Here is a 57,671-nt window from a genome sequence, read left to right as displayed (position 1 = left end):
TCTTCGGCAATGCGGCGCACTTCCGGTTTTTCCAGCTCGCCGACAGGGAACAGGCTCTGTGCAACCTGCTGATGACCCAGCGTGTACAGGAAGTAGCTCTGGTCTTTGTTGTTGTCCAGACCGCGCAGCAGTTGTGCTTTACCCTCTTTTTCACCGCGACGCACATAGTGACCAGTAGCGATGTAGTCCGCGCCCAGATCTTCGGCGGCAAACTCTAAGAAGGCTTTGAATTTGATTTCTTTATTACACAGGATGTCCGGGTTTGGAGTCCGGCCGGCCTTGTATTCCTCAAGGAAATGCTCGAATACATTATCCCAGTATTCTGCCGCGAAATTCACGGTGTGCAGCTTGATGCCCAGCTTGTCACAAACAGCTTTGGCATCGGCCAGATCCTGTGCCGCGGAGCAATATTCGTCGGTGTCGTCTTCTTCCCAGTTCTTCATAAACAGGCCTTCGACCTGATAGCCCTGCTGCTGCAGCAGGTAAGCAGAAACGGAAGAGTCAACCCCGCCGGACATACCGACGATCACTTTGATATGGCTGTTATCAGACATTTATGTACTACACCTTTGCGGCCAATAGGCCAGTTTGAAGAATGAGGTAAATTCTCGCTGAGAATTCCGGTGGCAGATTTTAGCACATCCACAGGGCCGCGCACAGTGTGGCGCTTGCCATTGCGGGCACGCTCTGCGCAGAGAAATCTTCACGATTTAGAGCCTATTTCGGTTGCCTATCTCTGTGGGGGTTTAGACAACCGCAAGCACGGAAAGAGGGATACGCTCTGGCTGTAAAAACAACGAGATACTTTCCATCACCAAAGGGCTACGCAGCGCCATATGACGCATCTCATCGGCGCTGACCCAATGGCAGGCAACGATATCCGGATCTTGCGGTTCACAAGGTGGACACTGATCTAAATCGATAGCAAACGTAAAGCGAATAAATGGCGTACCGTCGGGCGCAGTCCACTGGAAGATTTTCAGCAACGATTGTGGCTGCATGCGCAGGCCACTTTCTTCCCATAATTCACGGCGCGCAGCCTCCAGCACGCTTTCATTGGCTTCCAGATGCCCCGCTGGCTGGTTGTACAAAACCTTGCCATTAATGTGCTCTTCGACCAGCAGAAACTTGCCCTGACAGTGCACCACATTGGCGACAGTCACATGCGGAGTAAAACGCAGCTTATCGGACATAAGCACCTCGTGTTGGTTTGGTATCTGTGGCACTGGATGGTGCGGCGACATCTTTCCATTCGCCATTCGGCAGATTATCCAGCGTCCATGGCCCCATTTGGTAGCGGATCAGGCGTAGCGTCGGGAAACCGATATGGGCGGTCATCCGGCGCACCTGCCGATTACGGCCTTCAAACAGCGTGATCTCAAGCCAGCTGGTGGGGATATTTTTACGCTCCCGAATCGGCGGGTTGCGTGGCCATAACCAGCTTGGCTCTTCGCGCAGCGCGATTTTCGCAGGCAGCGTAGGGCCATCTTTTAATGTCACCCCATCGCGCAGCTTTTGCAGGTCTTCTTCGCTGGGAATACCTTCGACCTGTACCCAGTAAATTTTGCCGGTCCGCTTGCCCGGTTGGGTCAGTTGCGCTTGCAGCTTACCATCATTGGTGAGCACCATCAGCCCTTCGCTGTCACGATCCAGACGACCGGCGGCGTACACGCCCTGTACCGGGATAAAGTCCTTCAATGTGGTACGACCAGATTCATCAGTAAACTGCGGTAGAACATCAAACGGCTTGTTGAACAAAATGATCCGTTGTGGCGCAGAGGGTTGTGACGGTTTGCGATCCACACTGCGTTTAAAATGCCGGGACCCACTTTTCTTGGTTGGACGTGCAATCATTTTCAGGATGTTCAATAAATTCTGTGAGCCGCATAGTATAGCTGATTCGGCAAGAGATTGGCGTAACAGGAATGTTCAAGTATTATTGACGCGCCTCTTACAAAACCATAACAAATGGACGCTCGAAGGAGATGTCAATGGAAAGCAAAGTAGTTGTACCAACCGAAGGCCAAAAAATCACTGTCGATGCGCAGGGCAAACTGCAAGTTCCGCATAACCCTGTGATCCCGTATATCGAAGGTGATGGTATCGGGGTGGATGTGACTCCTGCAATGAAGCTGGTGGTCGATACGGCAGTCGAAAAAGCTTACGGCGGCCAGCGCCAGATTCAGTGGATGGAAATTTATACCGGCGAGAAGTCTACTCAGGTTTATGGTGAAGATGTCTGGTTGCCGAAAGAGACACTGGATTTAATTCGTGAATACCGTGTTGCGATCAAAGGTCCTCTGACAACGCCTGTCGGCGGTGGGATCCGTTCTTTGAACGTGGCCTTGCGTCAAGAGCTGGATCTGTACATTTGCTTGCGGCCAGTGCGTTACTACGAAGGTACGCCAAGCCCAGTTAAAAACCCTGAACTGACCGATATGGTGATTTTCCGTGAGAACGCGGAAGACATTTATGCCGGTGTTGAGTGGAAAGCCGGCTCTGCAGATGCCGATAAGGTGATCAAGTTCCTGCGTGAAGAAATGGGCGTGAAGAAGATCCGTTTCCCAGAAAATTGCGGGATCGGTATCAAGCCGGCGTCAGAACAGGGCTCTAAGCGCCTGATCCGCGCGGCTATCGAATACGCTATTTTCAATGATCGCGCTTCTGTGACATTAGTGCACAAAGGCAACATCATGAAGTTCACCGAAGGTGCGTTCAAAGATTGGGGCTACGAGCTGGCACGTGAAGAGTTCGGCGCCGAGCTGCTGGACGGCGGCCCGTGGATGACCCTGAAAAACCCAAATACTGGCCGTGAAATCATTATTAAAGATTGCATCGCTGATGCTTTCTTACAGCAGATTCTGCTGCGTCCAGCCGAGTACGATGTGATTGCCACCATGAACCTCAATGGCGATTACATCTCTGATGCGCTGGCAGCACAAGTGGGCGGTATCGGTATCGCGCCAGGGGCGAATATCGGCGCTGATTGCGCTGTGTTTGAAGCCACTCACGGCACTGCGCCTAAATATGCCGGCCAAGATAAAGTAAACCCAGGCTCACTGATCCTGTCTGCTGAAATGATGCTTCGTTATATGGGATGGTTCGAAGCGGCCGATCTTGTCGTGAAAGGCATGGAAGGCGCGATTGCGGCTAAAACCGTAACTTACGATTTCGAACGTCTGATGGACGGCGCTAAGTTGTTGAAATGCAGCGAATTTGCGAAAGCAATGTGCGAACATATGTAACCCAGAATCTTTCCTTTTACCTTTTTTGGGGAGCTTCGGCTTCCCATTTTTTTTGCCTAAAAACCTCTTCTCCAAAACCTCTCCAAAATCTCTCCAAAATTCTTCTCCAAAAACACCCATTTTTTTGGATTGTTGCGGTCGGTTTTTTCGTCAGATTTTGAGCTTTACGTACTCCTTTTTACGCTCGTTATTGTACCGGTCAGTCATCATTCGAGATGAGTGACCAAGTAGCCGCTGAGTGTCGATGCTTTGATCACGGTATAGTTGTTGGTGTAGTAGCTCTTTTTATTGGGGGAGCAATAGCTCCCCCGTTTTTTACTGCCTGTCGATTTTGGTCATGTCGCTGCGGTTATATCAGTTCAGCCAGCATGGTGTCGGAGTAGGGCACCAGCGCTTCACCATTTTTCACCTTGGTGAGGTAGTCTGGGTTGGCTATCAGCGGACGTCCGATGGCCACCAGATCGAAGCGGTTGGCTTCAATGGCTGCTGCGGCACGCTCAGCGTCGTAGTTACCCACCCCGACCAAATTGCCTTTGTAGTGGGCGCGTAGATAGTCGGAGGCGCGGCCACCCAAATAATCGAAAGTCAGGTTGTCATCGAAGATGCCGAGGTGGATATAGGCCAGTGGGCGATCGTTGAGCTTGCTCAGCAGATAGTCGAATACGGCGCGATCTTCGGCGCAGCCCGTCAGATGGACATAAGCGCCCGGAGAGAGGCGAATACCCACTCGATCACCGCCGATACGGGCGCTGATGGCATCGACCACTTCCAGTGCGAAACGGCTCATGTTTTCTGGGTTGCCACCATAGTTATCTGTACGCAGGTTGGTGCAGTGGTGCAAGAATTGGTCGATGAGATAGCCGTTGGCACCATGGATCTCAATGCCATCAAAACCCGCCTCGATGGCGTTGGCTGCAGCCTGCGCATAATCCTGAATTAGCTGCACGATTTCTGCTTCGGTCAGGGCTCGCGGTACCTGATAGGTCAGCTCGCGCATGCGGGGCACTGTGCCCTCGTGCGCCACTGCAGACGGCGCTAGCACTTCCCCCTGATGGAAGAAGGGGTGGGAGAGACGACCAACGTGCCACAGTTGGGCGAAGATCTTGCCACCATTGGCGTGTACGGCGCTGGTTACTTTCTTCCAGCCTTCGATCTGCGCCTGAGTGAAGAGGCCCGGAGTATTGGGGTAACCCTGCGCATCGGGACGAATGATGACCGCCTCCGAGACAATCAGGCCTATGTCGGCGCGTCGGCCGTAATAGGCTGCCATCTGCTCGGTCGGCACCAGTCCGGGGCCTGCCATGCAGCGGGTGAGTGGGGCCATCATGAAGCGGTTGGCAAGAGTCAGAGTGTCATTAAGGCGATACGGCTGAAACAGGGTACTCATGATAGATTGTCCTGAACAAGTCATTCTTGAACGTTTATTCAAAACGTTTTTTACGTTGGGTGCAAGTGTTTTTGAATGGACGTTCAATAAAGTGGGCTTAACCGGCGGCAGGGAAAAGGAGCCATGGCTGAAGTGGAGCGTACAGACGAAGCAATACGTTATTTTGAACGGTGTAGAGCTTCTACGCAGACAAGGGCAAATTAGGGCAACTATCTATTTTTTAATATTGGCGAATAATCTGGTAATGCTTATCAGCAATCATGCCTAGTGCCCCATGCTCTAGGAGATACTCAATTTGTGAAAATTGGCCGGTAAATTTGCACGAAAAGCTCCGCGAAGAAGCTAAATTATGGCTCTTGCCGATAGAGCCTTTTTATTTCATTGCGTAACCACATTACTTTTGCATCTTGGTTATGTCGTTTATGCCACAGCAATATGAAATGAATCTCTAGCTGTGTGTACAGCGGTTCGGCAAGTGGCAATGGCTTGGCGATCAGATTGCCATGATGCCTTTGGGCATAACTGGTGCAATATGACGGTGCGATAGCAATGAGTTCATGACTTGATTGAGACGCAATATGTAGTGCTTGTTCAAAGCTGGAAACCATGATCGGAACATGGCGTTTTAGCCCTTCATCATTTAGCACATTATCAAGTGCCCAAGTCTCGTTAGCTTCCCATATCATGCTGATTTGCGGGCATGCTAGGAAGTTTTCGAGTGACCACTCCTGTTTTAAGAGAGGGTGGTCTTGGCGCAGAAAGACCACGGGACGGTCAGTAAATAGTATCTCGTGATCGATGTAATAAGGCAGTCGAGTGAGCTTGGCATGAGAGCGTCCGTACGTTTCTCGTGCGCAAAAGCCAAGATCTGCTTCACCGCTGATAATGGTATTGAGCGATTGGTGATCCCATCCTAAAACCTTGACTACCGAGTTTGGATATTTCTCATAAATAGTCATAGGTAAATCATTTAAGAAACTGATGTAAAAGGGCGACTCCATCACTAGATTGAAACTCGCCCCATCAGGAATTGCATCGCTGTTGAGCGATGCAATGCTATCGGTTAGCTGAAACCAGACCTTGAGTTCTTGCTCCAAACTCAGAGATAAGTTTGTTGGCTGTAAGCGCTGCCGAACCCTCACAAAGAGTGGATCATCAAACCAATCACGAAGTTTAGCGAGCGATTTACTCACCGCGGAGGAGGTCACACAGAGTTTTTGTGCTGCGCCCGCAACACTGCGCTCTTGCATTAAATGCTTGAATACAACGAGCAGATTCAAGTCGAGCTCATTCAAAGAACGCATTTTCCCTCTCATAACTTACTACCCGCGTAATTGATTTGGGTGATTAACCATAAACCATGGTACCAGTACTTTAACGGCGAGATAACTGAGCAAACTAACCAGTAGAGAATACATCAGCATTTCAGATGGCGTAAATTCGAGGTACCCCATTAGCCAGATGTACAAACCTGAAAGACTGATTTGCATGATGCAAAGAATGGCACTGGCAAAAGCCACATTGTCTTGTTGGCATTCATTCAATGCATCTCCCATCGCGATACCAAATCCACAAGAAAAACCAATACAGATGAGAGAAAAAGCCAAGAGCAATAACTCAATATTACCATTTAGGTGCCAGGTGCCGATGAGGCTCAACAGCGCCAGTAAGTAGGCTAAATGTGAGAACGCCAAGACGTTATGACTGCCAAAACAGCGTAATAGTAACGGAGTGAGAAATGAGGTGGCCATGCTAACGCCAGCCATTACCATCATTACGATGGAGTATTGTTCGGCGGTAAATCCCAGCTGCTTCATGAGTAATAACGGAGAGACACTGACATAAACCAAAATGTTGGTAACACTGGCGCTAGTGAGCAACGAAAGCAACATAAAGCGAGGTTCACGTAATACAGCAAATGACGTAGATAAACCTCTCTGGTGTGGGGTTACTGGTCGCGTTTCTTTGAGTAAGACGAGATTGATAAGGCCACAGCATATGGCAATGCTAGCCATGGCGATGAAAATGCCACGCCAGCTGGAGTGAGACAAAATAATGTAGCCGAGTACAGGGGCTAAAACCGGTATTACGCAAATAACGCCATTGATCATGGCGAGTGCGGAGGCAAGCCGCTCTTGGCTTAAAACATCACGAAGAATCGTGAATGACATAATGTAGAGCGCGCCAGCCCCTGCACCTTGCCAGAAACGGCCGAAATAGAAACCGTAGATGTGAGAGGCAGTTGCAGCCACCAACGAGGCGATAGTGAAGAGTAATGCGCCGGCAAGAACCACTCTTCGCCGACCATAACGGTCAGCAATCACGCCTCCGATTAACACTGTAGCGGCCATACCAAACAGATAGATTGAGAAGGCGGTATGGATCTGTGCATCATCCGCATGCAAGCTATCCGCAATATGCGGTACGGCTACGAGGTAGAGATCTATGCCTACCGGGTAAAGGATAATCATCCAGAAACAACATAATAAAAAAATTCGCATCAGATCCCCACACAGACAGGCCTTGCTACCTCTTAGAAGAGGCGGCATTAGCGTTTTTAGTCGAACCCATTTTGGTGGTAACTATATGATGATGCTCGGGTTATACCTAGTGAACATCTGGCCATCGAAACTTTCCAATCAGGAAACATCAAGAGCATGTGCGGTACTAATGAGAAAACAGCACTGGCTGAAATGGATTCACACAATGCTGCGTTTTACCGACGCTCGGAGTGAGTGATAAATTGCATAATGGCTCTTAAAATCATTTTGAATGGAGTAACTGATGAAGCGTTGTTTGCGGTCGGCGAGTGCTGGCCTTTTAGGTGCAATGTTATTGATGGCGAGCCCATTCGTGTTGGCGGCTGACACCTCACAAGCCGTTCAGTTTCAAAAAGGTACATCTGGTGCGGAGATTAAAGGGAAAATTACCGGTAGCGATGTCAGTGATTTCACCTTGGTGGCAAAGAAAGGCCAGCGTATGCAGGTGTATCTAAAGAGTAAGCGGTTGACGACTTACTATAACGTCATGGGGCCAAATAGCAGTGGGGAGGCGTTATTTAATGGCTCAATGTCAGAGGGTAACTACGACAGTATTCTACCCGAGTCTGGTAAGTATACTATTCGGGTCTACCAGATGGGTGGGGTAAAAGATGACAATAAAACCACACCATTTGTTTTGAAAGTTCGGATCTATTGAGTACTTCGGCAACCTCATGTCATGGTCGGCGTCTTAGCTTTGAATGACTGGTGAGGGCAACAATTATCGGGTCATTTATGCCCATCATACCGAGTTGCGCCTAAACGCGCATCTCGGGTTTGTATGCTTTTAATCCGCTTAATTATGCGCAATCAGCGAGTCTTTAAGCTACGTGAGCTAACCACTTACAAGGCTCTAGATTCATTTCGGTAAACTTGGCAATAAACGATGACTCTGAAGGGCTGCATGCATAAACTCCAAATTGCACCGAATTTTGCGCTGCTAGCGGTGGATTACATTTGCCCATTTCTGGCGTAGTCTCTCCCAGCTTATGCAAGTGAAATATCCGCATTTGCTTGAACGCTTGGCCATCAAACGATGATTCGATGAGAAAATCAGGCCCTCGGCGATTTAAGCGATACCAAATTTCTTTGGGAAGAGGGATATCCGATGTTGCCCAGTCTGAATAGCCTAAGTTGGTCACCACGCTTCCGAGTCTAGAAAATGTTGGGTTTTCATACTCTATAGAGGCTTTAACCCAATTTTCATTATCGAGGTATATGATGATGCCACATTGGTCGAACAGTGCTTGGTAATCAAAGCTTACCTTCACGGTAAATGTGAAATTTTGCTCAACTTCAATTAATAATGCAGGGGCATTATCATTACGAAAACCATAGTATGAGCGTTGCCAAAAATCTGTTTTTGGCTCCGTAGTTATCGATACGAACTCAGATGTCACTTCGCTGGTTTTTGGCTTATAAATCCATTTTCCGACAGTAAAATCCATCATTAAAACCCTTATCGCTATATAGATGTTATGTCACTCAAAGCCACCTAAATAAAAAACAATTCGAAGCTGAAGATACTTTATTTAGGTGCTTGTACGTGTTAATAATGCAATTATTGGTGATTGCATTTTTCATGTGGAAAGTATCATATAGACCATTCGCAACCTAATGTTGATGAGCCAAAACACTGAATTTTGAATGTTGAAATTTTACTTAAGCCAACAGGGCTTATCTTACTCCATTTATCGTTACCTTGTTTGTGCGTATAAATATTTCCGCCTGCGGTTACTTTTACCTTTTTGGTAAGATAATTTATGCTAACTTTCAACTCAGCTCCAGTCTTTTTTGAAAATGACAAACTATCACGACCAATCAGCTCAAAGTCATCATTGTGGTCATGCCTGAACGTAAATGTATCCGTTGAGGTTAGGCCTGTCCCGCAATTTGATACGTTAGCCAGGGTGAATAAGATCTTTCCTTTATTAATTGAAATACCACCTCCAGCTAGAAGATCTTTTTGACATGGATAGTTAATATTTCCTTCCGTAGGTAGTAGGTCACTACGGGAAATTACTTTTTCATATCGCTCATTACGACTAAATAAGACTATTAATGTTCTTGGATTAGTGTTGTACGTTTTATCTTTCTCTTTGGGATCTTTAATTATCTTATCCGGATTATTCTCTTCAATGATCAGTACGGCGTCATCTTTGCCATCGTTATTCAGATCGCCGGTTGCCTGTGAAAACATCCGCCATCCGTTAGGTACCCAATTGTTAAATATATCTGTTGCGCTGGCTATTGATGGTGACAGAGTAAGTAATAGCATGACAATTAATTTATTTGAGTGGTTCACTTTGATATCTCTTTGGTTATGTCTATATTTTTATTTTCGTGTTTTTTGGAGTTAAAATTTTGCTGGTATTTTATATCTCACTGAGTTAAAGACTCTAAATGTTCACTTTATCACCATAATGCCTAGGCTCGGAATTGAAGACTTCAACATCAAAAAATGCTCTGGTTCTAGAAAATACTTCGCGAAATTTAGTTTTAAAACTACTGAACGCTGTTGGGTCTTCTGCATTCAATCCGATTAAATTAATATTGTGACTTTTCCCAATGTAGATGGCTCTCGCGTTATGAAACTGCTGCGAGATGACAATGCCTGATGATTGGCCGAAAACCATCTTAAATCGAATAACCGAATCTAATGTTCTTCCTCCGGCATAATCACAGTAAATATCCTCAGTGGGAATGCCCAGTCTTGATAGGCTGTCTTTCATCATGTCGGGCTCGTTATAGTCATGGTGTCTATTGTCGCCCGACACAATGAATTTAGCGCATTTCCCTGAGGTGTAGGCCAAGTATGCAGCGTGTATTCGATTGCTATAAAATTGATTTTCATTTCCACTGCGAAGGAGTTTTGCTGTGCCTAGAACTAGACAGACATTGCCATTTTTTAGCTCATTGGTGTTGTTAGTTGTCAGTGACTCAAAACGCATCACTTTAAAATTTGCATAAGCTACAACGGTAATGAGTAAGGCGCTTAGTGTAATTATTGTATAAATAGTCCATCTCGATGTTAACTGCACAGCAATAATTCCATATATGGTTAGTTATGACCTTTGTGCGTGATTAGCGCATTGCCAGTTTTAAGAGTGATTATCTATAATCCACTAATATCCAGATTGTGGAAGTATAATAATTGGCCAGTCATGTCTTGGTTAGTAGTGTTAAACGATATATTACAGAATCAATGCGCATATGTCTGTAAGGTGTTCGCTACATTTGTGTGATCTAATCTAGGGTTCTAATAATCATTTTCGAATAGGTTAGCGCGTTGACATTGTCACGCGCAATTTAATCAGCTTGGTGTATGAGCTGAGCATGTTTTATTGACTTAATTTAAACGTGATAGTTTGTCATTATGAGAAGGTTTTGAGTTTAAGTGCCGCGGGGATGATTACACTTTTCTATGATGACGAAAGGATGGTTATTCAAGCGGATAATGGCTTGAATATCTCCAAGTTGTTTGTATTTACATTTAAAATGTTGAATGTAACATGGTTAAATATTTTTGCCTGTATATTTTGCCTTGCCAAAGCCTAATATCGGGAAAAAGATATAGCCAAATAGGGCTAAACCGATACCGAAGTAAACGTTTTTACCAAAAGTTTTAGCTAGATCAATAAAAACAATAAACGAGATAATAAATCCGATTATTGGCATGATTAGCAAGAAAATCCACCAAAGTGGTCGGTGAGTAATTTTTAATATTATGATGGTGCTATAAAAGGGGATGATTGCCGCCCAACCGGGGTAGCCTGCTTTGACAAAAATGCACCATGTACTAGCCGTCATGATGATAATAAAAACCAAGAAAAATAGGATCATGTATTATTCCTTGGTTGAGTATTAGCCGAATGTTAATCGGTGAGGCATCAGGGCTATCTCTCAGCAGTGATGCTACGCATCCTCATCCTGCCTCTGTGTTAAAGATAGATCATGATTGCTGTAAATGTAGGTTTTAGCATGATAAAAAAATCGAAGATGACGATTACTCCACAATAGGGCATTTGACGTGGGGAGGGGGGCTAGCATGGGCAGGGATGAAGCGCTCATCTATAGAGCGCTTCATGATTAATAAGGTACAGATGAATTTCTATCGTCTTGTGTTATGTTCGTATTTTACGTGAGTGGCAGTGGAATCGGATTATGCCAATCGCGATAATTAGTTAAACTTAAGTCTAATAAGTTCGAGTGGGCAAAATACACCATCAATGCCATCTATAGATACGCAGTTAGCGCGTCTGACCTGTTCTTCTGATTTTCCTTGGGCATCTATATTTTTTATCACGCCTGTAGCGCCACTTTCAGCCACCATAACATAACTGCCAATCGTGATGGCGTTACGGTTTCGATCATAAGTTTTCATCGTCTCCTCCGTTCACATTGGTTCAATGAGATAGTGGGCATTTGATAACGCTAAAATAAAGCCAATTCATTGAGCTATATCAATATAGATGTTTTTTGAGGAGGTGGAATGGTGTGTAAATAGTCATGTTTTAAATGTTGGTTTTATTGTTTTTAATTTGTTTTTATATGATGTTGAATTATTGTTGTTGCGCAATGTTGGCAATAAATCGTCACTTTAGGAAATCGACGCTGGATTCGAGTGCTTTACTAGATCCAGTCATAGACCCTCTATTATTATTTAGAATGATTATCTTGGCGGTGATATTTTCTAACTTTACGGCATTCTCTTTTTCTCGGTAAGTTCTGGCGCTTTGTGGCATACCGCTTCGAGATTGTATCCATCGGGATCGAGCACAAAAGCTGCGTAATAATTGGGGTGATACTGTGCTCGGTAACCTGGGGAGCCATTGCACGTAGCGCCATGCTGAAGCGCTGCTTGATAAAAAGCATTCACTTCATCATGTGTTGCTGCTCGGAACGCAATGTGTGTACGCGGGGTATGGGGCGTGCCTACAGAAATCCAAAAATCACCGCCCGGATCACGGCCATCAGCGTATTCGGTATCACAACTGATTGGCGTACCGAAGCCAATCGCATGTCCAAAGTCCAGACAGATTTTATAACCTAAGCAATGTAAAACCGCTTCGTAAAAAACCTTGCTCAGCGCAATATTAGACACCTGAATCCCTGTATGGTCGATCATGCTCAATTCCTTGAAATAACGTGTGATTAAGCTTGTCTAAGCATAGTGCATTTCAGGCTAGATTTCTGTTCTATTCTTTGACCCTCACTTGGCGAGTAAATCAATATGCCTCAACTATACTCATAGGCAGCACACGTATAGGCCACGCTATATGCATTGAAGGCTGTTTTCCGGAGGTATTGCTCGTGCCAGATACTCAACGTGAGCAGGCGCTATTGCAGCGCTCCATCTATGGGGCTACAGGCATCGCTTGCCTTAGTGTCGCCTTTGGTTTTATTACCAGTTCACAGTCTATTTTGTTCGATGGTATGTACGCCGTACTTGATGCCTTCTTGTCGGGCTTAGCGCTATTTGTGTTGCGACTAGTGGGGAAAAATCCCAGTAGTCGCCGTTTCCAATACGGGTTTTGGCATGTGGAGCCTTTGGTGTTGGTGCTAAATGGCAGCATGCTGCTTCTTCTATGCTTATATGCCTTTGCTAATGCCGTACAAAACTTATTGGATGGTGGCAGTCACTTCGAGTTGGGCTGGGCAATGGCTTATGCTTTTGTGGTGACCGTGGCCTGTGTGATTATCACCATGAAGCAAAAGCAGGCCAATAAGGGAATGGCGTCACCGATCATTGATCTTGATGTGCGTGGTTGGATGATTTCAACGGCCATTAGTACAGCGATATTTCTTGCCTTCGTGCTGGCGTGGTTTTTACAGGAATCGCAATATGCATTTTTAGTCCCTTATGTAGACTCCAGCATATTGGCTGTGTTGATACTCTGTGTGACACCGGTACCAGCAAAAATTGTGTTTAATGCGATAAAAGAAGTACTGGTGATTACTTCCGAAAGCTTGGAAAAGAAAATCGATCAAATTATGCAAAAAACGTTACTACGCTATGGCTTTGTTAAATATTCGCATTATGAAACCCGTATTGGGCGAGGATTATTTGTCGAGATCTACATTGTGCTACCAGAAAGTATGGAGTATGTAGGGATCAGTGAATTAGATAATATTCGCGATAATATTGCGAAAGAAATTAATGAACCTGGTTTGGATTTATGGATGAGTATTTCGTTTTATCGCAATGAAAAATGGCTGTGAGATGGTGTGCCGGTAGTGCTTTTAATTGCATACTATTTTCGGCATTGAGAATATTGACCATGTAAATACATTGCTTTGATTGTGACGCATAATGCTACTCAAATGTTTGTTTCGTGTTGATGGGCGAGTGATGGATGTATGTGTTCTTTAGCTTGCAATAACTGATCTCAATAATAATCTTCACTGTAAGAAACAGTCTGATTGGCGGGTTGTCTGCTTTTTTGTATTATCTATCGCCTGTTTTTCTACCTCTGATGCAGTCGTGAATAAAAAATACGTAACTCTTATTGCTTGCTTAGCCGCAGGCTTGCTTGTTTGGTTGGAACAAGCGTTTGGTCTGAAATGGTCACTGATGGCGCTGATTGGTCTTTTGCTCGGCTTTACTCTGTCATTCAGTGGCTTTGGCATTGTCTTTGGTTGGCGAGAGATGATCAGCAAAGGCAACAGCTATTATGTTAGAACTCACCTGATCACCATCTTCATCGAGATAGTCCTTTTTACATTGTGTCTATCTTTTAGCCATGCACTGTTTGGTGGCAAGATGACCGGTAATATTATGCCGGTCGGGATCCCATTTATTGTGGGAGCATTCCTGTTTGGCTGTGGTATGCAGCTGGCTGGCGTATGTGCGTCGGGAACTCTATATTGCTGTGGTGAGGCGCGGCCGCGTTTTTGGCTGGTGTTAGTATTTTATGGTATCGGAACATTAATCGGTAAGTCATATCAACAGGCTATCAATGGGATGTTTCATAGCCAAGTGATCTTGATGAAAGACTTTACAGGCAGTTTATGGAGTGGGGCGTTACTGAATCTTGGCTTAGTACTGCTGTTATTCCTTGTATTTACGGGCATTGAGTTTAAACGTTCAGGTCAAGTTAAGCCGCTATTACGTGGCGAGAATTTGTTTTGGCGTGATGGCCGTTTTACCGTACTGACCGGTGGCATCATTATTGCGCTATTGAACTCCAGCATTGTGGCTTTACATGGTTCGGCATGGACAATCACCGGTGCAATTTATGATATGTCGCTAAGATTTGCCTCTTGGTTCGGCTTTTTTAGTGATAATCCTAAGCTTGCGATCCCTTTATTCAGTAACCCGATGGTAGGCATGTTCTGGGCGGGTGTGCTGGGCGCAGCGCTGTCGAAATCTATCTTGAATAAGCCAAACGATAATCAAATGACGTTGAAGGTGATGATTGCATCTGTGCTCGGTGGCTTATTAATGGGGATTGGCGCCATGTATGCGGCATGTAACCTCGGCGGCTTCTTTGATGGTACCGCATCGGGCAGTTTACATGGTTGGATCTGGATGCTGGTGGCTCTGTTTGGCAGTGTATTGGGGATCCAACTACGTAAATTCTTTTACGCTTAATTATGTCTTAATGGATACATAAATAGAGGGAGAATGGCGCTGTTGTTTGGATAGACAGCGCCAAGTTGAAGCTTGAATTGAATTTAATTGAACAATAAATGCACAGATAAGGCAGTCTGCACATCACATAATGTGAAAGTTTCTGCGTGAAAACATCATTTTTCTATTGTATCATGAATGCTCATTATAAGTATTATCTAAAAAACCATCTTGTTGTACGGGTGTGACTAAAATGAGTATTTTTAATAAAAAAGTAGTTTTTGCTGCTGTGTTAGTGTGCGTATTTTCTTTGACCGGTTGTGGTGCAATGCATACCGCAATAAAGAAACGTAATCTCGAAGTAAACACTCAAATGAGTGAGACAATATGGCTGGAGCCTTCTTCGCAACGGACAGTGTATTTGCAGGTAAAAAATACCTCAAATAAAGATATGAGTTCGCTGCAAGAATTGATCAGTACAGATATTCGTGCCAAAGGGTATACCGTTGTTGCTGATCCTGAAAAAGCGAATTATTGGATTCAAGCGAACGTATTGAAAGCTGATAAAATGGACTTGCGTGAAGCCAATGGTCTGTTAGGCCAAGGTTATCAAGGTGCAATTACTGGCGCAGCATTAGGCTCGAGTATCGCAGCTTATAATTCTAATTCAGCGGGTACCACGTTAGGGGTTGGTTTGGCTGCCGGTGTTATTGGTTTAGCGGCCGATACCTTGGTGGAAGATATTAACTATACCATGGTTACTGATGTTCAGATCACTGAGCGTACTAACGGTAAAGTTATGACCAATGATGTCGCGGCGCTGACACAAGGGACTTCCGGCTACAAAGTCCAAACCAGTGCAAAGGAAGAACACAAGCAAAAATACCAAACACGTGTGATCTCCAATGCCAATAAGGTGAATTTGAAGTTTGAAGAAGCTAAGCCAGTTTTAGAAAAAGAATTGGCGAATGCAATCAGCAATATCCTGTAATGGCATTGCTTTTCATGCTGATGAAAAACGCTCGGTTAATGTCTGAATAATCGAGTTCTGAAGTGAGTGTTTAAAATTAACAAGCCCAGTGGGTATTCACCTGCTGGGCTTGCTGCTTTTATTTGCGTGCTGTTGGCTATTCACTGTCGTGGTTATCACTATCTATCACTATGCCACTCAAGGCGATCAATACAGTTAAACGCAAAGCTAATAATCAACGGCATCACGAATGATCGGGCAGGTCATACAGTGACCACCGCCGCGACCACGACCAAGTTCACTGCCGACAATTTCAATTACTTCAACGCCTTGTTTGCGTAATTGAGTATTGGTTTTGGTATTACGATCGTAAGCCATCACGACCCCAGGGGCGAGGGCGACCACATTGTTACCACTGTCCCATTGTTGGCGTTCGGTATCGTAATCATTTCCTTCGGTTTCAACCACACGCAATTTTTTCAGATTCAAGGCCGCGGCGACGGCCTCGACAAAGGTGCCTTTATCACGCTTAAGCTTCATGCCGGTGGGGCCATCAGAAGGACGCAATGAGAAGGTTTTAATTTGGTTGACGATAGCAGGGTATAGCGTGACGACATCATGATCGCAGAAGGTAAATACCGTATCCAGATGCATGGCGGCACGCAGTTTGGGCATGGCGGCAATCATCACACGTTCAACGCCGGAGTTTTTGTTGGCAAACAGCGCCGCGGCTAATTGCGTGATGGCTTGATGTGAGGTGCGTTCACTCATGCCAATCAGCACGGTTTTATTTCCAATCGGCATCACATCACCGCCTTCCAGCGTCGCGGTGCCGTGATGTACGGTCGGATCGCCCCACCAAAAATTGATCTCTTCGTTAGCAAAGTCTGGATGGAATTTATAAATCGCTGTGGTTAATACGGTTTCTTCGTGGCGCGCTGGCCAATAGAGCGGGTTGAGAGTTACCCCGCCATAAATCCAGCAGGTGGTGTCACGGGTATAAAGAGTGTTGGGCAGTGGTGGCAAGAGGTACTCGGTAATGCCGACTGCTTCACGGATTAATTTCAACTCCTCCAGATCCGCATAGCCTTCGTTCGCCAATTCACTGGTCGATAAGCCGCCAATCAACACTTCGGCTAAGGCTCTGGGGGCTAATCCATCCAGAAAACTGCGCGTTTCATTAAGGATCCCGAGAGAGACTTCATTGGGAATGATTTGTTGATCCAAAATCCATTTTTTCGCGTCGGGTAGTGCAAGTGTTTCTGCCAGTAGATTATGCATTTCAACAACATCGACCCCTTGTTCACGCATTTTTGTCATGAAATCGAAATGGTCGCGTTTGGCTCTTTCAACCCACAGGACATCATCAAACAGCAGTTGGTCACAATTACTGGGGGTTAGGCGGTTATGCGCCTTTCCCGGGGCGCACACCATGACTTTGTGCAGCTTGCCGACTTCTGAATGCACACCAAATTTACGCGGAGTGTTTTTCTTTGCTGACATAATAGAACCTGCCTTTGTCAGAGGGTCATAATGCCTGTGTTAATTCTCGAACCATCACCCATATCGCTATCATCACCGATTTAACATCACTGCTTTAACATCGCTATATTGCCGACATGAATGCATGCGTATTTTCCCGACCGATTAGCGTTTAGGTCGATTGATTGTCCGATTTGCTTTTCGCTGTTTCTGTGTTATCAGAGCTTAACGACTCTGTAGTTAACGATTCGGTATTGGTTGCATTTAAAACAATGCGTCTAATTTTAAAGCCCGTGATCCCCAATAAGAGTGTGATGATGGGGGCGGCGATATTAAATACCGCAAATGGCATATATGACATGGTATACACCCCCAATACTGCCGCCATATAGGCACCACATGAATTCCATGGGATCAGGGGAGAGGTGACAATACCGGCATCGGAGACGATACGTGATAAGTTTTCTGGCGCTAAATGGCGTTTGGCAAACTCATTGCGATAAATCCGTGTCGGCAGTAATAGCGCGATATATTGATCGCCGGCGGTAATGTTCAGGCCTATTGCGGTGGCAACGACCGAGGCAAAAAGACTGCCAATGCTTTTTGCTCGCAATAATAATGGCTCGACCAATTTATTTAGCAGGCCAAAATCGTCGACCATCGTACCAAAACTTGATGCGCCGATAATCAGCCAAATGGTGAGCAACATGCTGTCCATTCCGCCACGCGAGAGCAAGGCATCTATTTGCTCCATCCCTGAGTTTTCTTGGAAGCCCGATGCCATTGCAGTCCAAGTCGCTTTAATCGCTAATAGGAAGGAGGATGCATCAGAGTCGGTAATAAAACGGGCAATGGCTTGTGGCTGCATAAACGCCGTCATGACACCAGCTAAGATAGCTGAGCAAATAATGGCAAGTGGAGCTGGCACCTTAAACAGCGACAAGCCAAGCAAAAAGACCAACGGCAACAAATTCCACGGCGTAATATTGAATAACTCATCAAAACGAGTCAGTTCATTGTTGGTAATGGTGCTGTCGTAGCCGCTGTGTTGGCTGATCCCCAAAACAATAAAAACGATCAACGCAATCAGCGCGGAAGGCACGGTAGACCAGAGTTGATTGCGAATATGTTTGTACAGATCAACGCCATTAAGCTGGGCGGCTAGCACGGTACTTTCGGATAGCGGAGAGGCTTTGTCGCCCACGTAGGCACCGGAGATGACGGCGCCGGCAGTTATTTCTGGTGATAAGCCAAGCATAGTGGCTAAGCCAATCAACCCGACACCAATGGTGCCTGCGGTGGTCCACGAACTGCCAATACTGAGTGAGACACAAATACAGACTAAAAAGGCGATCGGATAGAACCAATTCGGCGAGATCATGATAATCCCGTAGTACACCATGGTAGGAATGGTGCCCGACATATTCCACGTGCCGATCAGTGCGCCTACGGAGAATAAAATAAAGATGGCACCAGAAACCGAGGATATTCCTTTGCGGCTTGATTCGGCGACATCATCCCACGTATAGCCATTTTTCAGGATGATGAGGGCCGTGATCATGGTACTGACAATAATCGCGACTTGTAACGGGCCTTGTACGGCATTTAAGCCAAACAGGGATACTGACGTGCCAACCAAGATGATCAGGGTGAATACAGGAATGAGTGCATCCGCATAGCTGGGGGCTTTCACTGTACGTTTTTGATTTGAATCAGACATATTCACCCCACATGTATAAGACAAATTGTCTTTATAGATGAGCTAACCACTAACTATCTGTCTGTAGTAGTGGGTGTAGTAGCGGGCGGTTTTATGTGCAGATGACGCGACGCAGATCATGCGATTTCGTATCGTTGCAAAATAAGTGAGCGCTACCACATTCGCGTTAAGTATAGCGTGCTTGTCCATAACGCAATGATGACCAATAGTCGCTTAATGGGGCATGGGCGGTAGCGCAATACATCAATCGCTGTTCGCTTTTAGTCAGCCATAAATGGCAGCGGGTTACGCAGTATCAGAATCGGTGGTGTGCGAAGTGGGGGATTTTGGCGCGCACATATATTGTTCATATAAAATGCCGTTTTTGCCTGTATGCTTAACCGTGTACATCAACTCATCGGCACGTTGCACTAATTCATCGACACTTTGTGGTTTGGCAGAATCTTGACAGGTTAAGACTCCCATGCTGAAAGTAACGGGCCAGCCGTGCTGCTGCATTTCGGCTAATAAGCCGCTCTGGAGTTTGGTGCAAACGCTTTGCGCCATGTCGAGATTGGTTTCCGGTAGCATTAAGGCAAATTCATCGCCGCCCAGGCGCGCTACAATATCCGTACGTCGTAAATGCGTTTGGATAAATGCCACCACGCTTTTTAGTGTTTCATCTCCTCCGGCATGACCGGAGCAATCATTAACCGCTTTGAAATTATCCAAATCAATATAAACCAGACTGAATGGATTACCATAACGATGGAATCGATCTAATTCGCGCTCGACTAGAAGATAAAAATAGCGAGAATTAATCGCGCCAGTTAAATTGTCCATTCGTGCCAATGTCTTTTCACGTTGAATAGAACTGCGCAGCGCAGAGAGCAGTAAAACAATAATAATAAAAAAAGATAACCGAATCACCGTATTCCACAGCGGAATAATCATAGAGGAATAGACATGCCCAGAGGCTTTATCCGCCAGCAACCAAACAATCGCACTGACAAATGAAGCGATAAGACCGGCTTTTTTCCCCGTAAACCACAGTAAAAACGCGATAGGCAGAACATAGAATAATGAAAAGGCAATTTCGTAGCCCATCAGGAAATCACAGATCCCGATGATGCCTATCAGCGTAAATCCTGCCACAGTATTGACGGTCTTCTCTTGTTTTTCTAGAAAGGCGATGGTTTTCAGCTTTTTGTTGTGCATTCGGTGATCAAGCAAGCGGTTGTATTCGGCTGCGGAAAGTGGATTGTTATTCATGGCAAGCGAGACTCTGTCTGTAAATGTTAATTTTATTACTTGATGTCTTATGCATCATGAGGCGCGGAGTGTATATAAAACAAGCAAGATTGCAAGAGGGAATAACGGAGCAAACCGTTGCGAACTATACTTTTTTTACAGTTATAAAATACGAGTCTGGCTATTTTAAGACACTAAACCACTATTCGATATGGGGTGGCTAAACGACTATTCCACGTATATCTCTCTGAAAGTAAAGCGTCTCTTTTCCATACGATAAAGTAACAAATGGTTTTATTGTGATCGTGACCTTGAGGCAACCAATTACAGCAGTTAAGGGCGAGCGTGAGCGGTTATTTGTGATGAGGTGTCGGCATAACTAAGTGGATATAGCTAAGTAGATATAGCTGAGTCAATATTGTTCAGTATTTAATTAATTAGAATATTTGCAGATAAAAATGGATGAAAGGGCGCATTGCATGCTAGAGATGAATTTCGTGACCTAGCTTTTATGCTGGCATTTGCATAGGTGACGATATTCACAAGGTTAACCTGAGGAACCAGCAAAATCACAGGCTTATGCTACATTTTGTTGCATGAGGATTAAGCGTTTGAAATATCTCCCTGTAGGGGCAATCCGTTCACGTATCCTGATAAAAAAAGGCTGTCTGAGGTTAACTAATGATGAATAACAAAGAGTTATCTCACCCCCATTCCCTTGATGTCTCTCAAGCTCTCAAAACATTTGAAACCACGGAACAGGGGTTGAGCAGCACTGAGGCTCAGCAGCGGCTCAGTAAATACGGGCCGAACCGGTTGCCGGAGCCGGAGCGAGAATCGGTTTTCATTCGTTTTATCAATCACTTCAAGAATATGCTGGTGTACATCCTGCTCGCCGCAGCAGCGGCCACCGCATTTCTCGGCCACTGGGTTGATACTTGGGTCATTGTCGGGGTGGTGGTACTGAACGCGATTGTCGGCTTTGTGCAAGAGGGCAAAGCGGAAACGGCGCTGGCTGGTATCCGCAAAATGCTCTCTTCACGAGCGCAAGTTTTACGCGACAATGCCTGGGATGAAATCAATGCCGATGAGCTGGTGGTGGGCGATATTGTCCGACTGCGCTCGGGTGACCGCGTGCCAGCCGATCTGCGTCTGTTTGAGGCGACTGGGCTACGAATTGAAGAATCAGCACTGACTGGTGAGTCTGTCCCAGCAGATAAAGATATTGAGGCTTTAGCGGCGGACGCCCCACTGGGGGATCGTAATTGCATGGCCTATTCCGGTTCGATTGTGTCAGCAGGGCGCGGTATCGGGGTGGTTACCGCTACTGGTGCTCACACTGAGATCGGACAAATCAGCCGGATGATCAGTGAAGTTGAAGCGCTGGATACGCCACTGACTAAACAGATGGACCGCTTCAGCCGAGCGTTGGCGTGGGTTGTGGTTGCCATGCTGGTGTTGATGCTGCTGATTGGTGTGCTGTTCCATGGCCAAGAGTTGGTCGACGTGTTCATGGCAGCAATTGGCTTTGCGGTCGCCGCAATCCCTGAAGGTCTGCCTGCCATTTTGACCATTACGCTGGCCATTGGTGTGCAGCGGATGGCACAGCGCAATGCGATAACCCGCAAGCTGACCGCGGTAGAGACCTTAGGTTCGGTCACCGTGATTTGCTCGGATAAAACCGGCACCTTAACCCGTAATGAAATGACCGCGCAAAAAGTGGTAACACGTTGCGGTCAGTATGATGTGAGTGGGGATGGTTACCAATCGGAAGGGGTGATCACCTTAGATGGGAATAACCTCAATGCAGCAGAGCGAACTGGCTTGTCTGCGTTGCTGGAAGTGGTGACGGTGGCAAATGATACCCACGTGGTTAAAGAGAATGATGAGTGGCGGATTATTGGTGAGCCGACCGAAGCTGCGCTACGCGTACTTGGTAATAAAGGTGGCTTTGATGCTGCGCCGTATGAGCGCGTAGCGGCAATTCCCTTTGAATCAGCCAATAAATTCATGGCGACACTCAGTGATTCGCCAGCCAAAGAGCGTAAAATTTATCTCAAAGGTGCGCCAGATCGCTTGATTGCCCGCTGTCAGTTTGAACTCAACGAGAACGGAGTGACAGAGCCTATCGATGCCGCATTTTGGAATGCGCAAGTTGAAGCCTTGGGCAGTCAAGGATTACGGGTCTTGGCGGCGGCAATGCGTGCCGTGCCACTGAGCAAAGAGACATTAGAGATCAGTGACCTTGAGCAGGATATGGTTTTTGTCGGCTTAATTGGTATTGTTGACCCGCCACGTCCCGAGGCGATCACCGCCATTCATGAGTGTCACAAAGCGGGGATCCGGGTCAAGATGATCACCGGTGATCACGCTGATACGGCCAAAGCGATTGGTATTGCGATGGGGATTGGCGCGGCCGACACTATTGAAGTTGTGACTGGCGAGCAGTTGGAAGTCGCGAATGATGAAGAGCTACAACGTTTAGCTAAGCGCTGCGATATCTTTGCTCGCACCAGCCCTGAGCATAAATTGCGTCTGGTGATGGCACTGCAAGCACAGGGCGAGGTAGTGGCGATGACCGGGGATGGCGTGAACGATGCGCCAGCGTTAAAACGGGCCGATGTCGGGATCGCAATGGGCATCAAGGGCACGGAAGCGACCAAAGATGCGGCGGATATCGTGCTGGCCGACGATAACTTCTCCTCCATCGAAAAAGCGATCGAAGAAGGGCGGACGATTTACGATAATATCCAGAAATCATTGCTCTTCATCCTGCCTACTAACGGTGCGCAAGGCTTTGTTATGTTGTGCTCGGTCTTGTTGGGGCTGACTTTGCCGCTCACGGCCGTACAAATTTTGTGGGTGAACATGGTGGTGGCTGTGACATTGGCGCTGGCACTGGCGTTTGAACCCAGTGAACCGAATGTGATGAGTCGTCCGCCACGTAAAGCTAGCTCGTCGATTATCAGTGCGGCATTTTTACTGCGCGTCGCCATCGTTTCTACGCTGATTGGTGTGTTGACCATGTGCGTATTTGCGTTTGAATTGTCGGCAGGGAAAAGTGATGCGCTGGCAAAAACCATGGCACTCAACGTGCTGGTATTAGCGCAAACCTTCTATTTGTTTAATAGCCGCTACATCAACGTTTCTAGCTTAAGTTTTGAACGGCTATTTAATAACAAAGTGGCGTGGTTGATGGTGGGCATTTTATTACTGCTGCAACTGGCGTATGTGTATTTACCGTTTATGAACCGCTGGTTTGGTAGTTACCCATTAAGCTTTGGCCAGTGGGTGATCAGTGCCATTTTAGCCTTGGGGGTCTTCTTCTTGGTTGAACTGGAAAAAGTCATCTTCAGAAAACGCATGTAACTCATCCCACATGTACGGGTAATATTCGCCATCAGAGATTTCTGATGGCGTTTTTTTTATTGCGATGACGGGCTATGGATGGCAAAAGACTCACTACGTCATTAAAAAATCTGCGCAAAAGGATAAGAGTGAGAGGTCTGTTACAGTACCGCTCGGCCATAAACGCGTACTATGCGCGGCTGTTGCATATGCTCGCATGTGCTAAAAAATGGCTAATACCGCTTAGGGCTAATACCGTTTAGAGCTAATACCGCTTAGGAATAGTTATGACAGTCAGGAACGTCGTCAGAAAAGTGCGCTGGGGAATTGCGGGATTAGGCAAAATTGCGCATCGTTTTGCTAAAGATTTAACGCACAATGTCACCCTCGGGGAATTACATGCCGTTGCCGCACGTGACCTAGAGCGCGCCTCCGCGTTTGCAGAGCAATACCAAAGCCCGAAAAGTTACGGCACTTATACTGCATTGGCCCAAGATCCCGAGATTGATGTGGTATATGTGGCGACTATCCATCCGCTGCATAAAAGTCTGGTCGCGTTATTTTTAGCGCACGGCAAACATGTGCTAGTTGAGAAACCGGCATTTACCAATACCGAAGATTGGGATGAGATGTCGGCGCTAGCACAGCGTCAGGGATTGCTGCTGGTGGAAGCGATGAAAACGGTGACGTTTCCGGCTTATCAGGCATTGCGGAGTTTTATCAATGATAACCACATTACCCTGACGTCGATAGAAGCCTCGTTTGGCAATTACCATGAATTTGATCCGCAGCAATCGCTATTCAATCCCGCGCTCAGTGGCGGCGCAACGTTAGATGTGGGCGTGTATGCCTTGTGGTTATACGGCGATTTATGTCACTTGATGCAAAAAACGCTGATCAAACCGGTGGTGACAATTTCCCGTGATAATCCGACCTCTGAGGTGGATGAAAATGTGACGTTTCATTTTGCCGGTGCGCAACATGCCACGGTATCCGGAACGCTGTGCGCCTCGATAACGCGTCATTTACCCCGTGAGGCTGTACTGAAGGGGCCGGATGTACACATTGTGATCCGCGAAAAATGGTGGAATCCGTGCCACATTGAAATTTGTTATCAGGGGAAAGAGTTCACGATTGAAGCTCCTATGCTAGGCGGTGGCTTTGCCTATGAGATAGAACATGTTTCTGCATTAGTACAAAACAACGCTCAATGCTCAGAATTAATCCCTGCCAGTACTTCGCGTGCAGTGATAGCTCTTATGGAAAAGGCACTTTTCGAGCATGGATTTTCATATTTAGCGCGTAACTAGATTGAGAATAGCATTTACATGTCGCACTGTCATTATTTGATGCGGTGAGGAGGAAAATACATAGCCATGCGCTTTTATGCATAGCGCTTTCATGTATAGCACTTTAGTTTCAGCAAATGAAATGTCTCAAATCCTATCTATAGCGATTGCAACATTCTCGTTGGCATTTAATAGGGAAATTGTAGCTATCGATATGGTCTTATGTGACGCCTCTCTCTGAATATGCGTGGAAGTTGTTTCACTCCGTGATTATTTCTTTGTCAGAAAGCGATTCTGGCATGGAAATTGTTGCAAAGAATTAAAACCAGATTAAAAATAATCGAATTGCAAAAAGTCAGGCTATACTAAGCACGTATAGTCAATGATGTTGCATTGGTCAAGTGGAATGCTGAATGTCCCTGTTTAATGATGTAATCGTTTTGAATATGTTTATTCCTAAGCTAGTTGTGCTTGGGGTACTCTGTTTTTTTATAACGCAGATATCAATTAGAGTTGCGGCTAAATATAAATTGCTGGATTATTTTTGGCATCCTCGATTGATTATATGGCTATATGCAGCTGCAGTGTATTCAATCTTGACTGTCGTGACATTATCTTTTTGAGAGGTAAAAATGTTTAAGAGTAAAGCCTCGCGGACAGTTTTATTTGCTATATTTTCATCTTTGATCGTGATTTTTGGCATTTATAAGTACAATCATCAACTGAGTACGCGTCATGGTGTTGTAAGAGCTAATATTATTGACGTGGCACCACAAGTCAGTGGTGTAGTCACCGCTGTCAATGTTAAACACAATCAGCAAGTCAAGAAAGGGGAGTTGCTATTTTCAATCGATAATAGTGATTATCTGCTTGAGGTACAAACTGCGAAAGCAAATTTGGCTAATGTAGAACAACAATTGTTGGAGCAAGATGCTGCAATTATTTCGGCTAAAGCTACGTTGAAAAATGCGCAAGATAAGTATAGTTATGCGCAGTCTAACTTTAATAGAATTAAAAATTTAAAACAAAATAGCTTTGTGTCGACGAATGATTTCCAACAATCAGAAACCGATTTAAATGTAAGTCGCGGTAATGTCGCAACTGCGCAGGCTCAGTTACAACAAGCGATTGCTCGACGCGGAGCCTTAGGGGCAGAGAATGCTCAGTTGATGGCGGCAAAAGCGAAGTTAGCGAAAGCAGAATTAGATTTGTCTCGAACTAATGTTTATGCCTCTGTGAACGGCAAGATTGCGACTGTGAACCTGAATCAGGGTGACTACGTTCATCCCGGCAGCGCTGTTTTAGCCGAAGTGGATACTCAGAATATGTGGGTTGAAGGTGCATTCCCTGAAACTGTTATTGATGGTATTCGTGTTGGTGATAAAGCTGAAGTCTATTTAATGTCAGATGCCGGTGTAGGATATAAAGGTCATGTATCTAGCGTTGGTGCGGCGATAAACTCAAAAGAACTACCTAACCCGGGGTTAATCTCTCAGCTTCCACAAGTATTTGACTGGGTTCGCTTAGCTGAAAATATTCCTGTGAATATTCATCTTGATTCGGAAAGTGATATGTCTCATTTCATTCCTGGTCAGAGTGCAACAGTAAAAATCCTTAAATAAGGATAGATATTATGCTATTGCAGATTTTGAAGGCCACCCGTTTAACCATTGCTATATTATTATCATTTTATATAGCGATTCGGTTAGGCATGCATTCGCCAGGATGGGCAATTACCAGTGTCTTAGTGGTATCACTCGGCACCATTGGTGAGATTCAGGCTAAGTGGTGGCAACGGATCGTCGGTAACTTTGCAGGTGGTGTTGCGGCATTTTTTATGGTGTGGTGGTTAGCGGAAGACCCGGTGACCATTATGCTTGCGGCTGCACTGTTTGGCGGTGTGTGCACCTATATCAGTTTGACCAATTTTCTCTATAAGGACATGTGGCGTTGGATTATCATCGGTTTTGTGATTGTATTCAGTGCGTCGGTGTCTCAGCCAGATAAAGCATTTCCGGTCTTATTTGATCGGGTAGGCTGTGTATTTATTGGTTCGACTATTATATTTGTATTTAGTGCGTTGTGGCCATTGGAATATATTGAGTCGCTGCAAAAGCAGTATCATGGGCTATTGAGCAATTTAAAAGATATCTTGGATAAAGATGATGGCGATCCGGTAGATGTTTTTTTAGCGTTCGTACAGAAAATTTCAGCTTTTCGAACCATGTTATCCTCCAATTACAGCGATTACCGTGCGGTCTACTCGCGTGATTTTAACGTGATTAATCGAGTGTATGCGTTAGAGAAGCTAGGTCGTCATTTGTATTCCTTAAAAATGCAGCATGCTTTAACAGCGCCGGTCAAAGAGTGGGTAATCAATTCCCTCATTGCGGTAAAAGATCATCAAGAGTTGCCGCGCTTAGGAGTAGAAGCACATGGTCGTTATGGCTCACTGATCCGTCTAATTGAAGACGATTTTGATGAGCTAGTCAGAAAAGACATGACGACCTCAGAGATGAGCCGTTTTAGATGGCAATGGCAGAATAGGATGTTTAGTGCGGGCACGGATTCTCCACTCACAAGTTCATTCTTATTTTTCATCAGCTCTATTACCGCGATGGTGTTGTGGCGTCATGGTTGGCCGGGCGGCGGCGTGGTCATGTTATTGACCGCGGTGTTGTTAGTGAGCTGTCAGTACGGTGAGCGGATGTCACCTAAAAGCTATGCGATCGGATTTTCTGTTGGCACCGTATACGCATTTCCGATATTCATCTTCTTGCTGCCAAACTTACATAATGCTGAGGCATTTTGGCTGGGAATGGTGATGATCTTTTTCCCACTCGCATTCTTGATGTACGGCAAATATCAGATGCAGGCCATCTCTTTCATGGCATTTGCCACGGCGGTCATGGTTAACTCTAACAGTAAAAACTATGTGCCTAGCGATGGTTATTTCGAAAGTTATGTGACGTTTGTTTTTGTTATTGCTGCCGTATTACTGATCAGCGTGGCGGCGTTGACGCTATTTGTGGTTAATGATACGGAGACTCGCTTGAAAGCCCAGATAGAAGGATGGGTGAAAGAGCGTCGTCGGTTTTTAACCGATAAAAACTATAACCGCGTAAAGACATTAGCACGTTTAGAAAGACGTACCGATATTATTATTAGCATGTATAACAAGCTGGATAGTAATCAGCAGCAAAAATGGCGTAATAAGGTGGCGTCTATCCCCTTGATGCTAACAAGAATACAGCGTTGGGGTGAGATAAAAAGAGAACTGCGAGAGTGATGTTCGTGTTAGTTAGCAATAATAAGCAAGTATTGTTTTTGTGTGTTGGGCGTATTTATTACGCCCATTTGCTATGTTCATTGTATAAATGAACATAGCAAAACGATCACGGCAGTGATGATCAAGGGCAATATACACCGCAGAGCACAACGAAAGTCTCCGCTACCTTTACGTGTACTGGCATACCAAACGAGCAGCAGACTAAGGCATCCTAGCCAAAAATTGCATGCAAAACCGAGCACCATGAGCAGGATACTGACAATAAAAAACAGTCCGGCCATGCGCATTCCTCCGAAATATACGGTGAAACTGAACCATTCTATTATTCATTCCATAACTAATTTCAAATACGACGTCAGATTCATCCTGCGCGTATTAACCTGATTTCGTAGATGAGTCGGTAGGATTGATACTGGTGTCATGATGGTCAGCGTGATATCGCTCATGAAGATCGGAGAGTTCTGCGTCGTGATAATTCATCATGCGGCTGTGGTGGCGATAATATTTGTCATCATTCACGTGTTGCTTGGTGTTGTGCCACCGTGGCAAACAGGGCGTATTAGGGCGGCAGTTAGGCTGAATATTTTGATTGTCGGAGATGGTATTTCTACAGCGCACAGGGGGATATTGTTCAGCGGAGCAGGGGCGCTGATGCTGCAAATGATCGCCATGGTGAGCAAGAGCAGGCTGAGCAGTAAATACGGTAGTGAAGGTCAATGCGGTCAAGATAAACGGTATTTTCATCATATGTGCGACATGCTGATTGAATACATAATCTTGATACTACGCCTAGCAATATGACGCTTTGTTGCGCCCGATCACGCCTTGCAAGATTGCTGATGGTATAGCCTTGCTTGCCAGCGAAGGCAATTTTATTGCTGGCAGTGAAAGATAATAGAGATAACAATAACCGGAACTAGACCTGCGTGGTCGGCATCAATATCAAGGAATTATTGTGAGCGAACAGTACGATAACGAGGTGTCTTTACACTATGCGGCATACCGTCCGCCATTACATCAACAGATCTTAGCTGCGGCATTAGCCGAAGATTATGCAGAATATAAGGTGGCGTGTGGGGTTGATATTGGTTGTGGTACCGGTCTTTCCACTCAGGCATTAAAGCCTTATTGCGTGCAAGCCTTCGGTATCGATCCGAGTGCGGCGATGTTAGAACAAGCATCAGAGGCGGCGGGGATCACCTATCTACAAGGAACGGGCGAAGATATTGCGTTATCTGATGGCAGTGTAGATATCGTGACTTTTGCTGGCTCCTTGTCCTACGCTAAATCATCGGCGTTGGTACAAGAATTAGTACGCGTATGTCGGCCCAATGCCACGATCGTGGTGTATGACTTTGAGGTGCTATTACGTGATGTGATGGTGTCGCTAGGCATCTCGGAAACGCCAGTTCCTTCTACTTACGATCATGCCATCAATTTTCATGGCTGCGCGCAATTACATGAAACCAAGGTGCGCCAAGAGCAGCTGACGCTCGAGATGACTTCAGAGCAGTTGGCGCATGTGCTTTTTTCTTCATCGCGACGTTACCAGCAGCTGATTGCTCGCTTTGGTGCACACAACACGTTTACCACCGTGGTGCAGGCGCTCAATCACAAGGGGGATACGCATCCAATCAAGGTGGATATTTACTATTCAACCTATCAGCCGTCTGTTTTGGCTGGCTGCGAGCCTGAGCGGCGAGTCTCAACCATTGGTGATTCGTGAGGGGGTTGGCGAGGTGCTATTTTGACACTGGTCCTCGCGCATCCCTATAATCGCATCACTGGCCTTTTATGAATCGCTGAATCTGACAATGGATAAAAAACTGACCATCCTTGATATTGCCCGTCTGAGTGGCGTTAGCAAATCGACGGTTTCTCGGGTGATCAATCAAGATCCTCTGGTAAAGCCAGCGACGCGTGAACGGGTTGAACAGGTGATTGCTGAGCACGGGTTTGTGCCAAGCAAACCCGCTCAGGCCATGCGTAGCCAAAGCCAAAAAGTGATTGGCATCATTGTTTCCCGTCTGGATTCCGGCTCTGAAAACCAAGCCGTTCGTGGCATGCTGGAAGTGCTGTATGCACGTGGCTATGACGCCGTGTTGATGGAAAGTATGTTTGCGCCAGATAAAGTTCTGGAGCACTTGGCGGTGCTTGAGCGACGCGGAGTGGATGGCATCATCCTGTTCGCCTTTAACGATCTGGATTATGCGGCGATGCAACCTTTCCAACATAAGCTGGTGCTGGTGGCACGAGAGGCGGCGGGGTTCTCATCGGTCTGCTTTGATGATACCGGCGCGGTGACCGCCATGTTGAACCAATTGGTTAGCCGTGGAATACATGACATCGCTTATCTCGGCGTAGATACCACGGATTTGACCACCGGTCAGCGCCGTTTGGATGCGTACTTGGCCTATTGTCAGCAGACCGGCATTTCAGCGCGCTACGCACTCGGCGATCTTAGTTTACAAAGTGGCTATCGGCTGGCTGCGCAATTGCTGACGGCCAGCACACAAGCACTGGTCTGTGCCAGTGACACCTTGGCGTTAGGCGCTGCAAAATACCTGCAAGAACAAGGCCGTAGCGATGTTAAAGTTACCGGCCTTGGCAATAATCGCATGCTCACCTTTTTGTTCCCGAACGCCTTGAGCATTGATTTGGGCTACAAAGGTGCGGGCGAGCAAGCTGCGCGGCAACTGCTCGGTCAAATTGAGCAGGCATGTGCACCATCCACCACCATTGCGCCTTGTTGCGTATCGTGAAGCAGATCACCCTTGTCTGAGTAAAAAATTCGCTTTCGTGTGATGATAGCTCCAAAATGGGAACGTTCCCATTTTGTTTTTTCCCATTTCCAGCCATGCTTATTAGCAGTGGAACTGAAGAGCGATGCACATCAATAACGAGTGGACTTACAGAGGGAAGACCCATGTCCAAAATCAATGCACAACATCTGGCCGAGCTGATTGAGAAGATCGGTGGGAAAGAGAATATCGCCACGGTTAGCCATTGTCTGACCCGGCTGCGCTTTGTACTGGTCGATCCTGCCAAGGCAGACAGCAAGGCTATCGAAGCGATCCCTGCGGTGAAGGGCTGCTTTACCAATGCTGGGCAGTTTCAGGTGGTGATCGGTAATGAGGTCGATCATTGGTACAAGGCGCTGACGCAAGAGCTGGGCGTAAGCGGTGGCAGTAAGGAAGCGGCGAAGCAGGCGGCGCGTCAGAACATGAATTTTCTGGAGCGTGGGATTTCCCATCTGGCGGAAATTTTTGTCCCGCTGCTGCCAGCGATTATCACTGGCGGTCTGATCCTCGGTTTTCGTAATGTGATTGGCGACATCAAAATGTTTGATGGTCACACTTTAACCGAAATCAGCCCATTCTGGGCGCAAGTGAACTCGTTTCTCTGGCTGCTGGGTGAAGCGATTTTCCATTTCTTGCCGGTTGGCGTGTGTTGGTCGGCAGTGAAGAAAATGGGCGGCTCTGAGATCCTCGGTATTGTGCTCGGGGTGACGTTGGTGTCGCCGCAGTTAATGAATGCGTACTCCATTGGACAGCAAATTCCAGAGGTTTGGGATTTTGGTTTCTTTGCGATCGATAAAGTTGGTTATCAGGCGCAGGTTATCCCCGCCTTGCTGGCTGGGGTGGCGTTGGCGTGGATTGAGGTGAACCTCAAACGCATTATTCCTGCCTATCTGTATCTGGTGATTGTGCCGTTTGTTTCTTTGCTGCTGGCAGTGATTTTGGCGCATACCCTGATTGGCCCATTTGGGCGTTGGATTGGTGATGGTGTCGGGCTTGCAGCTAAAGCGGCGATGACCGGCACGTTTGCGCCGATTGGCTCGGCGATCTTTGGCTTTATCTATGCGCCGCTGGTGATCACCGGTATTCACCACACGACTAACGCTATTGATCTTCAGTTGATGCAAAGCATCGGCGGTACGCCGATTTGGCCTTTGATTGCGCTCTCTAATATCGCGCAGGCCTCAGCGGTGGTAGGCATTATTTTCATGAGCCGTAAGGCCAATGAGCGTGAAATCTCGGTTCCGGCGGCGATCTCTGGTTATCTGGGGGTGACAGAGCCGGCGATGTACGGGATTAACTTGAAATACAAATTCCCGATGCTGTGCGCCATGATTGGTTCAAGTTGTGCAGCGCTGATTTGCGGTTTAGCCGGTGTAATGGCGAACGGTATTGGTGTGGGCGGCTTACCGGGCATCTTATCTATCCAGCCGCGTTTTTGGTTGGTGTACGCGGTCGCCATGCTGGTGGCCGTGGTGGTGCCGATTTTGTTGACCATGCTGGTGTATAAGCGCAAACAAGCAGCCGGTACGCTGATGCAATCGGAGTCGTAGTTCTATGGTTAAAGGCGGCCAAGCAGGTCGTCTTTAACCGTATTTAAATTCGCTACTTATTGAAGAGAAAGCGTTATGAGTCAAATACCTTGGTGGCAGAACGCGGTGATTTATCAAATCTATCCGAAGAGTTTTCAGGATAGTGGGGCGCGCGGCACCGGCGATTTACGCGGGATAATCTCTCGTCTCGATTATCTGCAAACCTTGGGCGTTGATGCGCTGTGGCTCACGCCGGTATATGTATCACCTCAAGTGGATAACGGTTATGACATTGCTGACTACTATCGCATTGATCCGGCCTACGGCACGATGGCCGATTTCGAGGCGCTACTAAGCGCGGTGCATGCACGTGGAATGCGGATTGTGATGGATATCGTGGTCAATCACACATCCACGGCGCACGAATGGTTTAGGGCGGCTATGGCGGATAAAAATAGCCCGTATCGTGATTACTATATCTGGCGCGATCCGGTGGCTGGCGATGTGCCGAATAACTGGCAATCCAAATTTGGTGGCAGTGCTTGGGAGTGGGATGCAGCCTCTGGCCAATTTTATCTGCATCTGTTTGCGCGTGAGCAGGCGGATCTGAATTGGGAAAATCCGGCGGTGCGGGCCGAGGTGAAAAAGGTCATCCATTTTTGGGCACAAAAGGGCGTGGATGGTTTTCGGTTAGATGTGATTAACCTGATATCCAAAGATCAGTCGTTCCCGAATGATGACATAGGTGATGGCCGCCGCTTCTACACCGATGGGCCTCGTATCCATGAATTCTTGCAGGAGCTTAGCCGCGAAGTGTTTGTGCCAGTACAGGTGATGACGGTCGGTGAGATGTCCTCTACATCACTGGAACATTGTCAGCGCTATGGCGCGCTGGATGGCTCCGAGCTGTCGATGGTGTTCAACTTCCACCATCTGAAAGTGGATTACCCGAATGGCGATAAATGGACGTGTGCGCCGTTTGATTTTCTCGAACTCAAACGCATCTTTAACCATTGGCAAACCGGGATGCACGGAAAAGGTTGGTCGGCGCTGTTTTGGTGCAATCATGATCAGCCCCGCATCGTGTCGCGCTTTGGTGAGGATGGTGAGTTTCGCGTAATTGCGGCCAAAATGCTGGCGAGCACGTTGCATGGATTACAAGGCACGCCGTATATCTATCAAGGTGAAGAGTTGGGAATGACAAATCCGGGTTATCAGCAAATTGATGATTATCAGGATGTGGAAAGCCACAATATTTTCGCCATCAAACAGGCGCAGGGGATGGATGACGCGCAGATTTTGGCAATTTTAGCCGCGCGCTCGCGTGATAACTCGCGTACGCCGATGCAATGGAGCGCGGATGCTAATGCCGGTTTTACCCAAGGTACGCCGTGGTTAAAACCTGCCGCCAACTATACCGAGATTAACGCGGTTGCGGCGAAAGCCGATCCGGATTCGGTATTCTGGCATTACCGCGATTTGATCCGCCTGCGTAAAGCGCATCCGATCTTCACGCTCGGTGACTATCAAGAGTTGCTGCCTGAGCACCACCAAATTTGGGCTTACACTCGCCAGTGGCAAGGACAGACGCTGTTGGTGGTGAGTAATTTCTATCGTGAGCCGGTAGATTTTGTGTTGCCAAGTCACCTTGGCGGGCAGAACGCTGTTCCAGCTCCGTCAGAAACGCAGTCAATCATACCGCCACGTAGCCAACTTTTACTCAGCAACTATGCGGATACCCCAACGCAGCCACAAAGCAGTCAATTACGCCCGTATGAGTCGGCGATCTGGTTGATTGAATCGAGCTAAGTGGTGCGAGTGAGACGATAACAACAGAGCCGGTCTAGTTGGTTAGGGAACCTAGATCGGCTCGTTAAAATCACGGGTCATGCGTTCAGCGAGCGTATTTGCGCTATGAAGCATGACTCATGCAGCATAATTAGCCTTGTGGCATCACGGTGGCGTCAGGCGCGGCGCTCCAGATGCGGTAGCGAACTTCTGCCCCTTCAGGTGCATACACCACGATTGGCAGACGGCTGTTGTAGCGGATCAGGTATGGCTCACCGCCTAAGGAAACAAAGCGCGTCACTTTTGGCGCATTGCTGTCTACCGCCATCAGCGTGCCAGCCATTGGGCCTAGGTTGCTCACTACATAGCGTGGGAAACCCCATCCATCAATAATCTGTTCTTCAACCTTGCCAGTGAAGAAATAGGTATTCGCTTTATCCACTTGCGCGTTTTTGCCCACAATCAGCTGTACTTTGAAGTCGGCTTCATTGCTGCGAGTCGGCAGTTGTAAAACATGTCTGACTTGGCCGGCCTCTGCAGGCGGGAACGCTTTCATATTGTCTGCTGCATGGGCTGGCAGAATGGAAGAAGCAAGTAACACAGCCATGGCGGAAAATAATTTTTTCATGTTAAAGCCTTATACAAAACAGAAGAGGGGATACCCACGATCGGTAACCGGTTTTCATTCCCTGTAAAAAATAACGCTGTCTGACCAAATATCAGACAAAACAGGTTAAGAACGAGTGAATGTGCAGAGTAAATACTGCTCACCGATGTTATCCCTGTGTTTGGATTTATAGCATAAAAGCATGCGCCTCACCCAATAGCTATACAAAACTATACAAAAGGACAATTCAGCAGCACTTATCTGCTTTAATATTAGGCTATAGAAAACGAATTACGTGGTATTAAGGCGTTATGCAGGAAAAACATTGGTCGAAAATACAGCTGTTACATGAAGTAGTCACGAACCCGAATATTGTGATTAAAGGCAAACACAGTTATTACAGTGATTGTTGGGATACGGGCTTTGAAGCATCGGCTGTGCGGTATTTGTACGGGGATAAAATCAGTTCGCAGTGGGATTCATTGTGGGAAATCGACAAGCTCTATATTGGTGACTATGTCTGCATTGCGCCGGAAGTCGTGATATTGATGGGCGGGAATCATACCCATCGTGCAGATTGGTTTTGCTTATATCCCTTTATGGACACCATCGTAGATTCGTATGTCGGCAAAGGCGACACACATATCGGGGATGGTGCATGGTTGGGCATGCGCGCGATGATTATGCCCGGTGTGCGGATTGGTGAAGGCGCGATAGTGGCGGCAAACAGTGTGGTGACCCGCGATGTGGAGCCCTACAGTGTGGTTGCTGGCTCACCGGCTAGCGTCGTCAAATACCGCTTTGATCCTGATACTATCGCTACGTTACTGGCACTCAATATCTATGATTGGCCAGAGGAAAAATTTGCAGCGTTAAAGCCTTATTTGTGTGCCTCTGACATTCAGCGGTTGGTCGAAGCCGAGGCCTGTTACGAGCAGAAAACACGGTTTGGATCGTAAATACGCTGTAAAAAAGCTGTGTTTAACATAATGATTTTAAGACGATTTTACTTGCATGTATCGCTCTGTAATCTTGCAGGGCGAGTGCGGTGAATCACTTCGCAAAACCGCAATGCCGATGGTTTTTCCTTGTGAAGCATAGGAAGAAGAGACCTATGATCTGGAGTGTCTTACTGACTCGTTGTGAGTCTTAAGCCAACCTCAAGCTCATAACAAGTAGCCCTTAACAAGTAGCTCTTTACAAGCAGCTCTATACAAGGACGTACCCTATGTTTCGACTGACTCGCGCCGCGGTACTGGTTGCTTCGGTATGCTCGTTACCCGCCTTGGCGGCCATGAATATCCAACCTGATCCACAAACCCCCGGCGGTTACGTGATTGCGACTGCTGATATCAACGCCGTTGAACAGCAAAAGACTGCTAACCCGATGTACGCGATTTGGGCCCAGTCACTGGCAACGCGCCCAAATACCATTGTGGATGCCATCGAGCCCGGGTTGGCCAGTAATCCAGACAACGTTAAACGCGCCGAACGTGTATTCCCTGCCCATGAGTGGGCCTATTTAACTCAAATGGCGGCGCCGGAATACACGTATGTGCGCTTCTTGCGCGCAGTAGGGAAATTCCCTGCGTTTTGCAGTGACTACACCGATGGCCGCAATGCGGATGCGATCTGTAAAAAATCCATCATCACTATGTTTGCCCACTTTGCTCAGGAGACCGGCGGACACATCGCGAAAGATAATGTTTCCGATAACCCGCTGGCGCTAGAAGAGTGGCAACAGGCGCTGGTGCATGTGCGCGAGATGGGCTGGTCAGAAGGGCAAACCGGTTACACCACCGGCTGTGGTCAGAATGATTGGCAAAACAAGAAGTGGCCTTGTGCAACTGGGCAAGGTTATTTTGGTCGTGGCGCGAAGCAGCTGTCATACCATTTTAACTACGGCGCGTTTTCCGAAGCCATGTTCGATGGCAAAGCCTCTGTGCTGCTGAACGAACCGGGGCGAGTGGCTGACTCGTGGCTCAATTTGGCCTCGGCTATCTGGTTTTTCCTGACGCCACAGGCACCGAAGCCATCGATGTTGCATGTGGTTGACCGGACATGGAAGCCATCTCAGCGTGAGTTGGATGCCGGAATCGGCTACGGCTTTGGTACCACCATCAATATTATCAACGGCGGCATTGAGTGCGGCGAGCACAATAAAGACAAAGGCCAGCCAGTGAACCGGATCCGCTATTGGGAAGGGCTGGCGGCACACTATCAAATTCCGCAGCTGCCGGATGAGAAAAATACTTGCTGGCAGCAAACACCGTACGGCAGTTTGAACCTGAACGGGGCAACCGATGTGCTGTATACCAATTGGGATGGTAACTGGAAGTATTATGCTGACCGTCCGGGTGGTTACTCGTTTGAATGTGAATTAGTCGGGTTCCAAACGGCGTATTCTGCGCTGGTGAAAGGCGACTACGAGAAGTGTGTCACGAACTTCTACGGCTCACACGCCAGCTGGCCGAAGGTGCGAGTTGTCGAGAAGTTAGATCCTCCGCCGGTTAATCCAGGTGAGCCGCCAGTGGGTGGGGTGGCTGGCTGGGAGGCTGGCAAAGTCTACAACGCGGGTGATAAAGTCAGCTATAAGGGCGTGATTTATCAGGCCAAGTGGTGGACGCAAGGGGATGATCCTAGCAAAGGCGGCGCATGGGCAGTTGTGACAGCGTAACGTACCACAAGGCCATATCGAACTTACGTTGAATATGGCCTGAGCAATATGATTTATAATCAATGCGTTGTGGCTCATTGTGTATGAAAGGCGTCAATCGACGCCTTTTCCTATTTAGAAAAGGCATACTGAATTTCGGTTACTGGATTTATCTCTCACTCCCACTTAATGTTAAAGATGTATTGTTACAGAGCGAAATAAACTGATGGTGATATCATCACAATTTATAAAATCGTTTGATACTGACTGTTTTGGGGTATTGTTAAACGAAAGGGGTTGATCACTGTAGTTTGTGAGCATCTTTCGATATCCAGTTCGTACTGAAGCAGTCATCAAAAGGGCTTTACTTGATGAGAATTAAAAGGGAATGGGCCCTCTACTTTATCTTTGTGCTTAGCGTACTCGGGATCGGGCTTTCGATTCCCTCATTGTTTGAGCATTTTTTAGCGCAGCGCTTGTTGCAGTCAAAGCTTGAGGGCTTCTACTATGCGGCCAATGAGCGTAGTGATGCTATCCGGCATGTCATGAAAAATGAAATAACCAATATTCAATTCGATTGTGGCAAGCACGATGTTCAAATTTTGCGAGACTTGAATCTTTATAATAGTCAGTTTCGTGTACAAGGTATTGAGCTGAAAGATGGGGGCGGCTGTTCTAGTTTAGGCTCCGATCTGAGTATTTTATCGCCGAGCGAACCCAAAACCTATGCCTACAAGTTTTATGGCTATGACGTAGGCTTTACGACAACGCACGATATTACAAATACCGGCGGTGAAGTGGTGACCTTCATCAATGTGAATGGCAATTTTATCTACTGGGTTCTCAATAGTGCATGGACTCACGAGCAATTACAGTCACCCTGTAAAAATTGTTTTTACATTGAATATCTTAACATCGCACCCGCAGAGACAACGTTGTTTTCTCCAAAAGGGAATTTGGATATCAAGAATCGCCCCGAAGGTGAGGTTTTGGTGTCCAGTATCTCTAATGGGAAAGTGGTGTATAAGCTATTAGCGGGGAAAGAGCTGGTGGCTTATGCCAATGGGAAGCTGTGGCTTTATGCTGCGCTTTTCATGTTAGTGGCACTTTCTGCAGGCACCTTTATTTTTTGGATTCTGACGCATCATCAAAGCTCAATGTCAGAGTTGTTGCGGTATGGTTTACAGAAAAATGAATTTTTCCCTTATTATCAGCCGATAGTAAATGCGAAAACAGGGCAGGTGATAGGGGCTGAGGCATTACTACGCTGGTATCACAAAGGTGAGATGATCTCCCCTGGCGGATTTATTGAGCATGCAGAGCAGCATGGCATGATTTTGGATATAACCGAACAAGTGCTGGAGAAAATCATTGCCGATTTGAGTCTATTCCCAGAATCTCTGTGGGTGAGTGTTAATATTGTGCCGGAGCAAATCGAGAATGGCTCTTTGTTCCGGATGCTGAAAAAACACCGCTGGCATTACAATTCAAAATTACGTTTTGAGATCACCGAGCGTATGCGGGTCAGTGATTTTGCGGTTGCGGCAGAAGAGATCTCCAAAGTCAAAACCTTGGGATACCGTTTTAAATTGGATGATTTTGGAACTGGATACGGCGGTTTTTCCTATATCCAAAAATTGGGTGTAGACGAGATTAAAATTGATAAGATGTTCGTTGATACCATTGGGACCAATGACGTGAAAAAAGGCGTTCTTGATTCAATCATTGCTTTTGCAAAAGAGGCGGGGATGGATCCGGTGGCTGAAGGCGTTGAAACCCAAGCGCAAGTGGACTACTTGGTTTCAAAAGGCATCTATAACATCCAAGGCTTTTTCTATTCTCGTCCGCTACCGGCTTATGCATTTACTCGCTGGGTAGCCGAATATCAAGCGCGCCAAAACAGCTGATCATCTATCACCACATGTTGCTATGCATGGCCAGATAGCGACTGTATCTATCTGGCCATGCGGGAAGCTCTGTGCCTCTATGCTTGGGGATCGGAAGGATGAGCTTAGCGTTACAGCTTAAACTTCTCCGTCATCAGATTGAGCTGTTGCGCCAGCTGCGCCAGACTCACGCAAGCCTGCACGGTTTGTACCGCACCTTCGGCGACCTCGGTTGATGCCGTGTTGATGTTAACAATATTCTTATTCAGCTCATTGGCTACGGCCGATTGCTCTTCGGTGGCGGTTGCGATTTGCGAGCTCATATCAGAGATCTTGCTGATTTCGGCGTTAATCTCTTGAATAGACTCGCCGGCACGGGTGGCGTGCTCCACACACACATAGGCTTGCTGGCAGCTGGACTGCATTGCTTGACCTGCTTCGGTCGCACGCTTTTGCAATGATTCGATGATTTGATTGATTTGGGTCGTCGAATCTTGGGTTTTCTGCGCTAAAGTCCGCACTTCATCGGCGACCACAGCAAAGCCACGTCCTTGTTCGCCAGCACGCGCCGCTTCGATGGCCGCGTTCAGTGCCAACAGGTTGGTTTGGTCGGCGATATTGCGGATTACGTCCAGCACCACGCTAATACTGGCGCTGTCTTGCTCCAGCTGCTGCACAATCTGGCTAGCATGTTCGATTTGCTGCGAGACTTCCTGAATATTCTGCACCGCCTCGTGCACAATCTGATTACCCGAAATGGACTGTCGAGTCGCATCATTGGCGGCGGTTGCGGCGTGCGTAGTATTCATAGATACATCTTGCACGGTGGCTTGCATTTCATTCATTGCCGTCGCCAGCTGGGTAATTTCGTTTTGCTGGATTTGCATGCCATCGGCAGAGTGCTGGGCAATTGCATTCACCTGTTCAACGGCACTGCTGACTTGCGATGTTGAGGTCATGATGTCACTCACCAGCGCATGCAGACCTTCTTTCATTTTTTGAATCGAGATACCCAGCTCGCCCAGCTCATCACGGGATAATTTACCGGACTCAATGTATTCACAAAATTGTGAGCGGGCGAGGTTGCCGTCAGCAATTTGCCGTGCTTGCTCCAAAATCATGAACAGCGGCTTGGTGATGCTCTTGGTCAGCAGGCTGGCCAAAATAAACACAAAAATAGCCGACACAATCAGGCAAGTAATAATCCCAATTTGTGCCGCGGAAAATGCCGTATTGGATTCACTTTCAGCGCGAGCGGCATTATTTAGGCTTAGATTGGTGAGCGCTTGCGTTTGCTGATTAAGCTGATCATAGATAGCCGAGCCGGTATTGAGGCTTTGCATCGCTAAGTCAATGGCACCACTTTTGATGTAGCGCTGAACCTGTTCATTTTCTTCACAGTACTGCACCCACAAAGATCGGATCTTGGTGATGATCTGTTGCTCTTGTGGTGATTTAAAACGTGATTCGTAATTTGCCAGCAGTGTGGTCATCTTTTGTTGCGTGTCAGACAACATGCGCGCGTACTTGTCTAATTGCTCGTTACTGTCGCGTTTAGCAAACAGCGCAAGGATATAGCGGCGGCTGTCAGTCGCTTGTTTATTTATATCATTCGCATGAATAATTACGGGGATTGAGGTGTTGGACAGCAGGTCAATGTTGCCATGAAGTTGCTTGATCTTAGAGAGTGAGTATAAGCCAGTTAAACTCATTAGCAGGCATAACACAGAAAAAGAGAGCAGCAGTTTTTTCTTTATCGATAAATCAATCATTCCTGAAACCGTTCTATGTAAGAGTCGCGTTATATTAGTAGTGAAATAATTAATTCATTCTGGGTTCTATTGGTGTATCTTTTTTGTGCAACTTTATGCTTAGTTGCTTATGACCGATGAGTATAGGAGCGGCTGTTTATTTGTGGAAAGTGAATTGTCTTGGTGATTGGCTAAGTTGGTAAGAAAGCATTTTTATTGATTTCTTCTTATGTCATGCTTTTTCAAAGTATTTCATGGAAATGATTGTACGTGACGATTGGTTATCTTGCGGCGATATAAAAAGTACTTAACTAGCAATGTAAACTCTACACGAATTGTAGACGGCCTATCTATTTACTGCGTCAGGAAACATTCCGATTCAAATTGTAGGTGAGGGTGCTGATGATTTTGTCAGCAATAAAACAAGCGCGAGTAATATCGGCTGAGCGTAGTTTTTGTCCTCGTAAACTGCTCAATGCAATGCCTTGCGCGATATCTACGGTGGTCAATTGGCAAATGTAGGGTTGCCAGACCAAATGTTGTATTTGCTTTTTCATGCAGTTGAGACTCCCTCATGACAGCATGAGATAAACCTACCTTGAGTATTGTCTTGGAATACTGACCATGGTCATGTATTTGGTGCATGGCAATCTTTTTCTCTTCTTGGTTGTGCCACGCCTATTCATCAGAGCATCACCACACTGTTATCGTAATGTCATACACGCTCGCTAAGGTCAGTCAGCATAGGCGATTGATACGTTGTTGAGACCTGAGCAGGAGCTGACGATGAATCCATTTTTATTAGTCATTTGTGTGTGTATGGTGCTTAGCGTACCGGTACAAGGGGCGCTGCTGGCTTATAAAACATGGGTTTATTCGCCGGTAGACGGCGTGGTGTGTGATAAAGGCTTGGGCAAGTGTTACAACGCCGCAGGCTTTTCCCCTGAGTTGACTGCGCAGTTTTTCGATGTTGAGCGCATTGAGTTAGAGCGTTTAGCGCCACAGGCAACCGCGAGCTCTACCGTGTATTTGAGTAATCAGGTTATCTGTCATTTTTCCGCGCAATACTGCGAATCTGAGATTGTAGGTAAAGGGGAGTATTACCAAGCCGTGTTGTTTTCCTCGTCGCACCTTTAGCTATGGCTCATGCGAGTAGTAATAGTGAGTTAGAAAGGTTGATTTTTACTGCTAAAACTTCACAAGATCGGGGCCGCACCGGTAAGCTATGCGTTTACTCACGGCTTCAGCATGCAGCATACGTAGATGAGTATGTGTCGCTGTGTATGTGTAGCCGTGTTGTGTGCAATCATGGCAATTAATCAGGTAACAGAGGCAACAAGCAGCATGGCAAATAAAGCCGCAGCAATACATATTCTGGTGAAAACAGAAAAAGAGTGTTTGGCACTGAAGAAAAAGCTCGATGATGGTGCGGATTTTGGCAAGTTGGCTCGCCAGTTTTCGACCTGTCCTTCGGGTAAACGCGGTGGCGATTTAGGCGAGTTCGCGCGTGGGCAGATGGTTAAAGCTTTTGATAAAGCGGTATTCTCTGCGCCATTGCTACAAGTAGTCGGCCCAATCAAAACCCAATTTGGCTACCACCTGATCAAGGTGTTGTATAAGAGCTAAGCGCAGACTGCGCACTGGCCTTCGCGTTAACGCGGCTGGGCATGGTGATTTTTCATTAAGTCTGGCGGCGCGACATGCAGCATAAAAAAACCGGCGTACTGGACGCCGGTTTCGAGACTTGTTTAGCGAGATGTCAGTGACAACGTCACTTTCCTATCCTGTTGCTTATCCCATTCATCTCTTTTATCGAGAAAGTCGAGACAGTGTCGTGATAGAAGACGATTCTCACTCGTGATTCTCAGACGCAAACGCGATTATTTCGCGGCTGCCGGTGTTGCTGCGTGCGCAGCAGCTGCAGGCGCGGCGGCTGGCGTACCGATGACACTTTCAGAATCGATAATGATGCCATCTTCAGCAGCTTTCAGAGCCAAGTTCGCTTCGTAGTATTTGCTGTGCTTCATCAGATCCAGCGCTTTGGCTACGTTTTGCTGAGTTTGTTTCAGTGGCATAAGCGCTTGGTTTTCCACAATGCCAATACCGGCTAAACGCAGAGTTTCCAACGCGCCTTGGCGATCGCCTGCTTTGATTTTTTCGTTAGCTTGGCTGATGGCTTTTTGTTTAGCTGGGGTTGAGATGAAATCTTCTGCCACTGACATGCTGGCATTGATGATCACATAGTTATCACCGGCCAGTGGAGCAGTTTTGTTTGCTTTAACAAACTTGCTCCAGTCAGTGCTGTCGGAAGAAAGCAGTTTTTGCGCTTCCTTAGCTAATTTTTGTGCTTGATCCGGTTGGCCGTTGAACAGTGCAGCACGGGCATGCTGAACGTTCATCATGGCGTTATAGCCTTGCTGAGCCACTTGCAGCAGATCTTTTTGCTGCTGTTGGGTTGCAGCCACAGTGGCGGTAGCAGGTTGTTCAGCGGCAACTGCGCCACCAGAGATCAGAGCAACAGACAGGGCTACAGCAGATAAAAGATGTTTCATGACATTCACTCCATAGTAAATCAGAAAACGACAGGCACCTGTGTCTGTCCGTTTTGAGCACATGAATTAGCCTATAGCAGAGAAATCAAAGTCGCCGTCACAAAGTGTTTGTAAGTATTTCTGATATAGGCAGTTTTCAATTGCCAAATGGAGGGAAAGGGAATGGTGCTTATTAAACTTGATGGGATAGCGGAATAAAAAAACCGAAACCTGCAGCAGGTTTCGGTTTACTAAGCGTGCGTTTGTCAGCGTATGCCGACAAAGGCGACTCGATCACAGACCGAACTGTTTGCTCAGCTCAGCTTGGCGATCGGTGATTTTGCTGACGGTTTGCACCAGTACCGGGTTGTCAGATAAGGAGACATCGGTATTGACGGCATTCCAGAGCGCCAGTACATCCTTACAATGTGCGATAAGTTCTTGCTTACGCACCTCGGTCAGATTGGCATTGTGCAGCTCTTTCCAAGCATGCTCCAACTGCTCCAATGTGGTATTGGCAATACTGATGACTTGTTCCGCGCTCATAGCGTCTCCTTTAAACGTGCCGTTATCCTTTTTCAGGATAAATCCATTGTTATCGTTAGTTATCCCGATTAGCCCCGGAACAGGGCGGTAATCTTGGCTGTACCCAGTGCATTGGCATTGAGCATAAAGCCGACTTTAGCTGGCATTGTGTCTGCTGGCAAATCCAGAGTCGGTACTTTGAGTGCGAAAACAGTAAATTGATAGCGATGCGCACCGTGGCCTTTGGGTGGACGTGGGCCGCCGTAACCCGGCACGCCGAAGTCAGTGATACTTTGCACCGCGCCAGCAGGTAACAGTGTGCCATCAGATAGAACTCCGCGCGGCAAACCGCGAGTATCTGCCGGTAAGTTGAAGACTAACCAGTGCCACCACCCACTGCCGGTTGGCGCATCGGGGTCATACACAGTGACGGCAAAGCTCTGCGTGCCTTCAGGGACATGATCCCATTGCAGTGCTGGCGACAGGTTGTCTCCCTGATAGGGCTCACCGGTCATGACATGACGTAAGTGGATATAGTCGCCATCCTCAAAATCAGGACTGGACAAAGTAAAGGCTGAGGAGTGTACAGACATAACATCACCTTCATGCGTTGGTATACCACTCGGCTCGCCGTGCTCCTGTTTTCACTGCTGATGTTCACTTCAGCGCAGGAGGCGTACGAGCCGCGGTGTTAATGTCTGTTTAGCTTAGTCGAGGCGTATTCGGGGAGCGAATACAATATTGTGTCGGGTTATGTGAGTCTGTGCATAAATCTGACGGGCAGATTTTTCGCTAACCGTCAGTCTTTTCTCATAAAAAGAGCAATCAGCGCGGTAACGGCCACGTTACCCAGATAAAACCACGTCAGCCACTCTGGGCGCGATGAGGCGGTTAGGTTGTTCATCAACGCGGCGGTAATAAATGCTACCCAGAGTGCGGCAATAATGCAGCCACCTAACACAACGTGACGATGCAGTGTGGCGATGCCATAGGTAGATGGAGTGTTCATCTTGTGCTCCTTGTCCGAGCGAACTGTATTGAGTGTTGATGAGTGTGTTTAATACACGTTGTTGATACAGAGCTTATGCGCGTTTTGCAGCATGCTTGTTAATGGTTTGTGTTATGTCATGAAACGCGGGCGGAGGAAAGGGGGGCGAAAAAATAAAGTTGTAAGGGAAAGCGTGAGCAGAAAAACAGTGAAACACCCTGAAAAAATAGCAGTACAGGCGTTAGTCACCCGTACTGCATTCGTACTGAATCTTTAGCGTATAAGCGGCGATGATCAGTCTTCGCGCGCCCAGCTAGCCAGTAACGAAGTGGCAACAACATTACCTAAAAACGCGTAAGTCACCCAATTAGGACGCTGGTGGCCGCCGGTCAGATTGGTTGACAGCGCAGCGCTGACAAAAACAACCCAAATCAATGCGATGGCCGACAAACTGATCGTGCCTTTTTTCTTATTCAGCATGCAAACTCCGATATAAGTATGATTTATATGGTCTCAATGCGGCGGAGAATAGCACATTATGTTATTGCTTTGGTGAATAATTCTTGGGCGCGATGAGCGTGAGCGTCTCGGCAAGGGAATGATTAGCTATGCCGATTCGTTGTGATATTCAAAAACGTTTAGAAAATCCACAGTGATACATTTCATTACTTTTTATCAGGATTAAAAACACAATGAAATCAGATTGTGTGACGAGGTTACTAGGCAAAGCAGCTGACCGGCTTAGAATGCAGCACAAAGTGTGAGGTCTTTCCGCTCCCAAGAAGAACGCGGGAGCCAACGGCAACGTAGAAAATACCAAAAGAAGTAGATCAGGATAGTGAGACAGCAGTTATGACCGGGATCAGAATCCGAGTGCGAGGAAAAGTGCAGGGCGTCGGATTTCGTCCTTACGTGTGGCAGATAGCCCATGAGCTCGGATTAACCGGTGATGTGCGTAACGATGCAGAAGGGGTGCTGATCCATCTGGCGGAGCTTACTGAGGATTGCGCTGCATTTCGCCAGTTTACTGACTTACTCTATGCGCGCTGTCCGCCATTGGCGCAGATTCAGGCATTGGAAGTGGCGGCATGGCAGCCGAATAGCATGCCGCAGACTTTCACCATTACCGCCACCGCCGGTGGGCAAATGGCAACGCAAATCGTCCCTGATGCTGCGACTTGTCCGGCATGTCTGGAGGAGATGCGCGACCCTGCTGATCGTCGGTTTGGCTACCCGTTCATCAATTGTACCCACTGTGGCCCACGTTTTACCATCATCCGCAGTATGCCGTATGACCGTCCGTTTACCGCGATGGCGGCATTCCCGATGTGTCCTGCCTGTCAGCGTGAGTATGACGATCCGGCTGATCGGCGTTTTCACGCCCAGCCCAATGCGTGTCCACAGTGTGGTCCGCAAATTCGCTGGGTTGATGCGTCTTTTCTTGATGAGTCACTTTGTTTGCCTCGAATTGACGACCTGTTTGCCCAAGGCCATATGGGTCCGCAGCAGGTGATCGCGCAGGCAGCGCAGGCGTTATTGCGTGGCGAGATCGTCGCAGTGCGCGGGTTGGGCGGTTTTCACTTAGCTTGTGATGCGACCAATACTGAGGCTGTCGCGCGTTTGCGCATGCGTAAGCATCGCCCGGGTAAACCGCTGGCGGTGATGTTGCCATCGCTAGACTGGCTTGATGTGTGCGCGGATTTTTCCGCTGAGCAACCGCGCTTTGCGCTGTTGGAGTTAGAACCGGAATTGGCGGCGTTGCGCTGTCGTGAGCATGCGGTGTCAGCGCTAACCTCCGCGGCTGCGCCGATCGTGTTGGTGCCAAAGCGCGCGAGCGCAGATGGGCTGTGCGCGGAGAGATTTTCTGACGCCGAACCCACACCGCTGGCTGACAATATCGCGCCGCACTTAGGCGAAGTGGGGGTGATGCTGCCGTCGAGCCCGTTGCAGCATCAGCTGCTGGATGCAGTCGGGCGTCCGTTGGTGATGACGTCCGGTAATGCGTCTGGCAAGCCACCGGCGCTGAGTAATGCCGAAGCTCTGCAGGATTTGCGTCATATCGCTGATGGGTGGTTGCTGCATAACCGCGACATCGTGCAGCGCGCCGATGATTCGCTGCTGCGTGCTACTCCTGAGGGAACTGATATGCTGCGTCGGGCGCGCGGATATGTGCCCGATCCGTTACTACTGCCGGACGGCTTTGCTCCGCTACCGGCGATTTTGGCTACCGGCGCGGATCTGAAAAATACCTTTTGTTTGATCCCCTCCAATATGGCTGAGTCAATAGCGATAAATCAGGGGGATAATAAAACAAGTCCTGAGCCACTGACCCAGACACATGTAAACCTGGCACATGTAAATACCGAGTTACACAATTCGGGTGCGAGCGAGACTAAAAGTAAAATTGACTACAATATCGGCAATCATATCGCGGGTGATATGGCGAGTGATATAGATAGCAATATTGAAAATAAATTACCGCCGAAAAGTATGGCGGTATTAAGTCCGCACTTTGGTGATTTATCCGATCCGGATTTGGCACAACAAGTAAATCGTTCAACAGCATTTTTCTGTGAGATTTATAATGTTGAACCGCAAATTATTGCGACCGATTCTCATTCCGGTTATTTCAGTCGTCGTAATGCGGAAAAATTATACAGCGCAAAGAAAATTATTCCGGTTATGCACCACCACGCACATATTGCTGCCGTGATGGCAGAATATGGATTAGCGCGAAATCATACTCCGATACTCGGTCTGGCATTAGATGGGATCGGTATGGGAGAAAATAATGCGTTATGGGGTGGGGAATGTTTGCTGGCAGATTATACAACGTTTGTTCATTTAGGTGGCATTCCTGCCACGCCATTACCCGGTGGTGATAAAGCCGCGCGTGAACCGTGGCGTAATTTGTTAGCCCAATGTCATGCGGCAGTACCGGATTGGCAAAATACCGAATTGGGTAAAATATTACAGCCCTATGCTACCGGTTTATTGTGTCATGCGATCGAACGAGAGATTAATTGTCCTCCGGCTTCATCGTGTGGTCGCTTGTTTGATGCGGTTGCGGCTGCATTGGGGATCTGTACCGATGCGGTTTCGTTTGAAGGTGAGGCTGCGTGCCGCTTGGAGTCTCTGGCATGGCAAGCCTTAGCGCAGGAGCATGAGCAAGGTGATTTTTTGTCATCTGCGCTTGACCATGATTTCCCTCTGCAGATGCCGTTATTGTTCAGTGAGGCGCGCTCGGCTCGCAATCAATTAAACGTTGTGGGTACGGAACAATTAATATTATCACACAAATTTAATGGTGATAAAAATAGCGAGAAAATCGTTGACATTCGCCCCGTTAATTATTTTCAGCAGGCAAAAGACTTACCCAAATCATCGCTGGATTTAGCCGCATTTTGGCATTCTTGGTTAAATTACCGCGCGACGGATAGTGATAAAGCCTTTGCTTTTCACGTGGCATTAGCCAATGGCTTAGCAGAGGTGGTTAATTATTATGCATCTCGGTTAGGTATCGCGAAGGTCGTATTATCTGGCGGCGTATTACACAACCGCCTTTTACGCCTGTTGCTGTTAAAAAAATTAAACCATTTGGAGGTATTGACTCCGCAAATTATTCCTGCTGGAGATGGTGGGTTATCTTTAGGTCAAGCCGTGATTGCGGCAGCGAGAATATTAAATCCACTCTGAGTTAAGGTAAAAAAACGGTGAATATTTTTATTCCTTTCTTTTCATGTCGCTCAGGCTGAAACGTGTCTATTCAAATAAATTAAAAAATAATTCTTCGTGTTACAAATCATTGATATGGATCAAATGTCTGATCTATCCGCTGTTAATACTATTACCGCGGTTGCCAAAACGGGGATGAAAAGAGGGAAATTAAACTTTTCATCAAATTGGTATAATTAAAAAAGAACCAAAAGCAATGGCTATGAATAATTCGTTTCTTGACCGTTTGGGTGTGAGTCGTCGTGATTTTATGAAGCTGTGTACGGGTCTGGCGGCCAGTATGGGGCTGTCGGCAAATGCCGCTACTAAAATTGCCGCGGCGGTCTCTGACCCTGCACGTCCTCCCGTTATTTGGATTGGCGCACAAGAGTGTACCGGTTGTACGGAGTCGCTGCTGCGTGCCACGCACCCGACACTGGAAAACCTGCTGCTGGATACCATTTCGTTGGAGTATCACGAGGTATTGTCGGCGGCTTTCGGCCATCAGGTGGAAGAAAACAAACACCACGCGATGGAGAAATACAAAGGCCGTTACGTGCTGGTGGTCGATGGCTCGATTCCACTGAAAGATGATGGCGTGTACTGCATGGTGGCGGGTAAGCCGATCGTGCAGCATATCCGTGAGGCGGCGGAAAATGCCGCGGCAGTGATCGCCATTGGCTCGTGTGCCTCATGGGGCGGGGTGCCTGTCACCGGCGGCAATCCAACCGGCGCAGTGAGCCTGTCTGAGGCGCTGGGTGGCAAGCCAGTGATTAATATTCCGGGCTGCCCTCCGAATCCGCAGAACTTCTTGGCCACGGTGGTACATCTGATCACCTTCAACTCGGCACCGAAGTTGGATGCGGGAGGTCGACCCACGTTTGCCTATGGCCGTTTGATCCACGAACACTGCGAACGTCGTCCTCACTTTGACGCTGGCCGTTTTGCCAAAGAGTTTGGCGATGAAGGCCATCGTAATGGCTGGTGCTTGTATCACCTTGGCTGTAAAGGCCCAGAAACCTACGGTAACTGCTCGACGCTGGAGTTTTGTGACATTGGCGGCGGTATCTGGCCGGTCGGTATTGGTCACCCTTGCTACGGCTGTAATGAGCAGGGCGTGGGCTTTACCAAAGGCATTCACCAACTGGCGAACGTGGAAAACCAGACTCCGCGTTCACAAAAACCGGATCTGAATAACCGCCAAGGTGGGGATGTTTCACCAACGGCGGCGGGGATCATCGGTGGTGTAGCCGGTTTGGTCGCGGGTGTTAGTTTGATGACTGTGCGTGAGCTGGGTCGCCAGCAGCGACAAAAACGCGAAGCAGAAGCGCGGCAGCACGACGCAGACTCACACAAGGAGTGATGCCGTGGATAGACGTAATTTCCTCAAGCTGGCTGCTGCGGGCGCGGTGGCTGGCGGGCTTTCCCCTTGTGCGGTGGCGCGGGAAAATCTTAAACCGATCCCCGGTTCACTGGGGATGCTGTATGACTCCACCTTGTGCGTGGGCTGTCAGGCCTGCGTGTACAAGTGTCAGGAGGTCAACCATTCTGAGCTGAACCCGAAAGGGGAACAGACTTGGTCGAACAATGACAAGCTCGATGCCTACACCAATAACATCATTCAGGTGTGGAGCAGCGGTGATGGTAAGCACAAAGACCAAGTCGAAAACGGCTACGCCTACATCAAAAAGCAGTGCATGCATTGTGTTGACCCGAACTGTGTATCGGTGTGTCCGGTGCAGGCGCTGCGTAAAGATCCGAAAACCGGCATCGTCCATTACGACCCGAGCGTGTGCACTGGTTGTCGTTATTGCATGATTGCCTGTCCGTTTAGTGTACCGAAATTCCAGTACGACGATCCGTTAGGCCAAATTCACAAGTGTCAGCTGTGCAACCAAAACGGCGTTGAGCGTTTGAATCAAGGTTTGCTGCCGGGCTGCGTGGAAGTGTGTCCGGCGGGCGCGGTGATCTTTGGTACCCGTGAAGAGCTGCTGGCGGAAGCTAAAAAGCGTTTGGCGATGAAAGCGGGCGAGATGTATGCCTATCCGCGCCAGACCGTGAACAGCAATGATCGCTATGAAAAAGCGATCCCGCATTACCAAGACCATGTCTACGGCGAAAAAGAAGGCGGTGGCACGCAGGTACTGACGTTGGCCGCGGTGCCATACGAAAACCTGAACTTGCCGAAGCTCGATGAACGCTCCACCGGCTCTCGCTCCGAAACGGTACAACATACGTTGTACAAAGGGATGGTGTTGCCGATCGCTGCGTTTGCCGGTTTGGCCATGTTGACCCGCCGCAGTACCAAAAAATCCGAGCATCATGATGAGCATAAAACTCATCATCGCGAAGAAACCGATAAGAAGGATGATGATCATGGCACACGCTGATGCTAAACCACTGGGTGGGCGTCTGGTCAGCTGGCCGGTGCTGTTCTTTGCCCCGTTTGCGGTTCTGTGTGGGGTAATTATCCTCAAGCGTCTGTTTTTGGGATTGGCCTCTGTGTCTGGATTGAACGGCGGTTATCCGTGGGGCTTGTGGATCTCCTTTGACCTGTTGATCGGTACCGGCTTTGCCTGTGGTGGCTGGGCGCTGGCGTGGGCGGTGTACGTGTTTAACCGCGGGGAATATCACCCGTTGGTGCGACCGGCGCTGCTGGCCAGTTTGTTCGGTTATGCCTTAGGTGGCCTGTCGATCACCATTGACGTGGGCCGTTACTGGAACCTGCCGTATTTCTACATCCCAGGTCACTTCAACGTGAACTCGGTGTTGTTTGAAACCGCCGCCTGTATGACGGTGTATATCGGGGTTCTGGTGTTGGAGTTCGCACCTGCGGTGTTAGAGCGCTTTGGTTGGAAAGTGCAGCTGAAATGGCTGAACAAAATCATGTTCGCCATTATCGCACTCGGTGCGCTGCTGCCGACCATGCACCAATCGTCGATGGGTTCGTTGATGATTGCTGCCGGCCATAAGATTCACCCGCTGTGGCAAAGCTATGAAATGCTGCCGGTGTTCTCACTGTTGACCGCCTTCATCATGGGCTTTTCCATCGTGGTGTTTGAAGGCTCATTGGTGCAGGCAGGGTTAGCGGGGAAAGGGCCGAATGAAAAGGCGCTGTTCTATCGCTTGACCAAAGTGATCGATATTTTCCTGATCCTGTTTATCGCGCTGCGGTTTGCAGAGATTGTCATCAACGGCAAAGTGAATTATCTCGGTCAGTTTGACCACTATGCGCTGCTGTTCTGGGCTGAAATTGCCCTGATGATTTTCCCGTTACTGGTGTTCCATTGGGATACCACCCGTAATGATTCCCGTCTGCTGTTTTTGGGCGCGCTTAGCATGCTGCTCGGTTCAGCGCTGTGGCGTTTGAATTATTCCCTGATCGCATTTAATCCGGGTGAGGGATACCACTATTTCCCAACCACGGAAGAAATTTTGATTTCGGTGGGCTTTATCGCCATTGAAGTGTGCGCCTACCTGTTGTTAATCCGTATTTTGCCAGTCCTGCCGTCACTTGAGCGTGTACACCAGGATTATCAGGCCAGCCATGATGTTCGAGGTAAAGAATGAGCCAGCGTATTACTATCGATCCGGTTACTCGGATTGAAGGCCACCTGCGTATTGACTGTGAAATTGCCAACGGCAAAGTGGTGAAAGCTTGGTCATCCGGCACCATGTGGCGTGGCATGGAAGAGATTGTGCAAGGCCGTGATCCGCGCGATGCGTGGATGATCATGCAGCGGATCTGCGGGGTGTGTACCAACATCCACGCCATTGGTTCGGTGCGAGCGGTGGAAAGTGCATTGAACTTGAATGTGCCAGTGAACGCGCAGTACATCCGCAACATTATTCTGGCGGCCAGTAACATTCATGACCACGTGGTGCACTTTTATCAGCTGTCGGCGCTGGATTGGGTGGATATCACTTCGGCGCTGCAAGCCGATCCGGTGAAAGCTTCACAAATGCTGAATGGCGTATCGAGCTGGCAGCTGAATAGCCCACAAGAGCTGACCAAGGTACAGAACAAGATCCGCGCGCTGGTGGACAGTGGCCAGTTGGGGATTTTCGCCAACGGTTACTGGGGTCACCCGACCATGAAATTGCCGCCAGAAGTTAACCTGATTGCGGTGGCGCATTACATGCAAGCGTTGGAATATCAGCGCGATGCGAGCCGCGTGGTGGCTTTGCTGGGTGGTAAGAGCCCGCATATCCAAAACTTGGCCGTGGGTGGTGTTGCCAACCCAATTAATCTGGATGGTATCGGCGTGCTGAACATGGAACGCCTGATGTACCTGAAGACCTTTATCGATCGCTTAAACGGCTTTATCGAGCAGGTCTACATGCCGGATGCGGCGATTATCGCCAGCTTCTACCCAGAATGGCTGCAATCGGGCCGTGGGGTGACCAACTATCTGTCAGTGCCAGAATTGCCGACCGATAACCAAGGTGGCAGTTTCCTGCTGCCGGGCGGTTACATCAAAAATGGCGACATGAGCACCTTCCGCGCCATTGATTCGCATAAAGATCAGTTCCTGATCGATGGGATCGCCGAAAGTAGCAAGCACGCCTGGTATCGCGATAACGAACCTCTGCACCCGTGGCAGGGCAAGACGCGGCCGAACTACACCGGCTGGAACGAGGACGGTAAATATTCGTGGGTGAAAGCGCCAACGTTCTACGGCGAAACCGTGGAAGTGGGACCGCTGGCGAACGTGCTCTGTATGCTGGCTGCTGGTCACGAAGGCACCAAACAGCATATGGATACCGTGCTGGGTCTGTATCAGAAACTCAGTGGTAACACCCTGACGCCGCAAGAGATGCCGTCCACCATGGGCCGCGTGTTGGCGCGTGCAGTACGCTGTGCGGTGATGAAAGATACGCTGGCGCACCAGTGGCAAGCGCTGATTGACAACATCGGTCGCGGTGATTACGTGGCCTATATCAAACCTAACATTCCGGCTGATACTGAGTTGCGCGGTGTGGGTTTTGAAGAAGCGCCACGCGGCATGCTGTCGCACTGGATTGTGATTAAAAACGGTAAGATCGCCAACTATCAGGCGGTCGTACCTTCCACTTGGAACTCTGGTCCACGCAATCAAAATGACGAGCCGGGGCCGTATGAGGCCGCGCTGGTCGGCACACCGGTGGCTGATCCGGAAAAACCACTGGAAGTGGTGCGCACGGTGCACTCGTTTGACCCTTGCATGTCTTGTGCGGTACACATTGTGGATACCCGCGGCCAGCAAGTGACCGAAGTGAAGGTGCTGTGATGCAAAATCCGGTACTGGTGCTTGGCATCGGCAATTTGTTGTTGTCGGATGAAGCCATTGGTGTCCGGGCGGTGGAAGCGCTGGAGCAGCGCTTCCATCTGCCGCCGCAGGTAGATGTGCTCGATGGCGGCACCTGTGGCATGGAGCTGATTGGGGATATGGCCGATCGTGAACACCTGATCATTGCCGATGCGGTGCTAACTGGTGATGCGCCGGGCACGGTGGTGACGCTGCGCGATGAAGAGGTGCCGACACTGTTTAGCCGCAAAATTTCTCCGCATCAGTTGGGGCTGTCCGATGTGTTGTCAGCCCTCAAACTGACCGACGAGTTTCCGCAACGTCTGACCTTGATCGGGGTGGTGCCGGAGTCTGTCGAGCCACGCATTGGCCTCACCGACACGGTTAGTAACAAACTGGATCAGGTTGTGATGGGTTTGTGCGGGGCATTGGCGGAGAGTGGGGTTACAGTAACACCCAAAGATGTTCCGCTTAACCGTAACCAACAGCTGATTGATTCTGAAGCTTTTTCAGACTGTCAGGTAGATAGTCAATCAGACAGACAAGGAGTTCTCTGATGTGTATCGGTATTCCCAGCCGGGTGTTATCCGTGAATGGTCAACTGGCTTGTGTGGACAGTTTCGGCCAGCAGCGAGAAGTGAGCCTGCTGTTGCTGGATGAACCGGTTAACGTTGGCGATTACTTGTTGGTTCAAGTCGGTGGCTTTGCGGCGAGTCGCATGAGCGCCGAAGATGCTGAAGCGTCGCTGTCGGCGATGCAGGCGCTGTTAAATGGCGATTTGCCGGATGATTTGATTGCGGATGCTGATTTGCCCTCCGCCATGCACTATTCGGAGGTGTCGAAATGAATCTCGACACCTTGCTGCGCCAAGAAGCGCAAGCGTTCGGGCTCAGTGATATCGATTTGAATCAAGAACTGGGTTTGTTTTCTGATGTAGCGCCAGTGACGCCAGCGCCAACTCCTGCACGTGAGTGGCTGGGTTTTGCCACCAATCCCGCAGCGCTGTTGGAGCAGACGTTCAGCGAGATTGCACAAGGCGAGATGCAGACTCTGCCTTTTTTCCGCGCACAAGTGCCGGTTCGCGCGCTGGGTTTTCAGTGCTACGAAGGGCAGTGGGTTGGGGTCATGCTAACGCCTTGGATGCTGAGCATTCTGGTATTACCGGGGCCTGACCAAGTTTGGGATTCGCGCCCGCTGGGTGAACGTTTGGGCTTGCGTCTACCGTTTGGCAATGCGGTATTTCATGTCAGTGAAATTGAGGCTATCGGGCAGTATTTGTCCTGCTCGCTGATGTCTCCGCTGGATCCGGCTATGTCAGCCGAGCAAGCTCTGCAACTGGCAACGGATGTTTCCCGTCAGGTCTTGGCTATTCCGGTGACGGATGTGAATGCGCCACAGAATTTGTCGCGTCGCGCCTTGCTCAGTGGCCGTCGCTACGCCGCAGAGCCGCAGCCTCAGTCAGTAAGTAAGTAGTAAGTGGACTTGTGTGATGCCGGAGCAACAACCTAAGCCCATTACCGTGCAACCAACAGCAAACACACCGCCGTTTACCGGCGGTGTGCGTGTGCAATTGCAACTATCACCACTGGCGCAAGGGCGCGTAGTGCTGGCGGCGCAGGTCAGCTGCGTGCGGCCAGATGCAGGGCGTGCGCTGGCTGGTTTGCCTATCGAAACGGCGTGGCAGCGTCTGCCACATTTGCTCTCGTTGTGTCCGATTGCACAGCAAACAGCCGCCGCGCAAGCCTTTGCCGCGTTAGCGCAACCATCCCACGTTTTACTTCCGGCGCAGATACAAAGTCCGCCAACTGAACAGCTAGCGGCTGAGTGGATGCGTGAACATGCGTGGCAAAACTGGCAACTGTTAGCACTTGATGGCGATGCGATGCTCTTTTTGGCCGATACGCGCGTCTTACGTCACCCCGATCGACAAGGTTGGGAAACCGCGTTTACTCATCTGTGTGGCTTGAGCGCCGAGGCATTTTGCTCGTTGGCCTCTTTCGAGGATTGGATGGCGTGGATGCAACACTCCACCGCGCCCTATCCGGCATTACTGCACCGCTATCTGCCGTTGCTTTCGTTTGGCGCGCAGTCAACCTGCTCGCAGCCAGAAAGCGGGGCATTTGGTCGCCAATACGCGCATCCCCTGATTCAGGCGTTGATTGGCCGTTATGGTAATGGTGTTGCCGCACGCTTAACAGCGCGCTGGCTGGAAATGGCGCGTTTGATTGCGGAGCCGGCGGCGCAAGTGATTCTCTCTGGCGCAGACCAAACGGCTACGTGCGAGAAGGGCGAGTCATCGGATATGTCGCCGAGTACATGGCGAGTAAGTGGACAGACGATGGCGTCGCGCGGCAGTTTGTCTCATCGCATCACGGTGCAGAATACCGCCAGCCATGACGATCCGAAACTTGCTCGTTGGCAGATTGCGCGCTGGGAAATCGATGCACCCACTGATCGTTATTTTGCCCGCGGTGGACTACTGGAGCAGGCGCTGAATGGCCAAACGGCCGACGATCAGCAACAAGCCTTGCGGGCGACAGAATTGCTGCTGCGCGCGATAGATCCTTGTGTGGGCTTTGAGATCGTCTGTGCACCCATTGAGGTACAGAAAGATACGACAGCATGAGGCAACAAAATCAAAAGCGTCATTGTGAATTGACGCATTTAATCGAGAACATTAACGCTGGCCGAGCGAAGAATCGCGGCCAGCGCAGACTCATCGGAAACAGGCAGAACTGACATGCATGAAATGGCGCTATGCGAAAGTGCGATGCAGGTAATTGAGCAGCAAGCCGCGCAAAATGGCGTGCGGCGTGTGACTGCCGTGTGGCTGGAAGTCGGCGCACTGGCGTGTGTCGAAATTTCTGCGCTGACCTTTTGTTTTGACGCCGTTAGCCGTAACACGCTGGCGGAAGGGTGTAAACTGCACGTGCGGGTCAAACCGGCACAGGCATGGTGCTGGGACTGCTGTCAAACCGTGGTGATCAATCAGCGCGGCGAGGCGTGTCCGCATTGTCAGGGATACCGTCTGCGTGTGGATGACGGTGAAACATTACGAATTCAGGAAATAGAGGTGGAATAACCATGTGTACGACATGCGGTTGCGCCGAAGGCGAAGTCCGGATTGAAGGGGATGCACACGGACAGCATCATTCTCATGTTCATCACCATGATCATGGGCATGCTCATAAACATAGTCATAGCCACCATCATGGTCATACTCATGATCATTCACATGAGCATTCTCACGGTCATGATCATTCACATGGACACCACCACGATCACCACTCGCATGCGCATCAAGCGCAGAGTAGCGCAGCCAGTGCCGTGCCAGCGGTCGGTGAGCTAAGTGGTAATGCGGGCAGTGTTGTTGTCCACCATCATTATCACCATAACGGCGATGTGCATCATCATTACCATTATCACTTTCCGGTAAGAGGTGACAACGTCACACTGGCTGACCATCATGACCATCATGACCATCATGACCATCATGACCATCATGACCATCATGACCATCATGACCATCATGAC

The 57,671-nt window shown here is 48.2% G+C and carries 53 protein-coding genes and 1 pseudogene (1 of these 54 running past the window's edge); 31 read left to right on the top strand and 23 right to left on the bottom strand.

From position 1 onward, the window contains the following. From mnmA to rluE, 3 genes are all read right to left on the bottom strand, one after another. A protein-coding gene (gene mnmA / locus L975_RS02065; RefSeq protein ID WP_010863770.1) for a tRNA 2-thiouridine(34) synthase MnmA crosses the window boundary here: on the bottom strand, positions 1 to 554 show its 5' portion. The gene continues 550 nt to the left of window position 1, outside the view; 554 of the gene's 1,104 nt are visible here — the first part of the coding sequence; the start codon lies at positions 552 to 554; the stop codon falls past the left edge of the window. A 192-nt stretch (positions 555 to 746) separates the two neighbouring features. Then, positions 747 to 1,193, bottom strand: a complete 447-nt coding sequence (locus L975_RS02060; protein WP_047706909.1) for an NUDIX hydrolase — start codon at positions 1,191 to 1,193, stop codon at positions 747 to 749. Then, the gene (gene rluE / locus L975_RS02055) at positions 1,183 to 1,854 is read right to left on the bottom strand and encodes a 23S rRNA pseudouridine(2457) synthase RluE (protein WP_052181204.1); all 672 of its coding nucleotides are present in this window, start codon (positions 1,852 to 1,854) and stop codon (positions 1,183 to 1,185) included. The genes L975_RS02060 and rluE overlap by 11 nt, the downstream gene beginning before the upstream one ends. A 137-nt stretch (positions 1,855 to 1,991) precedes the next feature. On the opposite strand from rluE, the gene icd reads away from it, so the two are divergent. After that, a complete protein-coding gene (gene icd, locus L975_RS02050) occupies positions 1,992 to 3,245 on the top strand; it encodes an NADP-dependent isocitrate dehydrogenase (RefSeq protein ID WP_047706907.1) in 1,254 nt (417 codons plus the stop codon). Positions 3,246 to 3,594: 349 nt separating this feature from the next. Here icd and L975_RS02045 read toward each other — a convergent pair whose 3' ends face one another. The 3 genes from L975_RS02045 to L975_RS02030 all read right to left on the bottom strand — a co-directional run bounded on the left by L975_RS02045 (position 3,595) and on the right by L975_RS02030 (position 7,133). Beyond that, complete coding sequence (locus tag L975_RS02045) at positions 3,595 to 4,632, bottom strand: alkene reductase (protein WP_047706905.1); 1,038 nt, start codon at positions 4,630 to 4,632, stop codon at positions 3,595 to 3,597. A gap of 347 nt (positions 4,633 to 4,979) precedes the next feature. Further along, positions 4,980 to 5,936, bottom strand: coding sequence for an HTH-type transcriptional regulator YidZ (yidZ, locus tag L975_RS02035; protein ID WP_047706902.1), 957 nt, complete (start codon positions 5,934 to 5,936; stop codon positions 4,980 to 4,982). Between the two features lie 18 nt (positions 5,937 to 5,954). After that, entirely contained in the window at positions 5,955 to 7,133 is a 1,179-nt protein-coding gene (locus L975_RS02030; RefSeq protein WP_047706901.1) for an MdtL family multidrug efflux MFS transporter, read from the bottom strand. A gap of 283 nt (positions 7,134 to 7,416) precedes the next feature. Here L975_RS02030 and L975_RS02025 point away from each other — a divergent pair, with 283 nt between their 5' ends. Then, positions 7,417 to 7,830, top strand: a complete 414-nt coding sequence (locus L975_RS02025; protein WP_047706900.1) for a hypothetical protein — start codon at positions 7,417 to 7,419, stop codon at positions 7,828 to 7,830. 163 nt (positions 7,831 to 7,993) lie between these two features. Here the strand turns inward: L975_RS02025 and L975_RS02020 are convergent, their stop codons facing one another. The 6 genes from L975_RS02020 to L975_RS01995 all read right to left on the bottom strand — a co-directional run bounded on the left by L975_RS02020 (position 7,994) and on the right by L975_RS01995 (position 12,300). Continuing rightward, positions 7,994 to 8,623: a DUF1349 domain-containing protein gene (locus L975_RS02020; protein WP_047706899.1), complete on the bottom strand. Its 630-nt coding sequence runs from the start codon at positions 8,621 to 8,623 to the stop codon at positions 7,994 to 7,996. A gap of 143 nt (positions 8,624 to 8,766) precedes the next feature. After that, a complete protein-coding gene (locus L975_RS02015) occupies positions 8,767 to 9,477 on the bottom strand; it encodes a hypothetical protein (RefSeq protein WP_156121055.1) in 711 nt (236 codons plus the stop codon). Between the two features lie 94 nt (positions 9,478 to 9,571). Beyond that, positions 9,572 to 10,213 (bottom strand): vancomycin high temperature exclusion protein, encoded by a 642-nt coding sequence (locus L975_RS02010; protein WP_047706898.1) that lies wholly within the window; start codon positions 10,211 to 10,213, stop codon positions 9,572 to 9,574. A 475-nt stretch (positions 10,214 to 10,688) separates the two neighbouring features. Beyond that, positions 10,689 to 11,015: a DUF5684 domain-containing protein gene (locus L975_RS02005; protein WP_047706897.1), complete on the bottom strand. Its 327-nt coding sequence runs from the start codon at positions 11,013 to 11,015 to the stop codon at positions 10,689 to 10,691. Between the two features lie 337 nt (positions 11,016 to 11,352). Further along, a complete protein-coding gene (ydfZ, locus tag L975_RS02000; RefSeq protein ID WP_047706896.1) occupies positions 11,353 to 11,556 on the bottom strand; it encodes a putative selenium delivery protein YdfZ in 204 nt (67 codons plus the stop codon). 315 nt (positions 11,557 to 11,871) lie between these two features. Continuing rightward, positions 11,872 to 12,300: a VOC family protein gene (locus L975_RS01995; RefSeq protein WP_047706895.1), complete on the bottom strand. Its 429-nt coding sequence runs from the start codon at positions 12,298 to 12,300 to the stop codon at positions 11,872 to 11,874. A gap of 185 nt (positions 12,301 to 12,485) precedes the next feature. Here L975_RS01995 and L975_RS01990 point away from each other — a divergent pair, with 185 nt between their 5' ends. The 3 genes from L975_RS01990 to traT all read left to right on the top strand — a co-directional run bounded on the left by L975_RS01990 (position 12,486) and on the right by traT (position 15,736). Further along, positions 12,486 to 13,394: a cation diffusion facilitator family transporter gene (locus L975_RS01990; RefSeq protein ID WP_052181202.1), complete on the top strand. Its 909-nt coding sequence runs from the start codon at positions 12,486 to 12,488 to the stop codon at positions 13,392 to 13,394. A gap of 262 nt (positions 13,395 to 13,656) precedes the next feature. After that, positions 13,657 to 14,766, top strand: a complete 1,110-nt coding sequence (locus tag L975_RS01985) for a YeeE/YedE thiosulfate transporter family protein (RefSeq protein ID WP_230400767.1) — start codon at positions 13,657 to 13,659, stop codon at positions 14,764 to 14,766. A gap of 232 nt (positions 14,767 to 14,998) precedes the next feature. After that, a complete protein-coding gene (gene traT / locus L975_RS01980; RefSeq protein WP_039044779.1) occupies positions 14,999 to 15,736 on the top strand; it encodes a complement resistance protein TraT in 738 nt (245 codons plus the stop codon). Positions 15,737 to 15,943: 207 nt separating this feature from the next. Here traT and arcA read toward each other — a convergent pair whose 3' ends face one another. From arcA to L975_RS01965, 3 genes are all read right to left on the bottom strand, one after another. After that, complete coding sequence (arcA, locus tag L975_RS01975; RefSeq protein WP_047706894.1) at positions 15,944 to 17,218, bottom strand: arginine deiminase; 1,275 nt, start codon at positions 17,216 to 17,218, stop codon at positions 15,944 to 15,946. 151 nt (positions 17,219 to 17,369) lie between these two features. Further along, the gene (nhaC, locus tag L975_RS01970) at positions 17,370 to 18,917 is read right to left on the bottom strand and encodes a Na+/H+ antiporter NhaC (RefSeq protein WP_081995571.1); all 1,548 of its coding nucleotides are present in this window, start codon (positions 18,915 to 18,917) and stop codon (positions 17,370 to 17,372) included. 285 nt (positions 18,918 to 19,202) lie between these two features. Further along, positions 19,203 to 20,168, bottom strand: a complete 966-nt coding sequence (locus tag L975_RS01965) for a GGDEF domain-containing protein (protein WP_052181201.1) — start codon at positions 20,166 to 20,168, stop codon at positions 19,203 to 19,205. A 660-nt stretch (positions 20,169 to 20,828) separates the two neighbouring features. On the opposite strand from L975_RS01965, the gene L975_RS01960 reads away from it, so the two are divergent. From L975_RS01960 to treC, 10 genes are all read left to right on the top strand, one after another. Further along, complete coding sequence (locus tag L975_RS01960; RefSeq protein WP_156121053.1) at positions 20,829 to 23,516, top strand: cation-transporting P-type ATPase; 2,688 nt, start codon at positions 20,829 to 20,831, stop codon at positions 23,514 to 23,516. 266 nt (positions 23,517 to 23,782) lie between these two features. Continuing rightward, positions 23,783 to 24,805, top strand: coding sequence for a Gfo/Idh/MocA family protein (locus tag L975_RS01955; protein WP_047706893.1), 1,023 nt, complete (start codon positions 23,783 to 23,785; stop codon positions 24,803 to 24,805). A gap of 392 nt (positions 24,806 to 25,197) precedes the next feature. Then, positions 25,198 to 25,407 (top strand): DUF1656 domain-containing protein, encoded by a 210-nt coding sequence (locus L975_RS17480; RefSeq protein ID WP_071596476.1) that lies wholly within the window; start codon positions 25,198 to 25,200, stop codon positions 25,405 to 25,407. Between the two features lie 9 nt (positions 25,408 to 25,416). Then, positions 25,417 to 26,406 carry an HlyD family secretion protein gene (locus tag L975_RS01950; protein ID WP_047706891.1) on the top strand — a complete coding sequence of 330 codons (990 nt, stop codon included), beginning with the start codon at positions 25,417 to 25,419 and terminating at the stop codon, positions 26,404 to 26,406. A gap of 11 nt (positions 26,407 to 26,417) precedes the next feature. Continuing rightward, a complete protein-coding gene (locus tag L975_RS01945; protein WP_047706890.1) occupies positions 26,418 to 28,073 on the top strand; it encodes an FUSC family protein in 1,656 nt (551 codons plus the stop codon). A 420-nt stretch (positions 28,074 to 28,493) separates the two neighbouring features. After that, complete coding sequence (locus tag L975_RS01940) at positions 28,494 to 28,874, top strand: hypothetical protein (protein WP_047706888.1); 381 nt, start codon at positions 28,494 to 28,496, stop codon at positions 28,872 to 28,874. Positions 28,875 to 29,028: 154 nt separating this feature from the next. Further along, on the top strand, positions 29,029 to 29,799 hold the full coding sequence (locus tag L975_RS01935) for a class I SAM-dependent methyltransferase (RefSeq protein ID WP_052181200.1): 771 nt from the start codon (positions 29,029 to 29,031) through the stop codon (positions 29,797 to 29,799). An 88-nt stretch (positions 29,800 to 29,887) separates the two neighbouring features. Further along, positions 29,888 to 30,835 carry a trehalose operon repressor TreR gene (gene treR / locus L975_RS01930; RefSeq protein ID WP_047706887.1) on the top strand — a complete coding sequence of 316 codons (948 nt, stop codon included), beginning with the start codon at positions 29,888 to 29,890 and terminating at the stop codon, positions 30,833 to 30,835. A 164-nt stretch (positions 30,836 to 30,999) separates the two neighbouring features. Next, positions 31,000 to 32,424: a PTS trehalose transporter subunit IIBC gene (gene treB, locus L975_RS01925; RefSeq protein WP_047706885.1), complete on the top strand. Its 1,425-nt coding sequence runs from the start codon at positions 31,000 to 31,002 to the stop codon at positions 32,422 to 32,424. 75 nt (positions 32,425 to 32,499) lie between these two features. Then, positions 32,500 to 34,212, top strand: a complete 1,713-nt coding sequence (treC, locus tag L975_RS01920) for an alpha,alpha-phosphotrehalase (RefSeq protein ID WP_047706883.1) — start codon at positions 32,500 to 32,502, stop codon at positions 34,210 to 34,212. Positions 34,213 to 34,342: 130 nt separating this feature from the next. On the opposite strand, the gene L975_RS01915 is transcribed toward treC, so the two are convergent. Then, positions 34,343 to 34,819: an ecotin gene (locus tag L975_RS01915; RefSeq protein WP_047706882.1), complete on the bottom strand. Its 477-nt coding sequence runs from the start codon at positions 34,817 to 34,819 to the stop codon at positions 34,343 to 34,345. Positions 34,820 to 35,109: 290 nt separating this feature from the next. On the opposite strand from L975_RS01915, the gene L975_RS01910 reads away from it, so the two are divergent. The 3 genes from L975_RS01910 to L975_RS01900 all read left to right on the top strand — a co-directional run bounded on the left by L975_RS01910 (position 35,110) and on the right by L975_RS01900 (position 39,361). Continuing rightward, positions 35,110 to 35,757 carry a CatB-related O-acetyltransferase gene (locus tag L975_RS01910; protein ID WP_047706880.1) on the top strand — a complete coding sequence of 216 codons (648 nt, stop codon included), beginning with the start codon at positions 35,110 to 35,112 and terminating at the stop codon, positions 35,755 to 35,757. Between the two features lie 269 nt (positions 35,758 to 36,026). Beyond that, positions 36,027 to 37,475, top strand: a complete 1,449-nt coding sequence (locus tag L975_RS18675; protein ID WP_010863714.1) for a chitinase — start codon at positions 36,027 to 36,029, stop codon at positions 37,473 to 37,475. Between the two features lie 350 nt (positions 37,476 to 37,825). Beyond that, complete coding sequence (locus tag L975_RS01900; protein ID WP_047706878.1) at positions 37,826 to 39,361, top strand: EAL domain-containing protein; 1,536 nt, start codon at positions 37,826 to 37,828, stop codon at positions 39,359 to 39,361. Positions 39,362 to 39,471: 110 nt separating this feature from the next. Here L975_RS01900 and L975_RS01895 read toward each other — a convergent pair whose 3' ends face one another. Further along, a complete protein-coding gene (locus L975_RS01895) occupies positions 39,472 to 41,112 on the bottom strand; it encodes a methyl-accepting chemotaxis protein (protein ID WP_047706876.1) in 1,641 nt (546 codons plus the stop codon). Between the two features lie 341 nt (positions 41,113 to 41,453). After that, entirely contained in the window at positions 41,454 to 41,648 is a 195-nt protein-coding gene (locus L975_RS01890; RefSeq protein WP_047706874.1) for a hypothetical protein, read from the bottom strand. A 229-nt stretch (positions 41,649 to 41,877) separates the two neighbouring features. On the opposite strand from L975_RS01890, the gene L975_RS01885 reads away from it, so the two are divergent. Continuing rightward, complete coding sequence (locus tag L975_RS01885; protein WP_047706873.1) at positions 41,878 to 42,228, top strand: YcgJ family protein; 351 nt, start codon at positions 41,878 to 41,880, stop codon at positions 42,226 to 42,228. Between the two features lie 207 nt (positions 42,229 to 42,435). Then, complete coding sequence (gene ppiC / locus L975_RS01880; RefSeq protein WP_010863710.1) at positions 42,436 to 42,717, top strand: peptidylprolyl isomerase PpiC; 282 nt, start codon at positions 42,436 to 42,438, stop codon at positions 42,715 to 42,717. 254 nt (positions 42,718 to 42,971) lie between these two features. Here ppiC and L975_RS01875 read toward each other — a convergent pair whose 3' ends face one another. From L975_RS01875 to L975_RS01855, 5 genes are all read right to left on the bottom strand, one after another. Then, complete coding sequence (locus L975_RS01875; protein WP_010863709.1) at positions 42,972 to 43,643, bottom strand: YfdX family protein; 672 nt, start codon at positions 43,641 to 43,643, stop codon at positions 42,972 to 42,974. Between the two features lie 273 nt (positions 43,644 to 43,916). Next, positions 43,917 to 44,168 (bottom strand): hypothetical protein, encoded by a 252-nt coding sequence (locus tag L975_RS01870; RefSeq protein ID WP_010863708.1) that lies wholly within the window; start codon positions 44,166 to 44,168, stop codon positions 43,917 to 43,919. Positions 44,169 to 44,236: 68 nt separating this feature from the next. Further along, a complete protein-coding gene (locus L975_RS01865) occupies positions 44,237 to 44,740 on the bottom strand; it encodes a YbhB/YbcL family Raf kinase inhibitor-like protein (RefSeq protein WP_039044764.1) in 504 nt (167 codons plus the stop codon). Positions 44,741 to 44,946: 206 nt separating this feature from the next. After that, entirely contained in the window at positions 44,947 to 45,156 is a 210-nt protein-coding gene (locus L975_RS01860; RefSeq protein ID WP_010863706.1) for a hypothetical protein, read from the bottom strand. A gap of 273 nt (positions 45,157 to 45,429) precedes the next feature. After that, positions 45,430 to 45,615: a hypothetical protein gene (locus L975_RS01855; protein WP_010863705.1), complete on the bottom strand. Its 186-nt coding sequence runs from the start codon at positions 45,613 to 45,615 to the stop codon at positions 45,430 to 45,432. 372 nt (positions 45,616 to 45,987) lie between these two features. Between L975_RS01855 and hypF the strand changes: the two genes are divergently transcribed. The 11 genes and pseudogenes from hypF (at position 45,988) to L975_RS01795 (ending at position 57,486) form a co-directional block, all read left to right on the top strand. After that, complete coding sequence (hypF, locus tag L975_RS18290; protein WP_072033001.1) at positions 45,988 to 48,831, top strand: carbamoyltransferase HypF; 2,844 nt, start codon at positions 45,988 to 45,990, stop codon at positions 48,829 to 48,831. A gap of 235 nt (positions 48,832 to 49,066) precedes the next feature. Continuing rightward, a complete protein-coding gene (gene hybO, locus L975_RS01840) occupies positions 49,067 to 50,212 on the top strand; it encodes a hydrogenase 2 small subunit (protein ID WP_047706871.1) in 1,146 nt (381 codons plus the stop codon). 4 nt (positions 50,213 to 50,216) lie between these two features. Next, entirely contained in the window at positions 50,217 to 51,239 is a 1,023-nt protein-coding gene (gene hybA, locus L975_RS01835) for a hydrogenase 2 operon protein HybA (RefSeq protein ID WP_010863702.1), read from the top strand. Continuing rightward, positions 51,226 to 52,419 carry a Ni/Fe-hydrogenase cytochrome b subunit gene (gene hybB / locus L975_RS01830; RefSeq protein ID WP_010863701.1) on the top strand — a complete coding sequence of 398 codons (1,194 nt, stop codon included), beginning with the start codon at positions 51,226 to 51,228 and terminating at the stop codon, positions 52,417 to 52,419. The genes hybA and hybB overlap by 14 nt, the downstream gene beginning before the upstream one ends. Then, complete coding sequence (hybC, locus tag L975_RS01825) at positions 52,416 to 54,119, top strand: hydrogenase 2 large subunit (protein ID WP_039044763.1); 1,704 nt, start codon at positions 52,416 to 52,418, stop codon at positions 54,117 to 54,119. The genes hybB and hybC overlap by 4 nt, the downstream gene beginning before the upstream one ends. Then, positions 54,119 to 54,601, top strand: a pseudogene (locus L975_RS01820) (HyaD/HybD family hydrogenase maturation endopeptidase); the annotation flags it as partial. The gene hybC and the pseudogene L975_RS01820, both read left to right, overlap by 1 nt. Positions 54,602 to 54,693: 92 nt before the next feature. Further along, the gene (locus L975_RS01815) at positions 54,694 to 54,984 is read left to right on the top strand and encodes a HypC/HybG/HupF family hydrogenase formation chaperone (RefSeq protein ID WP_072033000.1); all 291 of its coding nucleotides are present in this window, start codon (positions 54,694 to 54,696) and stop codon (positions 54,982 to 54,984) included. After that, positions 54,981 to 55,610 carry a hydrogenase-2 assembly chaperone gene (hybE, locus tag L975_RS01810; RefSeq protein ID WP_081995570.1) on the top strand — a complete coding sequence of 210 codons (630 nt, stop codon included), beginning with the start codon at positions 54,981 to 54,983 and terminating at the stop codon, positions 55,608 to 55,610. Before L975_RS01815 ends, hybE begins: the two co-directional genes overlap by 4 nt. A gap of 16 nt (positions 55,611 to 55,626) precedes the next feature. Next, complete coding sequence (locus tag L975_RS01805) at positions 55,627 to 56,763, top strand: hypothetical protein (RefSeq protein WP_047706870.1); 1,137 nt, start codon at positions 55,627 to 55,629, stop codon at positions 56,761 to 56,763. A 114-nt stretch (positions 56,764 to 56,877) separates the two neighbouring features. Then, positions 56,878 to 57,219, top strand: coding sequence for a hydrogenase maturation nickel metallochaperone HypA (gene hypA / locus L975_RS01800; RefSeq protein ID WP_010863695.1), 342 nt, complete (start codon positions 56,878 to 56,880; stop codon positions 57,217 to 57,219). Between the two features lie 51 nt (positions 57,220 to 57,270). Beyond that, the gene (locus L975_RS01795; protein ID WP_047706868.1) at positions 57,271 to 57,486 is read left to right on the top strand and encodes a hypothetical protein; all 216 of its coding nucleotides are present in this window, start codon (positions 57,271 to 57,273) and stop codon (positions 57,484 to 57,486) included. Positions 57,487 to 57,671: the final 185 nt, after the last annotated feature.

Origin of the sequence: Plesiomonas sp. ZOR0011 (genome assembly GCF_000800945.1) — a bacterium.
Taxonomy (GTDB): Bacteria; Pseudomonadota; Gammaproteobacteria; order Enterobacterales; family CAMTGL01; genus Plesiomonas; species Plesiomonas shigelloides.
Note: the sequence above shows the minus strand (reverse complement) of the source record. Positions and strands in the feature narration are given on the sequence as shown.

Bases quoted from the DNA above. Each gene is read 5' to 3' on its own strand.
- L975_RS02060 (WP_047706909.1), bottom strand. From the start codon at position 1,193: ATGTCCGATAAGCTGCGTTTTACTCCGCATGTGACTGTCGCCAATGTG.
- rluE (WP_052181204.1), bottom strand. From the start codon at position 1,854: ATGATTGCACGTCCAACCAAGAAAAGTGGGTCCCGGCATTTTAAACGC.
- icd (WP_047706907.1), top strand. From the start codon at position 1,992: ATGGAAAGCAAAGTAGTTGTACCAACCGAAGGCCAAAAAATCACTGTC.
- L975_RS02045 (WP_047706905.1), bottom strand. From the start codon at position 4,632: ATGAGTACCCTGTTTCAGCCGTATCGCCTTAATGACACTCTGACTCTT.
- yidZ (WP_047706902.1), bottom strand. From the start codon at position 5,936: ATGCGTTCTTTGAATGAGCTCGACTTGAATCTGCTCGTTGTATTCAAG.
- L975_RS02030 (WP_047706901.1), bottom strand. From the start codon at position 7,133: ATGCGAATTTTTTTATTATGTTGTTTCTGGATGATTATCCTTTACCCG.
- L975_RS02025 (WP_047706900.1), top strand. From the start codon at position 7,417: ATGAAGCGTTGTTTGCGGTCGGCGAGTGCTGGCCTTTTAGGTGCAATG.
- L975_RS02020 (WP_047706899.1), bottom strand. From the start codon at position 8,623: ATGATGGATTTTACTGTCGGAAAATGGATTTATAAGCCAAAAACCAGC.
- L975_RS02005 (WP_047706897.1), bottom strand. From the start codon at position 11,015: ATGATCCTATTTTTCTTGGTTTTTATTATCATCATGACGGCTAGTACA.
- ydfZ (WP_047706896.1), bottom strand. From the start codon at position 11,556: ATGAAAACTTATGATCGAAACCGTAACGCCATCACGATTGGCAGTTAT.
- L975_RS01995 (WP_047706895.1), bottom strand. From the start codon at position 12,300: ATGATCGACCATACAGGGATTCAGGTGTCTAATATTGCGCTGAGCAAG.
- traT (WP_039044779.1), top strand. From the start codon at position 14,999: ATGAGTATTTTTAATAAAAAAGTAGTTTTTGCTGCTGTGTTAGTGTGC.
- arcA (WP_047706894.1), bottom strand. From the start codon at position 17,218: ATGTCAGCAAAGAAAAACACTCCGCGTAAATTTGGTGTGCATTCAGAA.
- nhaC (WP_081995571.1), bottom strand. From the start codon at position 18,917: ATGTCTGATTCAAATCAAAAACGTACAGTGAAAGCCCCCAGCTATGCG.
- L975_RS01965 (WP_052181201.1), bottom strand. From the start codon at position 20,168: ATGAATAACAATCCACTTTCCGCAGCCGAATACAACCGCTTGCTTGAT.
- L975_RS01960 (WP_156121053.1), top strand. From the start codon at position 20,829: ATGATGAATAACAAAGAGTTATCTCACCCCCATTCCCTTGATGTCTCT.
- L975_RS01955 (WP_047706893.1), top strand. From the start codon at position 23,783: ATGACAGTCAGGAACGTCGTCAGAAAAGTGCGCTGGGGAATTGCGGGA.
- L975_RS17480 (WP_071596476.1), top strand. From the start codon at position 25,198: ATGTCCCTGTTTAATGATGTAATCGTTTTGAATATGTTTATTCCTAAG.
- L975_RS01950 (WP_047706891.1), top strand. From the start codon at position 25,417: ATGTTTAAGAGTAAAGCCTCGCGGACAGTTTTATTTGCTATATTTTCA.
- L975_RS01945 (WP_047706890.1), top strand. From the start codon at position 26,418: ATGCTATTGCAGATTTTGAAGGCCACCCGTTTAACCATTGCTATATTA.
- L975_RS01940 (WP_047706888.1), top strand. From the start codon at position 28,494: ATGATGGTCAGCGTGATATCGCTCATGAAGATCGGAGAGTTCTGCGTC.
- treR (WP_047706887.1), top strand. From the start codon at position 29,888: ATGGATAAAAAACTGACCATCCTTGATATTGCCCGTCTGAGTGGCGTT.
- treB (WP_047706885.1), top strand. From the start codon at position 31,000: ATGTCCAAAATCAATGCACAACATCTGGCCGAGCTGATTGAGAAGATC.
- treC (WP_047706883.1), top strand. From the start codon at position 32,500: ATGAGTCAAATACCTTGGTGGCAGAACGCGGTGATTTATCAAATCTAT.
- L975_RS01915 (WP_047706882.1), bottom strand. From the start codon at position 34,819: ATGAAAAAATTATTTTCCGCCATGGCTGTGTTACTTGCTTCTTCCATT.
- L975_RS01910 (WP_047706880.1), top strand. From the start codon at position 35,110: ATGCAGGAAAAACATTGGTCGAAAATACAGCTGTTACATGAAGTAGTC.
- L975_RS18675 (WP_010863714.1), top strand. From the start codon at position 36,027: ATGTTTCGACTGACTCGCGCCGCGGTACTGGTTGCTTCGGTATGCTCG.
- L975_RS01900 (WP_047706878.1), top strand. From the start codon at position 37,826: ATGAGAATTAAAAGGGAATGGGCCCTCTACTTTATCTTTGTGCTTAGC.
- L975_RS01895 (WP_047706876.1), bottom strand. From the start codon at position 41,112: ATGATTGATTTATCGATAAAGAAAAAACTGCTGCTCTCTTTTTCTGTG.
- L975_RS01890 (WP_047706874.1), bottom strand. From the start codon at position 41,648: ATGAAAAAGCAAATACAACATTTGGTCTGGCAACCCTACATTTGCCAA.
- L975_RS01885 (WP_047706873.1), top strand. From the start codon at position 41,878: ATGAATCCATTTTTATTAGTCATTTGTGTGTGTATGGTGCTTAGCGTA.
- ppiC (WP_010863710.1), top strand. From the start codon at position 42,436: ATGGCAAATAAAGCCGCAGCAATACATATTCTGGTGAAAACAGAAAAA.
- L975_RS01875 (WP_010863709.1), bottom strand. From the start codon at position 43,643: ATGAAACATCTTTTATCTGCTGTAGCCCTGTCTGTTGCTCTGATCTCT.
- L975_RS01870 (WP_010863708.1), bottom strand. From the start codon at position 44,168: ATGAGCGCGGAACAAGTCATCAGTATTGCCAATACCACATTGGAGCAG.
- L975_RS01865 (WP_039044764.1), bottom strand. From the start codon at position 44,740: ATGTCTGTACACTCCTCAGCCTTTACTTTGTCCAGTCCTGATTTTGAG.
- L975_RS01860 (WP_010863706.1), bottom strand. From the start codon at position 45,156: ATGAACACTCCATCTACCTATGGCATCGCCACACTGCATCGTCACGTT.
- L975_RS01855 (WP_010863705.1), bottom strand. From the start codon at position 45,615: ATGCTGAATAAGAAAAAAGGCACGATCAGTTTGTCGGCCATCGCATTG.
- hypF (WP_072033001.1), top strand. From the start codon at position 45,988: ATGACCGGGATCAGAATCCGAGTGCGAGGAAAAGTGCAGGGCGTCGGA.
- hybO (WP_047706871.1), top strand. From the start codon at position 49,067: ATGGCTATGAATAATTCGTTTCTTGACCGTTTGGGTGTGAGTCGTCGT.
- hybB (WP_010863701.1), top strand. From the start codon at position 51,226: ATGGCACACGCTGATGCTAAACCACTGGGTGGGCGTCTGGTCAGCTGG.
- hybC (WP_039044763.1), top strand. From the start codon at position 52,416: ATGAGCCAGCGTATTACTATCGATCCGGTTACTCGGATTGAAGGCCAC.
- L975_RS01815 (WP_072033000.1), top strand. From the start codon at position 54,694: ATGTGTATCGGTATTCCCAGCCGGGTGTTATCCGTGAATGGTCAACTG.
- hybE (WP_081995570.1), top strand. From the start codon at position 54,981: ATGAATCTCGACACCTTGCTGCGCCAAGAAGCGCAAGCGTTCGGGCTC.
- L975_RS01805 (WP_047706870.1), top strand. From the start codon at position 55,627: ATGCCGGAGCAACAACCTAAGCCCATTACCGTGCAACCAACAGCAAAC.
- hypA (WP_010863695.1), top strand. From the start codon at position 56,878: ATGCATGAAATGGCGCTATGCGAAAGTGCGATGCAGGTAATTGAGCAG.
- L975_RS01795 (WP_047706868.1), top strand. From the start codon at position 57,271: ATGCACACGGACAGCATCATTCTCATGTTCATCACCATGATCATGGGC.